Source organism: Bacillus altitudinis 41KF2b, from assembly GCF_000691145.1.
GTDB lineage: Bacteria > Bacillota > Bacilli > Bacillales > Bacillaceae > Bacillus > Bacillus altitudinis.
In genome coordinates this window covers 113,925-155,923 of record NZ_ASJC01000007.1, presented here as the reverse complement: position 1 = coordinate 155,923, position 41,999 = coordinate 113,925, and the positions used below count along the sequence as shown (strand labels likewise).

The following is a 41,999-nucleotide window of genomic DNA, read 5'->3' as shown; positions in this document are numbered from 1 at the left end:
GTAGAAAAACATGGGTTTCTCTACAATCTGAACCCAATAGATATACATCTATTGGGTTGTTTGTTTTGGCGCAGTCACACGAAGTGATTGATCTTTCCAAACGCTCTTCATATTGGTTTCATCTATTTTTGCAGGCATTAAAATGGTTTTGGTAAAGCTCGAATAGGAGGAAGTCGTGTCTGTTTTGATTTTTTCCTGTACCGATAAGTGTAAATATTGCGCTTTCACTTCTAGTGCGATATCACCTTCGACAAAATGGTCTGGAAATCGAATCTCAATGTATACATATTGATCATCTTCTGTCACATCGGTTGTAATGGATGCAAGTGAATGGCTCGTGGTCATCAGCGCCTCTGCACTATTTAAAATGTCGTGAAACGGCGATGATGCAAAAAATTGTTCAATCGCTTCATATAGAATGTCTTCATTTGCTAACAACTCGTGTTTATTTTCACTTTCATGTTTCATTTGAATCACCTCTCATCTACAGCCTATGCAAAAGGGGCTCAGGCGGTTATCAATTGATGAGAGGAAAAAATTATGATTAAATAGTGTTGAATGAAGCAAGGTGTATGGGCGTGAAGGTTTATACGCTGAATAGATCTAGAAGCAAAGCTTGAAGGGAGCAAATGAACATTGCTGAAAAAATTATTCGGTTTCGGAAAAAACCAAGATGATGTAAAGGAAGAAGTCATTTATTCTCCAGTCGATGGAGAGTTAATGGATATGACCGATGTACCAGATCCCGTTTTTTCTCAAAAGATGATGGGAGACGGCGTAGCTGTAAAACCAAAAAACGGCACCATTGTGTCGCCAGTAGATGGTGAAATTATTCAACTCTTCCATACAAAACATGCAATTGGGATTCGAACACTCTCAGGGCTTGAGCTTCTGATTCATATCGGACTTGAAACGGTTGGATTAAATGGTGAAGGCTTTGAAGCACACATAAAAGAAGGGGATAAAGTGAAAGCAGGTGATCCTCTCATTACGTGTGATTTAGCGCTGATTGAAGAAAAAGCGGCAAGCACAGTGACACCAATTGTCATCATGAATGGTGATTTAGTAGAACATCTTGACAAAGAACCTAAGGGCTCTGTAGAAAAGCAGACGTCCAAGCTTTTTACAGTAAAAATGAAATAATCCAAAAAAAAACTACCCTGAGTTGATAGGGTAGTTTTTTGATTGAGGACATTAATCCTCCATTGGAACCCAGCCTTTACTTGCTTCCATGACAGTCCATAAACCTTCTGGAATCAAGTACTTATCTTTTTGACTGCGTTTAATGACGGTTTCAATCTCGTTTTCTCTGCCTTCTTTAATCTTTACTGCCCAATCGGGATCAACAATGACTTCTCTTGCAACAGCAATGAGTGGAATCCCTTGATTGTATGCATTCAGTGCATCCTCAGCTGTAATGACGCTGCCGACGCCGATGAGTGGAAGCGTGTCACCACAGCGCTCTTTTAATAACTCCATCCGCGTCTTACTTGTATCAGCACCACGTCTTGCTTTAGCGTCAATCTCCATTAAAGAAATATGCAAGTAATCAAGGTTTTTTGTCTTAAGTACGTCCACTAAAGTAAATGTTTCTGTCATGGTTAAACCAGGTGTTTCTGGTTCTTCAGGTGATAATCGGTATCCAAAGATAAATGGTTTTGTTACATGCTCTTTGATTGCTTCTTTCACTGCATCTACTACTGCAATTGGAAATGCGAGACGCTTTTCTTCGCTTCCGCCCCATTGATCTGTACGCTGATTACTATGTGGGGAGTAGAATTGCTGTAATAAATATCCGTTCGCTCCATGGATTTCGATCCCATCAAATCCTGCTTGAATTGCGCGTCTTGCTGCTTCTTTAAATGAGTCGATGATGTGAGGAATTTCTTCTTCTGTCAAAGCTCTCGCAATTTGTTTTCCATCTTTAAATACATCACTTGGCGCAACGACATCACCGTTTGGGACTAAATGAGGGAGAGCCTGAGAGCCGCCATGATGAATTTGCATAATGGCTTTTGTTCCTTTCGCTTGAATCGCAGAAGCAAGCTTTTGTAGGCCAGGTATATCTTCATCTCTTGCAATAGAAGGCTGTCCTTCAAACGCCTTACCATCTGGCGTCACGTTTGCACATGCGGTGATGACCATGCCCATTTCGCTTGATCTAGCGGTAATAAAATCAATTTCTTCCTTTGAGATCGTGCCATCCTCATGAGAACCGAAGTGTGTCATTGGTGCAACGACTAAACGGCCATCAATAGAGGCACCCCCTGGGAATGTAAAAGGTTCAAATAAAGGCTTAAATTCGTTTTTCAATCTGATCATCTTCTTCCTTGATAAAATCATTTCACTATAGAAGTGTAATAGATATTGTTACAACACATCAAAATATTTGCTCACAAGCGGTGCATCAAAAAATTGCCGCCTAGTCATGCAAACAAATATTCGGTACACTAGAATGAGAGGTGGATACCAGATGAAGAAGAAAACAATGAACGAACTCATAGAAGATTTAAAAAAAGACGAACAGGTCGAGCATTGGCATGAAATTGAAGCGAAGCCTGCACTGACTTCTCCAATTCCTGAAAGAGTAAATGACAGGCTCAAAGTGGCGCTTGAAAAAAGAGGTGTGAGTGAACTATACATTCATCAAAAGGAAGCCTTTGAACGTGTGATGGATGGTGAGAATGTGGTGACTGTGACACCTACAGCTTCAGGTAAAACACTTTGTTACAATCTGCCAGTTCTTCAGTCGATCTCAGAAGATCAGACAAGCCGCTCCCTCTATTTATTTCCAACAAAAGCACTTGCGCAAGATCAAAAAAGTGAATTAAACGAAATCATTCATGAGATGGATGTTCCAATTCACAGTGAAACCTATGACGGGGACACCTCCCCAGCGATTCGCCAGCGCGTCAGACAGGCAGGACATATTGTCATCACAAATCCAGATATGCTGCATTCAGCGATTTTACCTCATCATACGAAATGGGTCAGTTTATTTGAGAACTTAAAGTATATTGTCATTGATGAGCTTCATACATATCGAGGCGTGTTTGGCAGTCATGTTGCCAATGTCATTCGCAGACTAAAGCGAATTTGTGCATTTTATGGAAGTGACCCGACCTTTATTTGTACTTCAGCGACCATTGCGAATCCGAAAGAGCTTGCAGAGCAGCTGACCGGAAGCAAGGTGCATCTCATTGAACGCAACGGAGCGCCTAGCGGTAAAAAGAATTTTGTCTTTTACAACCCGCCAGTCGTCAATAAGCCATTAAATATTAGACAAAGTGCGGCCACTGTTGTGAATCAGCTCGCTAAAACATTTTTAAAAGAAAAAATTCAAACGATTGTTTTTGCTAGAAGTAGGGTAAGAGTTGAAGTCATTCTAAGTCATATTCAAGAACTAGTGAAAAAAGAAATTGGTCCTAAATCGATCCGTGGTTATCGCGGGGGCTATTTGCCGAAAGAGCGGCGCATGATTGAAAAAGGCTTAAGGGAAGGAGACATTCTCGGTGTTGTCAGCACAAACGCACTAGAATTAGGAGTAGATATTGGACAGCTAAAAGTCTGTATCATGACCGGATATCCTGGCAGTGTAGCGAGTACGTGGCAGCAGGCAGGACGAGCTGGAAGGCGTCATGAGGAAGCACTCATTATCATGGTCGCAAGCTCATCGCCACTTGACCAATATATTGTCAGACACCCTGAATACTTCTTTAACAGACCACCTGAATCGGCAAGAATCAATCCTGAGAACCTTATCATCCTAGTCGATCATCTAAAATGTGCGTCCTACGAGCTACCGTTTCGAGAAGATGAACAGTTTGGCGGTATGGAAGTAGAAGAAATCTTGCAATACTTACATGAAGAAGGGGTTCTTCATTTCAGCGGGAACCGTTATTATTGGTCAGATCAATCGTTCCCGGCTCATGGGATCAGTCTGAGATCTGCAAGTCAGGAAAATGTCGTCATTGTCGATCAATCCGATGTAGCGAACGTTCGAATTATTGGGGAGATGGATCGATTCAGTGCGATGACCTTACTTCATGATGAAGCGATTTATTTACATGAAGGGGTTCAGTATCAAGTGGAAAAGCTAGATTATGAACACCTTAAGGCTTATGTGAAACAAGTCGATGTAGAATACTATACAGATGCGAATTTAGCGGTTCAGCTCAAGGTGCTTGAAATTGATCAGACAACAGAGAAGGAAGCGGTATCTGTTCACTACGGTGATGTGACCGTCAATGCAATGCCGACCATTTTCAAAAAAATTCGATTATCAACCGGTGAAAATATCGGCTCCGGCCCGATTCACTTACCTGAAGAAGAAATTCATACGAGTGCTGCTTGGTTTGAATTACATGAAGCAGAGCGGACATTTGAAGAAAAAACACTTGAACAGCTCTTGCTCGGTATTGCCAATGTTCTTCAGCATATTGTTCCGGCGTTTGTCATGTGTGACCGTTCAGACATTCATGTCATTTCTCAAATAAAGGCAGCCCATACCGGGAAACCGACTGTATTTTTATATGATCATTACCCAGGTGGAATCGGTTTAAGTAAAGAGGTGCAGGCTCGCTTTGATGAAATTGCCCGTGCAGCCACTCAGCTGATTGAGCGATGCAGCTGCGAGAACGGCTGTCCATCTTGTATTGGCATGGAAATGAAAGAGATCGATGGAAAAAGCAGGATCATTCAATTGATGGCAGGATTTTAAGGGAAGGGGGAATAGACGTACTCATGTCATTAAAAGGAAAATTAAACAGAATGAAAAAACACCTGTCGCACAATCAGTCAGATGAAAAGCGTGTGGCAGTAAAAGAGGGACAAACGCACACTGTGACGGCTGAAACCATTCCATTTCTAAAAGAGTGGGGGGAATTAGGTGCAGCTCCTTACTACTTTGAAGACTCTTTCTGCCTCATTCGGGAAGTGACCTATCCACTTGACCATCAGCATGGGCGATATTCATTTGCAGAACTGCCGGAGATGGTGAGTGCATGGAACAAAAGTGAGATTCAGCATTCTCTTTCTGCAAAAGGCTTCAAGCCTCACGAGCTATTTTTCTTCGATACAGAAACAACAGGACTGTCTGGCGGAACGGGAAATATGATTTTTCTGCTTGGGCATGCGAGAGTTTATTCAGATAAAGTAGTGGTAAAACAACATCTGCTCACGAATCCAGGAAATGAAGCGGCACTTTACAATAGCTTTCTTAGTGAGGTGGATGTTGAATCACTTGTGACATATAATGGAAAATCATTTGACTGGCCTCAAGTCAAAACGAGGCATACATTATTACGCGATCAAATACCTGCTCTACCTGAATTTGGTCATTTTGACCTTCTGCATGGGTCAAGGAGATTGTGGAAACATAAATATGAGCGTATGGCTCTTTCGGTTGTAGAAAAAGAGGAACTGCACGTCAATCGTGAGGGAGATACACCGGGGTTCCTCGCACCAATGATCTATTTTCACTTTTTAAAGGAACAAAACCCGAAACTGATTGAAGGAATTTTGACTCACAATGAACTTGATGTCTTATCGTTAATCAGTCTCTACATTCATTTGTCTAAAAAAATCTTATCCAAAGATGCGGTGAAGGAAGACGATGAGAAATATGCATTAGCTAAGTGGCATCTTGCTCACCGTGATGTGCAGGAAGCAACAAAGCACCTGCAAGAATTAACGGGAGCAGCGTTTGAGCATGCGGATCAAGCAGCTTATGATCTATCATTACAGTACAAGCGATTAAAACAATGGGATGAAGCGGCATGCATATGGAGGCGTCTATTTGAATCAAGTGATGTTCATGTAAGATTAAAAGCGGGTGTAGAGCTAGCAAAGTATGAAGAACACCGTCAAAAGGATCCAAAAGCAGCCCTTTCCATTACCCAAACATTGTTATCACAATCGTCTTTAAGTGAACGAGACATTGTGGAACTTGACAAGCGAGAAAACCGGCTCTTAAGAAAAGCTGGGCGATGAAATTATTGCCTGGGAAAGCGCAAAAAATGACAACGTTCGGCTCTCGGCCGAAAATAAAAATTGTTTAGCACTTTTATTGTAGAAAAGTCACGAATCCTGTAAAATAACGTTAGATATTGAATGAGGAGCGTAGAGCATGTATAAGGGTCTTTTCTACTTGTTTTTTCTTGTTGTCATATTGGTCGCGTTTGTGTTTTCAAACTATAAAGATGTTTTTCTTGCAAACTTTTAAAATAGGTTAATGCATTAGTACATGTACACCTCTTGATTCATACATTGTTAATGTAAGAAAATCAAGGAGAGGGGAATGCTACATGTACCATCATCATCATTGCAATCCAAATGTTACACAGCCAATTGTACATCCAACGAATCACTGCTGTACGCATAGTGAGTCAACTACAATTGTGCCGCACATCCACCCGCAGCATGTAACAAATGTTCATCACCAAAATTTCCAACATGTTCACTACTTCCCGCATACGTTTTCTCAGGTGGACCCGGCAACACATCAACACTTTAACTGCGGTGGACCTTGCTGTAACAGATAAAGTGAAATGGGACTTTTATAAGTCCCTTTTTTTAAAAGCAGGTGAAAAAATGAAAATTATTGCTGTCACAGGGTACAAGCCATTTGAGCTTGGGATCTTCAAACAAGACGAGCCTGCACTTCAATACATAAAAGCGGAACTTCGGAAAAGGCTGACGGCACTCATTGAAGACGGGCTGGAATGGGTGCTCATTTCAGGTCAGTTAGGGGCAGAAATATGGACAGCTGAAGTGGTCTTTGAGCTTCAAGAGGAGTTTCCAGATTTAAAACTTGCTGTCATTACACCATTTTATGAACAGGAAGAGCGCTGGAATGAACAAAATAAAGAGCTGTATGAAGGCGTTCTTGCACAAGCTGATTTTGTAGAAAGTGTCACGCATAAACCTTATGAAAGTCCGGCACAATTCAAACAAAAGAACCGCTTTTTTATTGAAAAAACGGACGGCCTTCTCGTCTTATATGATCCTGAGCACGAAGGCTCGCCAAAATATATGATCAAAGAAGCTGAAACCTATACCGACTACCCAATTATGTATATCACAATGGATGATTTAAGGGCACAGGTTGAGGCGGAAGATCCGTTTTTTGACTAAAAGCAAGAGAAAATTTGACAACGTCACGTATTTCTGAAAAAATATACTATGAATTCACGATATGAGGTGAAAAAGATGCTTGCTGATAAAGTAAAGCTTTCTGCGAAAGAAATTTTAGAAAAAGAATTTAAAACAGGTGTCCGAGGGTATAAACAAGAAGAAGTCGATAAATTTCTAGATATGGTTATTAAAGACTATGAGACATTCCATCAAGAAATTGAAAAACTCCAACAAGAAAACCTTCACTTGTCAAAACAGCTTGAAGAAGCGGTTGAGCAAGGGAAAAGACAGCCTGCACAGTCCAATACAACAAACTTCGATATTTTAAAAAGACTATCTAATCTTGAGAAACACGTTTTCGGTAGCAAACTTTATGATTGAGTAATACCAAAAAAGCTTGTGTCAGATGACATTGTCGTTTATAATAACGCATGTTGATTAACGTTCGGGTAATCGCTGTAATGCTTTGACATTGCAGAGGAAAGTCCATGCTCGCACGGTGCTGAGATGCCCGTAGTGTTCGTGCCTGGCGAAAAAATAAGCCAGGGCAGCCTGGGAAAGGCTGACGGCAGGAAAAATGCCTACGTCCTTTTAGGATATGGCAAAGTATCCTTGAAAGTGCCACAGTGACGAAGTCTCACTAGAAATGGTGAGAGTGGAACGCGGTAAACCCCTCGAGCGAGAAACCCAAACTTGGTAGGGGAACTTTCTCAAAGGAACCAAACGGAGAGAAGGACAGAGAATTCTGTAGATAGATGATTACCACCTGAGTACGAGGCTTTTGCCGTTTGTAGTACGATGGAACAAAACATGGCTTACAGAACGTTATATCCGTTATCATAAACATGATGAAATCAAAGCTCTCCTATTTCTACATATGGAGAGCTTTTATCTTGATTAAGAAAAGAACGAGAAAACAGGTGATAAACAAATGAAAACCTATACACTCATCGCAACAGCGCCAATGGGAATTGAAGCGATTGTTGCAAAAGAAGTAAGAGACCTCGGGTATGAGTGCACCGTAGATAACGGAAAAGTTATTTTTCAAGGAGATGCGCTTGCCATCTGCCGTGCGAATCTATGGCTGCGTACAGCAGACCGAATCAAGGTCCAAGTTGCTGAATTTTCGGCTAGAACATTTGACGAGCTTTTTGAGCAGACTAAAGCCATTGACTGGGCCGCATTTTTACCGAAAAATAGTACATTCCCTGTCATTGGTAAATCTGTTAAATCTCAGCTTGCCAGTGTGCCGGATTGTCAGCGTATCGTCAAAAAGGCTATCGCGCAAAAACTTAGATCATCTTACAACATACAGTCTGAATGGCTAGAAGAGACGGGTCCTGAATACAAAATCGAGGTAGCGCTTTTAAAAGATAAAGTATTGCTGACGCTCGATACGTCTGGTGTGGGTCTTCATAAACGTGGATACCGTGCAGATCAAGGCGGGGCGCCTATTAAAGAAACCCTTGCAGCGGCGCTTGTCTTATTAACGAACTGGACACCTGACCGTCCGTTTGTCGATCCTTTTTGCGGATCAGGCACAATTGCTATCGAAGCAGCGATGATTGGACAAAACATTGCCCCTGGATTTAACCGGGAGTTTGCATCTGAATCATGGGAATGGATCGGTGAGGACGTTTGGAACAAAGCACGCCTTGAAGTAGAAGAAAAGGCGAACTATGATCAGCCGCTTCGCATTATCGCGAGCGATATTGATCATCGCATGATAGAGATTGCGAAACTGAACGCAGAAGAAGCTGGACTTAGTGAACTGATTCAATTTAAGCAAATGCAAGTGAAGGACTTTCAAACAAAAGAAGAGTATGGTGTAATTGTCGGAAATCCGCCTTACGGTGAACGTCTCAGCGATAAGCCAGCTGTGGAAAAAATGTATCAAGGCATGGGCGAAGCATTGAAAAACCTAGATACGTGGTCCATTTACATTTTAACGTCACATGAAAAATTCGAAGAATGTTTCGGAAGAAAAGCGACGAAAAAGAGAAAACTGTTTAATGGATTTATTAAAACAGACTATTATCAATACTGGGGAAAACGCCGACCTAGAAGAGAAACAACTGAATCGTAACAAATGTCCACACCACGAGAAGGTGTGGATTTTTTATGCTAAAAAGGTATAAGTCTTCTCGGGACGGAATAAACTGAACTTGATTTTAAAAAAAGAGGTGTCTTCATGATTCATTATGATCAATTTCAGTTAATTCAAAAAGCACTCGCTTCAACAGCCCGAGAAATAGAAGGGATTGAAACAGGACAATCTGCTAAACTTACGGCAGCCATCGAGAACTTAGCAATGGCTCAAAACTACATAGACCATTCAGAGCACGCATTTTTAATGAAGGAAAGCTACCAACATCGCCTGCGCTCTTAAAAAAAGATTGTCATACCCCAGCATAAATGGTACTATTGAATGTCTGAATGATTCAAAAGTTGGGGGTTGAAGCAGGTGACAGCGTCTCGTTTGCCTTTTTCATTAACAAAAGAACATAATTTTTACGAAGAACTGGGCAACTGGATTGGTGATGTGTTTTATGACATCTTGCCAGAAAAGGGCTTTGATCTTCGAGATGAACAAATATTCATGGCTTTTCAGTTAGAAAGAGCCTTTAAAGAAAAAAGTGTGATGTTTGCCGAAGCTGGGGTAGGCACAGGCAAAACAATCGTTTACCTTTTATTTGCGGTCACATATGCAAGATATACAGGGAAACCTGCGATCATTGCATGTGCAGATGAAACGTTAATTGAACAGCTCGTCAAACAAGAAGGTGATATCTATAAAATTGCCAATCACCTTGATATTCAAATAGATGCGAGATTAAGTAAATCGCATGATCAATATTTATGCTTAAAGAAACTAGAGAAAACGATGCAACGTGAAGATGATGAGAAGTGGCTCGACATTTATGAATCGCTTCCTTCATTTGTTCATGAATCTCATGGGATGCAGACATTTTATCCGTATGGTGATCGAAAAGAGTATCCAGAATTAACAAATGATGAGTGGTCAAGAATTGGCTATGACTCTTTTCAGGACTGCTTAACGTGCGACATGCGGCACCGCTGTGGTTTGAATTTATCAAGAGACCATTACCGAAAAGCAACAGACCTCATCATTTGTTCTCATGACTTTTACATGGAGCATGTATGGACAAAGGAGTCACGTAAACGTGAAGGACAGCTGCCGCTCCTTCCTGAGCATAGCTCTGTTGTATTTGATGAAGGACATCTTCTTGAATTTGCAGCACAAAAAGCGCTAACATACCGAGTGAAACAATCAACACTTGAGACGTTTTTGGAGCGTCTTTTGCAAAATGACATTCGTGAAGAGTTTGCAGAACTTGTTGAAGATGCACTTGCAACAAACGATCAGTTCTTTTACCTCTTAAAAACGAATGCCAAAGAAATCAAAGGATCACACCGTCTTGAAATTGGTCGTGTAGATGAGGTAAAGCGTTCAGCAAGTGAATTATGTGATTTGCTTGAGAAGATTGGAGAAGCGCTCGTATTTGAATCAGAGATGTACACAATTGATCAATACGAATTGTCTGTTGTGGAAGAGTACATTGAGCAGATGGCGTATTCTCTGTCGCTTTATCAGAAAAATGCCATTAGCTGGCTGGAGAAACAGGAATTAGATACTACATTTGTCGTCATGCCAAAAACGGTAGCAGAAGTTCTCGGTGAAAAGGTATTTTCGCAAAAAATCCCTTATATTTTCTCATCTGCTACGTTGTCTGAAAACCAATCATTTGATTATTTAGCTGAAAGCCTTGGGATCAAAGATTATTTATCCATGAGTGTGGCTTCGCCGTATGATTATGAGGAGCAAATGCAAATGTATTTCCACGGAATTCAGCAGCCAATGACAGAGTCAGATGTAAAAGGTCAGCACGTGCTGGCTCAGGTAAAAGAAAATGGCGGTCGATCTCTTATTTTATTCCCTTCATTTGATGAACTGCATGTATTTAGAAAGCAGCTCGATGCATCAAATGAATCACTGCCTTTCCATGTGTATTTTGAAGGAGACGAGGAGATCAGTACCATTGTTCAAAAGTTCCAAGCGGATGAAACATCTGTGTTATGTTCCGTTCACTTGTGGGAAGGGCTGGATATTCCAGGACAGTCTCTAACAAATGTGGTTATTTGGGGACTTCCATATCCACCGCATGACCCAGTATTTGAAGCAAAACGGAATGAAGCGAAAGATGCATTTACTGAAGTGGACCTTCCATACATGCTGCTTCGTCTAAGGCAGGGCATTGGGAGACTGATTCGGACAAGCCAAGATGCTGGCAGCATTCATATTTACTTTGGCAGTCAGAAAGATATTGAGCTACAAAGTAAAATTGAATCCGTTCTGCCAGTAAAGCCAGTGATCTCTTAATGATAGAAAACCATTCAATAAGAGGAGGATACGATCAGCGTATCCTCCTTTTTCATTGACAAAAGAACATTTATTGAAGTAGCCTTGAAACGTACATACATATTTTATTGATTGGGGGAACGAACGCATGAGTCTTGAATCAAAAGAGAAAGCGTTTTATCAATTACTAGGAAAAATCGCCCATTATACAGAGGCGCTTCATTTACTTTATTGGGACTCTCGAACACAAGCGCCTAAAAAAAGCGCTGATTTCAGAGCAGAAACCATCGGTCAATTATCCAGCGATATCTTTAATATGAAGACTTCTGATGAAATGAGAGATCTTCTTGATGCATTAAATAAAGAGAAAGAAAAGCTGTCAAAAGACACGCAGAAGGCACTCGAATTATCGCAAAAAGAATATGATGAAAACAGCAAAATTCCAAAAGAAGAATTTAAAGAATACTCCATTCTACAATCAAAAGCAGAACATGTTTGGGTAGAAGCAAGGGAGAAATCAGATTTTTCACTCTTTGCACCCTATTTAAAACAGCTGATTGATTTTAACAAGCGTTTCATTCAATACTGGGGCGTGAAAAAAACACCATATGATGTGCTTCTCAATAATTATGAGCCGGATATGACGGTTGAACAACTCGATCAAAAATTCGGTGCACTTCGAGACGCCATCGTTCCTCTCGTGAAAAAAATTGAAGCTTCGCCAAATAAACCGGATACTTCGTTTTTATCGAAAAGCTTCCCGATCGACAAACAAAAAGAGCTGAGTCTCTTTTTCTTAAAAGAGTTAGGGTATGACTTTGACGCAGGACGGCTTGATACAACGGTTCATCCATTTGCTGTGACATTAAGCAGAGGGGATGTACGTGTGACGACGCGTTATGATGAGCACGATTTTCGCATGGCGATCTTTGGTACCATTCACGAATGCGGCCATGCCATTTATGAACAAAATATTGATGAGGCACTGAGCGGAACGCTCTTATGTGACGGCACATCAATGGGTATTCATGAATCACAGTCTCTTTTCTTTGAGAACTTTATCGGCAGACATGAAGATTTCTGGAAAACGTATTATCAAAAACTGCAAGAGGCATCTCCTGAACAATTTAAAGATGTCACTTTAGAAGAATTTGTGCATGCGGTGAATGAATCGAAGCCGACTTACATTCGAATTGAAGCAGATGAACTCACGTATCCACTTCACATTATTATTCGCTATGAAATTGAAAAAGCCATTTTCAATGAAGAAGTAGCCGTTGAAGATCTGCCAGCGTTATGGAATGAAAAATACCAAGCATATCTTGGCATTACGCCGCCTAACGATGCGCTTGGTATTTTGCAGGATGTTCACTGGTCTGATGGTAGTTTTGGTTATTTCCCTTCATATGCACTTGGTTATATGTATGCGGCGCAATTAAAGCAGCAAATGATCAAAGATTTACCGAATTTTGATGAACTGATTCAAAATGGGTCTTTTGCACCGATAAAAGAATGGCTAACTGAACATGTCCATCAGCATGGAAAACGGAAAAAGCCATCTGAGATCATTCAAGACGCAACTGGTGAAGAATTAAATGTTCAATACTTAATTGATTATTTAACAGATAAGTATACAAAGCTGTATTTATCATAAATGAAAGCACCCTTTGATCAGAAGGGTGCTTCAGCGTGTAGACAAACCCTCGCATTCGTTGTCAGTCCTGCGCTTCGGTGCTCACGAATGTCAAATTCGCTCCGCGCCGATGCTCGTCCTTCCTAGACTGCAAAGGTTTTCTATCACGCTGAAAAGAAGACAAAGGGCTAAAATCAAGTTCATTTTAGCCCTTTGTCAACAATCTGAGGCACCCTTTAATCAAAAGGGTGCTTTTTTGCTGGTTGAATATTCTAAAAACGAACGTTTAAAGCTTAATGATTATTTAAGTTCGGTATTTTTCTAGAAAAGTGCTTTCCAAGCGTCTGAAATCTTGTTATAATTTGAACACTATAACACTCATATAATCGCGTGATAATGGCACGCAAGTTTCTACCGGACACCGATACCGTCCGACTATGAGTGAGCAAAATGAAACAGCTTTTGTATGAGCTGAAGATCCCGTGGATCGTTTTCGCATTGCTTGCTCCTTAATGGACAGCAATGCTTTTTTTATGCAAAAAAATGAAAGTTGCTAATATGCTGGGAGGAAGAATGATGGAATTGTTACGTCAAAAGATCGAGAACGAAGGAATCGTTCTGTCAAATCAAGTGCTAAAGGTAGATGCTTTTTTAAATCATCAAATTGACCCTGTGTTAATGCATGAGATCGGTCAAGAGTTTGCTAGATTATTTAAGCATGATGGAATTACTAAAATTATCACAATCGAATCTTCTGGTATTGCACCTGCTGTCATGGCTGGACTTACCCTTCATGTGCCAGTTGTTTTTGCCCGAAAGCGGCAATCACTGACTTTAACGGATAACCTTTTGACAGCAAGTGTGTATTCTTTTACCAAAAAAGTAGAAAGTACGATTGCTGTCTCTAACACGCACCTTAGTGAGGATGATTGTGTGTTAATTATCGACGACTTTTTAGCAAATGGAGAAGCCGCTAAGGGACTAGCTGCAATCGCAAAGCAAGCGAAAGCAAAAGTAGCTGGTTTTGGAATTGTTATCGAGAAATCATTCCAGCCTGGAAGAAAAGAACTTGTGCAAATGGGCTATAGAGTCGAGTCACTCGCACGTATCGAATCGCTCGAGGAAGGAAAAGTCACGTTTGTACGCGAGGTACAATCATGAGTGCCGCTAAAAAAGCCAAAACCCTTTCGCTAGGGATACAGCATGTACTGGCGATGTATGCAGGTGCGGTTCTTGTCCCGCTCATTGTTGGAGATGCGCTTGGGCTCACGCCAGCCCAGCTGACGTACTTAATTTCGGCAGATATTTTCATGTGCGGTGCCGCCACACTGCTTCAAGTATGGAAAAACCGCTTTTTTGGCATCGGTTTGCCTGTTGTACTAGGCTGTACATTTACTGCGGTATCTCCTATGATTGCGATTGGATCTAAATATGGAATTTCGTCTATATATGGAAGTATTATCGCCGCAGGGTGTATTGTCATTGCTCTTTCATTTTTCTTTGGGAAGCTTGTGAAATTTTTCCCGCCCGTTGTCACAGGTTCCGTCGTCACGATCATTGGAATTACCTTAATTCCGGTCGCCATGAACAATATGGCAGGTGGTGAAGGAAGTGCAGACTATGGTTCTTTTGAGAATCTTGGACTTGCTTTTCTTGTATTGTTTATCATTGTCCTTCTCTATCGATTTACAAAGGGATTCATGAAAGCCATTGCCATCTTAATCGGCATTCTACTTGGGACAGCAGTTGCTGCTTTCTTAGGGAAGGTGGAGACAGCAGAAGTGGCGAATGCACAAGTTTTCCGCATCATTGAGCCTTTTTACTTTGGGCTGCCTACTTTTGAATTTGCACCAATCATGACAATGACATTAGTTGCCATTGTGTCATTAGTCGAATCAACGGGTGTATACTTTGCGCTCGGAGATTTAACGAATCGTTCATTAAAAGAGAAGGATTTAGCAAAGGGATATCGTGCAGAGGGAATTGCCGTTTTATTAGGCGGTATCTTCAACGCTTTTCCATACACAGCCTACTCCCAAAACGTTGGATTGATCCAATTAACAGGCGTGAAGAAAAATCAGGTCATTGTGGTGACAGGTGTATTATTAATGGTATTTGGCCTTTTTCCTAAAATCGCGGCATTTACAACGATTATTCCAAAATCCGTTCTAGGCGGTGCAATGGTCGCCATGTTTGGCATGGTCATTGCGTACGGGATTAAAATGCTCTCACGCGTCGATTTTGCCAAACAGGAAAACTTGCTCATTGTCGCATGCTCAGTTGGCATCGGGCTCGGAGTAACGGTTGTGCCGCAAATGTTTGAGCATTTGCCAGAATCGATTAAATTGTTAACAAGTAACGGAATTGTCGCCGGAAGCTTTACCGCTATTTTGCTTCATATTATTTATCACATGATTCCTTTTAAAAAAGAAACAGAGCAGGAGCTAACGGAAGAACCTAAGCAATCTGTTATGTAATCACTTCTCTTTTGAGAGCTGAAAGCCCGCATCCTTTGGATACGGGCTTGTTGTGATTAGCGCTATTAATGTTGTACCGGAGGCATTGTTTCGTTAATGACTGCAAATGTATAGCCCCTTGCTTTTAGTTGTGTAATCAGGCTATCTAAATAGTTCGTGGTAGAGGGTTGATCATGCATTAAAATCACTTTTGGTTCCCATGGTTTATTTTTCTCAAACATTTGCAGTTGATCCAATACCTCTTGAACATATTGTGAGTTTTTATATCTCCAGTCAAGGCTATCAATCGTCCAATCCCAGTAAATAAAGCCATATTGGTTTAAGCGTACTTTTTGATCATATGTTAAATTTGGAACACTGCCATAAGGTGTTCTCACAAGACGGGTGTAACCGCCTGTAACAGAAGCAAGAATGCGCTGAGCTTCTCTCATTTCATTTGCGGGAGACTCACTGTTTTGATAAAAGCGGTTTATATCATGCGTCATGCCATGAAGCCCTAATTGATGTCCTTCTTGATAAAGTCTTTTCACAGCTGCTTGGTGAGCTTGGATTTGCGGTCCAAGCATGAAGAATGTCGCCTTCACTTGATGTGCTTTTAAGACATTTAACAGCTGATTTGATGTAGCAGAAGGACCATCATCAAATGTTAAAAAGACCGTTTGATTCGTTGTCTGTTGGTTTGGATTGGTCTTAAATTGTTGATCCAATGTTCTTGCAGAATGATCTTTTGCTTTCAGACTGATACTTGTGTCTCGGAAGTCACTGCTAGTAACAATTTTTGCTTGCCCATTTGTCGCCTGCAAATGGGGTTTAGACATATCCCAGATAAAAAAGAGAAACAGTGTAAGAAGCACTAAACCAATTATCTTTGAGAGAAATATCGTGTTGTAGGGTGTTTGTTTTTTGGACACCTTTTTCATGACAATCACTCCAGTCAATTAAATTTTGTGCCGAATCATGTAGTAGATTCTGTCTTTTTTCACTGTTTTTCATGGTGCTCATATTGATTAAGTATACAGGAAAAAACCCCCTTTTCATATATAATCATCAAATAAATTAGCATTTTATGGTTATTTATTTGTGTTGATCAGAAAAAAGGTGATCCATTCATGTTTAAATGAAAGGTGGGGTTTGTCTACGGTCTGCACTTTTCATTTGGAGGTGCTTTTTTGCATAAAGCTATGTTAACTAACTCTATTAATAATCATTTGTTCTTTAGATATAAAACTAGGATGAGAGTGAATGGTTAAGAATCGTATTGAATGACATCAACCAAGAAATAGATCTAAACGAATAGGATGATTGTTGAAATCTGTCTGCTCTCTCCATATGGGACTTATGATAAAGTTGGTTTATTAACATTCTCCAAATGGGTGTTAAAAGGTGGGATAAGTAAATGTTAGGATTACCAAGAGGGGAAGTTTTTTTAGTGCCTTGGTCTATGGAGTGGAAAAACGAATATGAAAAAGAAAAGCGCCAGATAATAGCTGATATGGGTCCATACACAATCAATGTACATCATATTGGAAGTACGGCAGTAAAAGGTTTAAGCGCTAAGCCAATTATTGATATTGCAATTGAAATAGAACATTTTTTTGATGGAGAAAAATGTGTAATAGCGTTGGAAGGACTCGGTTACTCATATAAAGGAACAGACGTATTACCTGAAAGACACTACTTTAATAAAGGAGAACCACGAACACATCAAATCCATATGTATCAAAGACATAATAAGTATTTACTTGAACAGTTAAATTTCAGAGATTACTTGAGAAATAATGAGCAAGCTAGAAGTGAGTACCAACAGCTTAAACTTAAATTATCAAGATTACATGGAAATGACAAACACAAATACGCACATGAAAAAACTGATTTTATTAAGTCAATCCTTGAAAAGGTTTAGGTGAGGGTTTGCTATTTAGATGTTCATAAGAGAGGTCATTCACAGAGGAACTCCCAATTAACGGAGTTCTTTTTTTCATTAAATCACCATTATTTTTGAACATAAATTGCATAAAAAAAGCAGGTTCGCTTGGCTTGGAACGAACCTGTGAAGGAGGAAAACTACATCATGTTTTCACCTATATTATCCAATATTTATCAATTGTCGTCAAGACAAAAAGTTAGACGGAGGAAAATATTTTGACTGAATTGTGTCGTTTTGGCATGTATATCCTTTTTTTGATTGGGGATATTAACCGAAAAAAGAGGTGAAGCCGATGGCATACATTCTTTCAGTTGGAACAAGTCTGCCAAAACATCATGTGGATCAGCAAGCAGCTGCTCAATTTGCAAGGTCTCAATTTAAACGATCGTTTAAAGATATTGATCGGCTATTAAAAGCTTTTAATAATGGCGAAATAGAGAGCAGGCAGTTTGTACAGCCTATTGATTGGTATCAAGAACATCATTCTTTTGAAGAGAAAAACAACCTCTATATCGAAAAAGCATTGGCTCATGCGAAAGAAGCCGTTTTTCACTGTCTGCATGAAACAGCGTTTCTTACAAAGCCAGTTCCTTTTGATGAGATTGATGCTTTGTTTTTCATCTCCAGTACAGGGTTATCAACGCCAAGTCTTGATGCAAAGCTGATGAATGTTCTTCCATTTTCTCCTTATACGAAACGAGTGCCAATTTGGGGGTTAGGCTGCGGGGGCGGGGCGGCAGGCTTATCCCGAGCTTATGAATACATCAGGGCGTATCCAGAAGCGAAAGTGCTCGTTGTTGCCTGCGAGCTTTGCAGCCTCACTTTTCAGCCGCAAGATCAATCAAAAAGCAATTTAATTGGAACCTCGCTGTTCGGTGATGGGACTGCGGCCGTTCTTTTAACTGGAGAAAAGACTGCCTCTAAGTATACACGGTTAAAAACAGTACCTAAAGTGCTTGGCACGCAGTCAGTGACCATGAAAGATTCTGAAGATGTGATGGGATGGGATTTTACCGCCGATGGATTTCGGGTCATCTTCTCACGTGATATTCCGTCCATCATTTCTGGGTGGTTAAAAGAGCAAGTGGATCAATTTTTACATCAGCTAGGGTTTTCAACAGAGGATGTATCTGTATTTCTTGCTCACCCTGGAGGAAAAAAAGTGATTGATGCCTATCTTGAAAGCCTATCTTTACAAGAGCATCAGCTACTTTCTTCAAAAGAGGTTCTGAAACAGCATGGAAACATGTCCTCTGCCACCGTTTTATATGTCATGAAGCATTTTCTTGAACATCAGTCACTAGATGCAGGACAGGTGGGGCTTTGCGGAGCACTTGGTCCAGGCTTTTCGTCAGAATTATTGCTCATGAAATGGGAGGGGCTCTCTTGATGATTTTCTGGATAGTGATTGGCATTTTCATTTTTCAGCGCCTCATTGAAATGCTTGTGGCGAAAAGAAATGAAAAGAAGGTGAAGGCGATCGGAGCGATTGAATTTGGTGCAAGCCATTATCCTTATATGGTCGCTATGCATGCAGCTTTTTTCCTCTCGCTTATTGGAGAGACATGGCTGCTGCATCGTCAACCGTCTCGTTTTTTCCTATTGCTGCTTGTATTCCTGCTTGCTACCCAGGTGATTCGGTACTGGGCACTATGTTCACTTGGGACGTTTTGGAATACAAAAATCTTAGTCGTTCCAAATGCGATGATTGTGAAAAAGGGGCCGTATCGCTGGTTAAAGCATCCTAACTATGTGGTGGTGGCGATTGAACTGATGTTCATTCCGCTGCTATTTAACGCATTTATTACTGCCATTTTGTTTACGTGTTTAAATGGATGGATGATGATGGTCAGAATACAAACAGAGGAAAAAGCACTGAATCAGTATTTATTAAATTAATATTGAAAATCATTATCAATTGTGCTACACTTTCATTAATGATAAACATTCTCAATCATGAAGGATGGACGGTGATCACATGACAATGATTTTCTTACTCGGTACGGTCTGTGTATACAGCTTATTGATTGGCTTCGTATTAAAAGGTGTTTCAAAAAAATCTGCTTCCTGATTGCAGTCCTTTGTGACTGATCGGGCAGCAGATTTTTTTATTTCCTCAGATCAGAAGAAAAATCTCTTTATTTTGTGTAAAATGGTACACATACATAACTGACTTTTCTAAAAACAAAGGGGTTTATCGTCATGAAAGACTTGTCTATTCGAGATTCGCTCGTTCAAACTACAGGTGCTTTATATCAAAGCCTTCTGAAAAGGGATGATCACGAGCGCGCAGCCAAACTTGCATCTATTATGAAAAAGGAAGCTGAAGAAGAAGTATATATCGCATTTACCGGCCACTATTCTGCTGGTAAGTCATCACTAGTGAATCATCTTCTTCATGATCACATCCTACCCACAAGCCCAATTCCAACGAGTGCAAACTTGGTTGTTGTCAGGAAAGGGGTCAGTGAAGTTCAGCTCCACACGTCTGATGGACGTTTCGCAAAAATGAGCGGTTCTTATGATAAAGAAGCGGTGCAGCGTTTTTGTAAAGATGGGGAACAGATTGAGATGGTGGAAATTAGCGGTGATTATAGTGGACTTGAAGAAAAAGTGGCACTCATCGATACACCGGGAATTGATTCAACGGATCATGCGCACTTTTTATCCGCTGCTTCTATTCTTCATCAAGCGGATGCTCTTTTTTATGTCGTTCATTATAACCATGTCCATTCTGAAGAAAACATTCGCTTCATTCGCTCGATTAAAGAGAAAGTACCAAATCTTTATTTCATCGTCAATCAAGTGGATCGGCACGATGAACAAGAGACAACTTTTGAAGACTACAAAAAACAAGTCGTTGAGATGCTTTTAAAAGAAGGTATAGAAGAAGAACATCTATATTTTACTTCTGTGACGGATGAGGCACACCCAAAAAACGAAATGATCCGTTTAGTGAAGAAGCTACAAGAATTACAAACCATGCCTAAAGCATCACTTCGAGCCTATACAGAGCAGAAAATCGAACATGTTTTAAAAGAACATATAGACTCGTTAAAAGAAGAACTGCATGAAGAGGACCTTGACGCGCAGCTTCAAGAAAAAAGGAATGAAGTGAAAGAACTAGAAGAGAAACGCCGATTTATTGAAAATGGTGCAAAGCAGGTAGAAGATAAAGTGTCTTCTGAAGTAGAGAACATCTTAAAAAATGCAAACCTCACGCCATTTAAGATGCGAGAGCTTGCAAGTGACTATATCGAATCGAAAGCACCTGGCTTTAAAGTGGGTTTACTTTTTGCAAAAAATAAAACCGAGCAGGAAAAGGAAAAGCGGGCAAGTGATTTCTTAGCAGATGTAAAAAAGAGAATGAAAGCGGAAGTTGACTGGCACATTGCCGAGCTCCTTAAAAAAGAAATAAAACAGCATCAGCTTGGGGAAGCGTTATTAGACAAAGCCATGGCATTTGAGACACCTGTTGAAGAATCCTTGCTTGAAAAGGTCATTCACCAAGGGGCAACTTTTTCTAACGAATATGTTCTTCAATATGCGAAAGATGCTGGTGAAGCATTGAAAAGACAGGCAAAACAGCAAGCGCTTCAATTGATTGAACAGATGATTGAGACCTTGAAAGACCAGCTCCGGAATGAACAAGAGAAGCAAGAGGAAAAATGGAAACAAGCGAAACAAGAGCTTCAGAGCCTTGAGGAGTATAACGAAAAAAATGAACAAATAAGACAGGATATTCAGCATTTATGGGATATTTGGCAAAACGGAACGGATGATCATATCCCAGGCGACTGGTTTTATGCGAAAAAGCAATGGATGCAGCACGACCAGCTGGAGAAGAATCGCGCATCAATTCATGTTGAAGAGAGCGATCAAGCAACTGAACGGATAGAGCGCGATCAATACCGCCAATCACAGCATTTAACAACAGCACAATCAATTGCACAATTTAAAGAGCTTTCCCGCATTTTATCGCCTTTAGATATTCTAAAGTCTCAAAGAGATTCCTTTGAAAAACGAACAGAACGGCTGCAGGCAAAAGAATTTACACTCGCTTTATTTGGCGCTTTTAGTTCTGGAAAATCTTCTTTTGCCAATGCGCTTGTTGGACGGAAGGTGTTACCATCATCACCTACGCCAACAACTGCGACAATTAACAAACTGACACGACCTACGGAAGATCATCCTCATGAAAGTGTCAAAGTGGTGTTTAAAACCAAGCAGGACATTCTAGAGGAACTCGATCAGATTCTTGGATTTTCGATCGCAACAGAAAAAGGAGATTCGTTTAAGGCAAAGCTGGAAAGAGTACTGAAAAAACGGCAGCTCGAACAGGATCACCGAATCATTGTAGAACATTTCCTACAAGCCTATGCCAAGTTTCATGATGACATTGACAACCAAACCAATTTACATGTCACACTTCAAGAATTAAAGCCTTATGTAGCGGAAGAATCTGTTTCTTGTGTGGTGAAGGAAGTGACGGTGTATTTAAGTACACCTTTGACAGATAAAGGACTGACGATTGTCGATACACCAGGTGCTAGCAGTATGAATAAGCGTCATACAGAAATCGCCTTCCAGTATATGAAGGATGCAGACGCCCTTCTTTATTTAACGTATTATCAGCATTCTTTCTCAAAAGCTGATCGCTCATTTTTACGGAAGCTTGGACTCGTAAAAGATTCCTTTAGCATGGATAAAATGTTCTTTATCATCAATGCAGCTGATTTGGCTAAGGATCAAGCAGAGCTTGAAACCGTATTTGACTATGTACGAAGCGAGCTCACAAAAGAAGGCATCCGCAATCCAAACCTGCATCATGTGTCTAGTAAGGAAGAGATCGAAGGGAAAGAGCCGACATCTTATAATCAATATGCAACACTGAGAAAACAGCTTGACTATTTTATTGAGGAAGAATTAACGAAAGATGCCATTGAACTTTTGCATTTTGAAGCTAATACATTATGTACAACGGTCGATAGACTACGTGCGACCTTGCATCAATCAGAAGATGAGAAAGAAGCTGAAAAGAAAAACATCAAGACATCCTATGAAGCCATTCTCGAAAAAATGCAAGATGTGAAACGGTCTAAACTTGTGACCGAAAGCGTAAAAAAAGACGTGCATGAACAGCTCTATCATATTGTACAGCGGCTTTCATTATTTGCGAATGATCTATTAAAGTCGGCTTTTTATCCTGGCATATCTCAAGGGAATTTTGGTCAGCAGTTAAAAAAGGCACTTGAGAAAGCGTTAAAGGAGTATGAATTTGAATTTGTGCAGGAGCTCAAGGCACTTGATATCCGAATGGAATCGTTTATCCATCATTATTTCCAGGAGGAGTGGGAAAAAGGGATGCAGGCTGCATGTGCGGAAGATCCTTACTTTTCTCTTAGCCTGTCAGCCCCTGAGGAGAAAAATGCTGAGCTAAAACAAATTGAAGTTGAAGCAGAGATTACACCATTTGAGCCGCTTTTAAAGAAACAAAAATCAGCGAAAGCCTTCTTTGAACAAAATGAAAAGGCTACGTTTATTGAAGCCATTCGAGATGTTCTACATCAAATGACAACACGTTGGGCAGATAACGAAAAAGAAGAGTTGCTGAGCAGATATGAAAAGCTAGTGAAGACCTATACGGAAAGGTACGAACAAGATGCTCTCCAACAGCTCAATGAGCAAAAACAGACATTTATGACAAGCCTTACAACAGATGCTGAAAAACAGGCGGTCATTGAACAAGTTTATGAACAAACAAATGAATGGAAGAACCAGTTGAAAACGATATGATTCATGGTAGACTATATAAAAAAGAAAGCAGTTGATAGACGATGACGAGCGTACACGAAGAAATTTCTGCACATTCACAGAAACAACATGCCCACATCCAATCTTTTCTTGCACTTGAACAAAAAAGAGAGCAGGCGATTGAATCGGCTGTGAAAAAATGTGAACACAATGAACCATTTTCAACAGATGAGATCAACGCCATTACGTCTAAAATGAATGAGCTTGCCCGAGGCGGAATTGTTCCCCTTCGTAAACATGTCACGATTGAGATGGTGGAGGAATACACCCAGCGTAAACAGAAGTAAAGAGTAACTTTCTCATTTTTGGTCATCTTAACAAATGAAACAGAAAGGGGAATGATCATGGCAAAAAAGCAAAACGTAAAGCAGCAGGAGGAGCGCATGCCGAAGGAAAAAGGCATGCCATCCTACGCAGAAGCGGAAACGAAAAAAATGCAATATGGTAAAAAGTAATCGGGCTGCCTCTTCTTTATCAAAAGAAGAAGGCGCCTTTTTTATGTTCGTTTCGATGTTCTATGATAGAATAGGAGTATTGTTTATAAAAAGGGAGTTTAGATGAATGAATAAACACGTATTACTTGTAGATGGAATGGCCCTTCTTTTTAGGTCGTTTTATGCGACGGCTGTCCATCGCAATTTTATGATAAATGATCGTGGTGTGCCGACAAATGGAGTGAATGGTTATTTGAAGCATTTGTTAACAGCTGTCCAAACATTTGAGCCGACTCATATCGTATGCTGCTGGGATATGGGGAGCCAGACATACCGGAACGAATTGTTTCAAGATTATAAAGCCAATCGAGGCGAGGCGCCTGTTGAGCTTATCCCGCAGTTTGATTTAGCAAAAGAGGCGACAGAAGAACTGGGGATCATGAACATTGGTGTGAAAGGTTTTGAAGCAGATGATTGTATTGGAACGCTTGCATCAATCTATCAAAACGAAGCACATGTGACCGTCTTAACAGGAGATAAAGATTTGCTGCAAATCTTGAATGAACAAGTGACCGTGGCTTTAATGCAAAAAGGCATTGGGAATTATAAGCATTATACAAAAGCCCTTTTTGAAGAGGAAATGGGCATATCTCCAAAGGCACTGATTGATATGAAAGCACTGATGGGTGATTCTAGCGATAATTACCCTGGTGTAAAAGGAATCGGCGAAAAAACAGCATTGAAATTTATTCAAACGTATCAAACGATTGATCGACTGTTAGAAAATGTTCATTCATTAACGGCAGCTCAGCAAAAGAAAATGCAAGCAGGATTAGAAGATCTGAAGCTTTCTCGTATACTGGCAGAAATTAAATGTGATGTACCACTCAGCTGTCCGATTGACGAAACAAAAATAAAAATGGATCCAGAGCGGGCAGCGGCAATGCTTCGCTTGCATCAAATTAAAGGGATCGAACCAATGGTGAACCGCTTAAGTCAATTAGGAATCAGTTAAGGTTAGAAAAAAAGAAAGGGCTAAAATCAAGTTCATTTTAGCCCTTTGTGTTGCTTTTTTTCGCCTTATTTTCTAATTGCGATATTGGCTGTTTATCTTTTGTCTGCGCATCACCTTGAGGAGTCGTTCCGTTTGTGACACGGCCTCTGTTCTCTTTATCCAATTCGTATCACCTCACCCATTAGCATAACCAAAAGAAAAGCGATTCATCCTTTTGAAAGGTGAATCGCTTTTCTAGCGAGCTGATCAGCCACTTGATTTTCCTTGCTCGGAATCCACTTAATGAAAAATAAATCAAATTCGCTTTGAAGCTGCAGCATTTCTTCGATAAAATGACGAAAAGATGGATTTTTAGCAAATCCTGCATTGGCTGCACGATCTACTACTTGTGAATCAGTGCGGAATGAAACGGTCCGTAATCCTTTTTCTACGCAAATTTTCATGCCTTCAATGAGCGCGGAAAACTCTGCTTCATGATTGCTCATGGTGCCAAGAGGAATGGAGAAAGACTCAGCTTTTCCGTCATATTTCAAGAAAATGCCGATGCCAGATGGACCTGGGTTTCCGGCACTAGCACCGTCAATATATATTTCAGCTGGCAATTTATTTCCCCCTTTCATCAATCGGAACCATTTTTTTCGCCGCATAGGCATAAGGTGTGCCAATGGCAGCGACGATAAATTTAATCACATAAGTCGTGATGAAAATTTCGATCCATATATGGAATGGGTAGGTCCCAAGAAAGGCAATGGTTGTGAAAACGAGTGTATCAAGCAGCTGGCTAATCATTGTACTCCCCGCATTTCGCAGCCAGAGCGCACCATCTGAAGGAAATATCCGGCGAATAAACGAATATACATAAACATCTAACATTTGACTGATGATATAAGCAGCAAGGCTACCAAGAGCGACCCTTGGCATAAAGCCAAATATCGTTTCTAATGATGATTGGGAAATGTCAGATGGAGCGGGATGGAAAAGCAAAGCCTCCTGCATGACAACAGTTAATGTTAAAAGGGTGGCAAAGCCAATCCAGACAGCTTTTTTCGCTTCGGTTTGTCCATATTTTTCATTGAGGACGTCCGTTGCAAAAAACACACTGCCGTATAAAATGTTGCCAAGTGTTGCCGTTAAGCCAAATAATTCAACGGTTTTGACCACTTGTAAATTGGCCGCAACTGTTGCAAAACCAATCCATACGAAAAGCCCCATCTTGCCAAATCCTTTATAAAATAGAAGAACAATGATAAAATTAATGATCGCAAATAAGATCCAAATACCTTCATTAAACAAGTGACATGAACTTCCTTTCTAAATGTAAAATGTAACTTTTTGATTATAGCATAACGAACGTTTACCTTAAAAGTATGGGAAGGCGATGTGATCAATGAAACTAAGAGCACACTATACAATGAAAGTGAAATCGATTGGGTCCATTGCTTTTTTCCAAGAAAATTGGATGGAGCTCAAAGAGGCCTTGCTTTTAGCAAAACATATAGACAAAAAAGAACCGCAGTCACTTTTATCTTTTGAAGATGAAAAGGGTGCGATGTGGTCGACGAAAGAACTTGAAAAGCTAAACGAAGAACTTAGGCTTGAACCCGATCAGCTTCAGGTCTATTTTGATGCGAGTTTTCGCAAAGAAACAGGTGATGCTGGGCTTGGAATTGTCGTGTATTATCAGCTCGGACAGGATGCATACCGGTTAAGGAAGAATCAGCCTTTTCAGAGCACCACGAACAATGAGGCAGAGTATGCGGCTTTATTTGAAGCGGTAAAAGCTTTAAAAGAACTGGGAGCCAGCAGAAACTCTGTTACGATTAGAGGAGATTCTCTTGTTGTGATGAATCAGCTCAAAGGGGAATGGCCTTGTTATGATGATATACATAACAAATGGCTCGACCGAATTGAGGCTGCGATCAAAGAGCTGAAGCTCACGCCAACATATGAAGTCATCGATCGTAAACAAAATGCAGAAGCAGATCAGCTTGCCAGACAGATACTTGCAGACGTCCCTATCGAAAGTAAGTTGAAATTAGAAGCAGACGGAGCTGAATAAAGTGGATAAAAAAACAGCAGTAAAAGAATTAACAGATCTTCAAGACACGTATTGTTCAGATTGTTTGATTAAGAAGCACTTTCGTAAAGAATTTGGTAAAAAATACGCGCACTCCTTTTGTATTCAGCAATGCACGGTAGGAGAGAAGATCAAACAATACGGGAATGAATTACTAAAAAAATAAGCGTACACTCCGGTTTTCCCCTAGATGTATCATACGCTCACGAAAAAAAACGAATAGAATGTGTAAAAAAAGAACATATTCTGAAAAATGAGCCGATATAACTATAGAAAGTTTTGGTTGAGTTACTTTTTGACTAAGTGACGGATAATAGAGGAAAAGGGGAAGGCCGGCATGGATAATAAGGATTTTGAAACGGTATTACATCGGACATTTCAAGAGGTGTACAGTGATCTAGAGCAACTGGTAGATGTTGCAAAGAAGGGAAGACCTTTTCTCGAAAAAGATATCTCTGAAATTGAACAAAGATTAAAGCAAAATATTTTAGCGATTGAAATTCAGCTGAAAATCAAATAAGAGAGGCATACGCCTCTCTTTATTTTGTCGTTTCATCATTGATTGAGTTGATTAGATTTTTGTTACGTTTGCAGCTTGAGGTCCACGATTACCTTCAACGATTTCAAAAGAAACTTCTTGTCCTTCTTCTAGAGATTTGTAACCGTCACCTTCGATAGCTGTGAAGTGAACGAATACGTCGTCTCCGCCTTCAACTTCAATGAAGCCGAAACCTTTTTCATTATTGAACCATTTTACTTTACCGTTTTGCATATTGCTTTTTCCTCCTAGTACTGTAGCACACCTTTTGGCATACTAAAAAAAATTTTTCATCACCTAACGACTTAAGAAGTTGTTAAATGATGGTTCCACTATACACCATCAAAAGTAAAGCGTCAAGCAGGCAAGCCAAATTTTGAGCAGAATGTTTGATTTTTTTGTTTTTTTAGTGAATGACATTTATCTATAAAACGTCCTAATCTCATGAAACCTAACGTATAACTTGTCCGTATATAGTAAAAATACAGAAAGAGGTGCGTCATGAATCGTTACACAATTGAGGAGTTTGTTCAGAATACGCAGCAAGAAGACAAAGGTGAAGGGGTCTTTGAACTTGAAACACCAAGATTGTTAGAAATTAATTTAACAGATACCATTTGGGCAAAAACAGGCTCCATGGTTTCATATCGCGGGAAAATAAAGTTTGAACGTGAAGGTGTGTTTGAACACGGTGTCTCAAAGATGTTCAAAAAAATGTTATCAGGAGAAGGAACCTCTTTGATGAAGGCCACAGGTGATGGGAAATTATATGTAGCAGACCAAGGGAAAAAAATCTCGATTCTTCGATTGGCTCAAGGGGAGTCTATTTTCGTTAATGGAAACGACTTGCTCGCATTTGAACCGTCTGTTCGGTGGGATATTAAATTAATGAAAAAGGTGTCTGGCATGCTTGCAGGCGGATTATTTAATGTCAAACTTGAAGGACCAGGTCTTGTTGCAATCACAAGTCATTACGAACCGCTGACGCTGATTGTTCAGCCAGGTGATTCTGTTTATACAGATCCGAATGCGACGGTCGCATGGTCAGGAGATTTGCAGACTGAATTTGTGACAGATGTATCGTTCAAAACGTTTATTGGCAGGGGAAGCGGAGAGTCCATTCAAATGAAGTTTAGCGGAAGTGGCTTTGTTGTCGTGCAGCCGTTTGAAGAAGTGTATACAACGAATGGGAATCAAGGTTAAAAGAAAAAAGGTGTCCGTCAATGACGGGCACCTTTTTATGATAATGCTTGAGCATACGATTTGTTGCTCATGATCAGATCTGATTGTTCAACGATATCTTCTAAAATGGTTTGAGAAGACTGTTTTAAGTGTAATTTTTTGATGTTTTGTTTCATGGATTCTAATTTTTCTTCGTCTTGCAGCAAGTTAGTGACAGATTCTAAAATGTCTTCGTGTCTGTTGATGACAATGGCAGCGCCGTAATCTTCAAAGAAAAGAGCATTTTCTTTTTCTTGTCCTGGAACAGGTTTGTAAAGAATAACTGGGACACCAATTGCTGTTGCTTCTGTTAATGTAATCCCGCCCGGTTTTGTAATCATACAGTCCGTTACTCTGAACAATTCATCAATTTGTTCCACATATCCAAGCGCCTTCAATTGATTTGGGTGTGCTTGTTCAAGTTCGCTAAGCGATTGCTTCAGCGCTGCATTCTTACCGCACACAACAACAATTTGTACTTCACTGTCAAGAAGTAGTGCTTCACACAGTTCCTTCACATTTTTTAGTACACCATGGGCACCCGCCATAATGAGAAGGACTTTTTTGTCTGATGATAATCCATATTTTTTATAGATGATCGATTTAGGCACGTCTACTTCAAATTGTGGTCTAATCGGAATGCCTGTTACCTTGACATCGCTTGGATGTGTGCCGATTTCTACTAGCTTTTGTTTCACATAATCGGTTGCAACATAGTATCGGTCAATGTTTTCATGTACCCAAATTTTATGAAGACAAAAGTCTGTCATCACATTAAATGTTGGAATGACTTTACCTGTTTTGTTTCGGTATTCAGGTACAACAATCATCGGGAATGTAATGATGATGATATCCGGATTGTGTAATTGAATTAATTCATCAAGACGCTTATTTCCCATCTTTAAATAAATGTTAAATTTGCGTTTGTTGTAAATTTTATCTACACCGTAATAAAACAAGCGATAAAATTGTTTCCCAATGGAGAAGCTCTTTAAATATAAATATTGAGTCACTTCGGACACAATGGGATTTGATTCTTGATACAAATTAGAAACTATCACATGTTCAAACCCTTGGGATTTGCATTCATCATACAGTGTTTTTGCAACCTGCATATGTCCATTTCCATAATTTGCGGTCAAGATTAATATTTTTTTATTGGTATTCAAGAATATTCACCTCAAATGTAATCAACAACAACAAAACTTCGTACGAAAACTATAAATCTCATAGGTCTACATATACATAAAGATAACATATAAACAGCGAGAGCATATCATTCGTTACGAAAGAATTAAACTAATTTTAAAAAACAAACAAACTAAATTGATAATGGAAGACAGAGCCATTTGTATTTTAACACATTTTAAGCATTTATCATCAGACTACAGTCTATTTTATTCCCACACATATGGTGTTTCTTGATAAACATAGTAATTAAGCCAATTCATAAACATCAAAGTAGCATGGGCTTTCCAGCGGTTCACTGGAACTAATGTGTCTCCATCTTCTATGAAATAGTGGACGGGTTTTTTGACTGTATCATGTTTCAACAAATCTCTTTCATATTCCTGCTTCAATGTATCTGTATCGTATTCAGGATGTCCAGTTAAAAATACTTGTTTATCATCATCTGAAACAATTAAACAAACACCAGCTTCCTCAGACGTACTCAATATTTTTAGATTCGGCGTGTTTTTTAATTGTTCTGTATTAATATCTGTATGCCTAGAATGTGGGACATAGTATACTTCATCGAAACCTCTTACTAATCTTTCTTTTTTCTCTTTGACAAGATGTTCAAAGACACCGAATTTTTTCTCTGGAAGCTTGATTTTTTCAATGCCATAATGATGATAAAGACCAGCCTGTGCCCCCCAGCATATATGGAGAGTAGACGTCACATTCGTTTTACTCCAGTCCAAAATGTCCTGCAGTTCTTTCCAATAGGAAACTTCTTCGAAAGCTAAATGCTCAATTGGTGCACCTGTAATGATCATGCCATCAAATTTTTTATGGCGAATCGAGTCAAAGGTCGTATAAAATTCATCTAGATGCTCTCTCGATGTATTCTTCGGTGTATGTGTACTTGGAATCAAAAATGTAAAATACACTTGCAAAGGAGAATTTCCGAGCATTCTCAGCAGCTGCGTTTCAGTTTGTATTTTTTTTGGCATTAAGTTTAAGATCACGATATTCAAAGGACGGATATCTTGTTTGAATGCCCTTGTCTCATCCATGACGAAAATGTTTTCGCTCTCTAGTATTTGTTTTGCCGGCAGATGAACTGGTATGTTAATAGGCAACTCGCCACCCCCTGAACCAAAGCTAATTTCACTTCATTATAGGAACTTTCTGGCGATATTTCAATGTTTCAATTATGTTACAATGAAAAATAGAGCAAAAAAGAAAGCTGTTTCTGTCAAAAAAGGAGGCCATTAATCATGATCACAAAGCATTTATCAGATATTGACATTGCTCAAAAGGCAAAGCTGAGACCGATTCAAGACATCGCAGCAAAATTACAAATACATGACGAAGAATTAGAATGCTATGGTTTCACAAAAGCGAAAATATCTTTGACTATTTTTGACCGTTTAAAGGAACAAAAAGAAGGAAATGTGATTCTTGTGACTTCGATCAACCCAACGCCAGCAGGTGAGGGGAAGTCCACCGTAACAGTTGGCCTCGGTCAAGCCTTCGAGAAAATTGGGAAAAAAGCGATCATTGCCATGCGTGAACCTTCACTAGGTCCCACAATGGGTATTAAAGGCGGTGCAGCCGGCGGCGGATATTCACAGGTGTTGCCTATGGAAGAAATCAATCTTCATTTCACAGGGGATTTTCATGCGATTACATCTGCACATAACGCTTTATCTGCTTTTATTGATAATCATATCCATCACGGAAATGAGCTTGGGATCGATGCACGCCGAATTGTATGGAAACGAGTGTTAGATTTAAACGATCGTGCTCTAAGACAAGTGGTCGTAGGACTTGGCGGTCAATTAAATGGGTACCCTAGAGAAGATGGATTTGATATTACGGTTGCATCCGAAATGATGGCCATCCTCTGTTTAGCAGACGACTTAAACGATCTAAAAAAACGTCTTTCTTCTATTGTTGTTGCCTACAATCAAGAAGGTGAACCGGTCACAGTTGGAAATCTAGGATATGAAGGCGTATTAACCTTGCTATTAAAAGATGCGCTGAAACCAAACCTTGTTCAAACGATTGAAGGAACTCCAGCCCTTGTTCATGGTGGTCCTTTTGCCAATATTGCACATGGATGCAATAGTTTAATTGCCACAAAAATGGCGGCAAAACTAGCAGATTACGTCGTAACAGAAGCGGGATTTGGTGCAGACCTCGGCGCGGAAAAATTTCTTCACATCAAAACAAGAGCCGGTGATTTTAAACCAGGCGCTGTTGTCATTGTAGCAACTGTCAGGGCGCTAAAAATGCATGGCGGAATGCAGAAGACAGAGCTCAAGGAAGCAAATGCACAGGCTGTATTAGAAGGTATACATAATTTAGAGAAGCATATTGAAACAGTGCAAGCCTTCGGTCTACCATATATCGTTGCAGTGAACCGTTTTATTACCGATACAAAAGAAGAAATTCAAGCAATAGAAAACTGGTGCGAAACGAATGGACATCCAGTCAAAGCGGTCAATGTATGGGAAGAAGGGGGAGCTGGCGGCGTAGCACTTGCCGAAGAGCTCACGACACTCATTGAAAAGAATGAAAACAGCTTTTCTTATTTATATGAGGAGCAAGATTCCATTGAAGAAAAGTTGTTAAAAGTCGCCAAAGTGGTTTATGGTGCAGACGGCGTCAACCTTACATCAAAAGCAAGAAAGCAGCTAGCTGCAATTGAGAAAAATGGCTGGGCCCATTTGCCGGTTTGTATGGCAAAAACGCAATATTCACTATCGGATGATCCGGCTTTAATCGGCAGACCAAAAGGCTTTACCGTTACGATTCGAGAGTTAAAACCATCTGTAGGAGCAGGTTTTATCGTTGCACTAACGGGAAGCATTCTGACTATGCCAGGTCTCCCTAAAAAACCTGCGGCACTTGAGATGGATTTATTAGAAGACGGCAGTGTGACTGGACTCTTTTAGCAGAAAGCATAAAAAGCGATTTTCTAAAAGAAGCATGTTACGATAGGAAAAAGTGAATCCTAGGAGGCTATGAGATGTCAATTTATGATATTCAGGTCAAGACCATTAACGGTCAGGAAAAATCAATGGCAGATTACAAAGGGAAAGTACTGATCATCGTGAACACAGCGAGCAAATGTGGACTGACCCCTCAATTTAAACAATTACAAGAGTTATACGATCAATATCATGAAAAGGGCCTTGAAATTTTAGGATTTCCGTGCAATCAATTTATGAATCAAGAGCCAGAAGGGGAAGAAGCAATTCAAGAATTCTGTTCGTTAAACTATGGTGTGACCTTCCCGATGTTTGCAAAAGTAGATGTTAATGGTGACAATGCGCATCCGCTTTTCAAATACTTAACGAGTCAAGCGAAAGGTGTGCTTGGTACAAAAACGGTGAAATGGAATTTCACAAAATTTATCGTTGACCAAAACGGAGAAGTGACTGAACGATTCTCTCCTAAAACACCACCAAAAGAATTAGAAAGCTCCATTATCGCTCTCTTGGAGAAATAAGCATGTATTCGAGTAAGCAACAAGAACAATTGGAGGCAGCTGCCTCCTTTGTTTCAAAACAGCTAAAGAATGAACCGACTGGACACGATGAAGCTCATATCAATCGTGTGCGCCAGCTTGCCGTCCATATTGCACAACAGGAGGGCGGGTCGCTTTTTGTCATTGAAATGGCAGCGATTGTCCATGATGTCATTGATGACAAGCTGTCTAGTGAATGGAAGCTTTCACCGCATGATCTCAAGCAGCAGCTCCTTTTGTGGGAAGTGGACACGCAAGATATTTGCTATATCATGGATATCATTACAACGATGTCTTTTCGTCACCGGCATATGCAGCATAAGCCAGTGACATTAGAAGGGGCCATTGTTCAAGATGCAGATCGGCTAGATGCGATAGGTGCAACTGGGATTGCAAGGGTGTTTACATATGCAGGTGCAAAAGGGGAGCCTCACTATACAGAGGGTGCTCACCAAGGCACAGTACTTTTGCATATGCAAGAAAAGCTGCTTCAATTAAAAGACTTGATGAACACACGTGCTGGAAAGCAGCTGGCTCATGAGCGGCATGAGTTTATGTGTCTATTTATTAAGACATGGAAAGAAGAATGCGGCCTTACAGATGAGTAGGGTCTTTATGTGTGTAAGGAGGATGTATAGATGAAAATAACTGCCATAGAACCAACGCCAAGCCCGAATACAATGAAAGTCATTTTGACAGAAGCGCTTGCAGGCGGTAAAAGCAATAACTACAAAAAAGATCAAAAAGACGAAGCGCCAGAGATGATCAAGCGCATTTTAACCATTGAAGGTGTAAAAGGTGTTTACCATGTAGCCGATTTCTTAGCGGTTGAGCGCAATGCGAAATTTGACTGGCAAGGTATTTTACAGCAAGTCAGAGAAGCCTTTGGACAAGAAACAGAAGGTCTTCAGGGAGAATCGCAGTCAGGTGATGACACATTTGGAGAAGTCAAAGTGTTTGTTCAAATGTTTAATGGGATTCCGATGCAGGTGAAGCTGACAGACGGTGAAAGAGAAGAACGATTTGGAATGCCTGAACGTTTCCAGGCAGCGATTTTAAAGCTAAGAAGCAGTTCAGATAATGTTGTATTTGAACGTGTGTGGAAAGAACATGGCGTACGTTTTGGAGAATTTGCTGATATCGGTCAAGAAGTCACAGAAGAGCTGCAAGCTGCATATGACGACGAGCGTTTATCCCGTTTAACAGAGGCAGTGAAGGAAGGTCAAGAGGCTGTAGATAAACAAGTGAACCGAAAAGCATATGATGTGACAGAAGAGATGCTGCGTGATGAAGATTGGAAGAAACGTTTTGCTCATTTAGAGCAAATGCAGCCAGAGAAAAAAGATATACCTGTTTTAATGAAAGCGATGGAGGACCCAAAAACATCGATTCGCAGACAAGCTGTTGTGAATGCTGGCATGATTGAAGATCCAGACATTTTGCCTATTTTGTATAAAGGGCTTGAAGATAAAACAGTGACGGTTAGAAGAACTGCTGGAGATTGTATTTCAGATCTTGGTGATCCTAGTGCGATTGAAGCGATGATCCAAGCCTTAAAGGACCCAAGTAAGCTTGTCCGCTGGCGTGCGGCCATGTTCCTTTATGAAGAAGGTGACGAAACAGCACTAGAAGCTTTAAAAGAAGCGGAGCAGGACCCTGAATTTGAAGTCAGTCTTCAAGTGAAAATGGCCATCGAACGAATTGAGCACGGAGAAGAAGCAAAAGGCTCTGTGTGGAAGCAAATGACAGAAAGTAGAAAAAATGCATCAGAATCATAAGAAAGACGAGCAGGCTGCCAATAAAAGGCAGCTTGTTTTCTGAAAATGGCTTTTTTATTGGCAGAAAAATTTTTTTAGAAAAATTATTTTGAATATTGTTGAAATATGAGAAAAAACTCTATATAGTAGTACCAATATAGAATATTGGAGGTCAGATTTTATGACACAATCCTTGCTGAGCACTTGCTTCAGCAGAGAAATCAGTCACTATCTATTATAGGTGGCTAAATAAACAGAAAATTTGTAAAATAAAATGAACTCAAAATCATACAGTCAACAAGACTAGTAGTATAGGAGGCTTTTTAAACAGATGGCAGAACTTCGCAGTAATATGATTAAACAAGGAATTGACAGAGCACCTCACCGAAGCTTACTAAGAGCAGCTGGGGTAAAAGATGAGGATTTTGGCAAGCCGTTTATTGCCGTATGTAATTCCTATATTGATATTGTCCCAGGGCATGTCCATCTTCAGGAATTCGGAAAAATTGTGAAAGAAGCCATTCGTGAAGCTGGCGGTGTTCCATTTGAATTCAATACAATCGGGGTAGATGATGGTATTGCGATGGGGCATATTGGGATGAGATATTCATTGCCAAGCCGTGAAATCATTGCTGATTCAGTAGAGACCGTGGTGTCTGCACACTGGTTTGATGGCATGGTTTGTATTCCTAACTGTGATAAAATCACGCCAGGTATGATGATGGCTGCCATGCGTGTGAATATCCCAACTGTATTTGTCAGTGGTGGACCGATGGAAGCTGGGAGAACAAGTGATGGCAGAAAAATTTCTCTTTCTTCTGTCTTTGAAGGCGTAGGCGCATACCAATCAGGGAAAATTAATGAAGAGGAATTAAATGAATTAGAGCAATTTGGCTGTCCAACATGCGGATCTTGCTCTGGTATGTTTACAGCCAACTCAATGAACTGTCTAGCAGAGGCGCTTGGGATTGCTCTTCCTGGAAATGGAACCATTCTGGCGACTTCACCAGAACGAAGAGAATTTGCGAAGAAGTCAGCAAAACAATTGATGGAGCTAATCAAAAAAGACATTAAACCACGTGATATTGTCACGGAAAAAGCGATTGATAACGCATTTGCTTTAGATATGGCACTTGGTGGTTCAACCAATACAGTTCTTCATACATTGGCGATTGCAAATGAAGCAGGCGTTGAATACTCACTTGAGCGTATCAATGAAGTCGCAGAACGAGTGCCGCATTTATCGAAACTTGCTCCAGCTTCAGATGTATATATTGAAGATTTACATGAAGCTGGCGGAGTGACTGCTGCACTAAATGAATTGTCCAAAAAAGAGGGGGCTCTTCATTTAGATACCATGACCGTCACAGCGAAAACGTTAGGCGAGAACATTGCAGGTCATGAGGTAAAAGATTATAACGTCATTTATCCAATTGACAAGCCATTTACTGAAAAGGGCGGCTTAGCCGTTTTATTTGGAAACCTTGCGCCAGATGGAGCAATCATTAAAACAGGCGGTGTACAAGACGGCATCACACGTCATGAAGGACCTGCGATCGTATTTGAATCCCAAGAAGAAGCACTTGAAGGAATCATTAATCGAAAAGTAGAAGCAGGACATGTTGTCATTATTCGTTATGAAGGACCTAAAGGCGGTCCAGGTATGCCTGAAATGCTTGCACCAACTTCACAAATTGTTGGAATGGGACTTGGTCCAAAGGTTGCTTTAATTACAGACGGACGATTCTCCGGTGCTTCTCGCGGATTGTCTATTGGACACGTTTCTCCAGAGGCAGCAGAAGGCGGCCCGCTTGCCTTTGTTGAAAATGGTGATCATGTCGTTGTTGATATCGAAAAACGCATTTTAAGCGTAGATGTCCCGGAAGAAGAATGGGAAAAAAGAAAAGCAAACTGGAAAGGCTTTGAGCCAAAAGTAAAAACAGGTTACCTTGCCAGATACTCAAAACTTGTGACATCAGCCAATACAGGCGGAATCATGAAAATTTAATGTGAAATTGATCATTTGAAAATTGGCTCTCTCTATAGTATCCTTTATTCACAACATAAGGATTATAGAGGGGGCTTTTTTATGTCAATGGCATATGAAGAATATATGCGTCAGCTCGTCGTACCAATGCGCCAAGAACTGACAAGTGCAGGGTTTCAAGAATTGACGACTGAAGAAGAAGTAGAAAAAACGATGCAGGAAGCAGAAGGAACAACATTTGTTGTCGTCAATTCCGTATGCGGATGTGCTGCCGGTTTAGCACGCCCTGCTGCTACTCAAGCTGTCATGAAAGCAGAAAAAGCACCAGATCGAATGGTGACGGTCTTTGCTGGTCAGGACCGGGAAGCAACGGCTAAAATGAGAGAATACTTCACAGGTGAGGAGCCATCTTCTCCATCTATGGCACTTTTAAAAGGAAATGAACTCGTTCATTTTATTCCGCGTGACGAAATTGAAGGTCATGAAATGGAAGATATTATGAAGAACGTCTTATCTGCATTTGAAAAACATTGCTAATACAAATATTGAAATGTCCTGTGATCCAATCAGGGCATTTTTTCTTGATTATGATGGAGGAACGACATGCTCATTACAACAAGCTTTAGAGCAAATGAACAAACAATTGAAACGGCAAAGGCCCTCGCAAAGGACTTACATGGTGAGTATATCGAGCGGCGTAAACAATCTGTCAAACAGCTTGCGATCAAGCGGGGGGATGTACTCGTTGTTGGGAAAGAACGATTTGAATGGTATCAGCCAAATGGTGAAAAGTTCTTTTTCCATCCAAGCTCAGCGATGTTTAGGGTGAAGCGGGTCCTTCGTGGTGAAAAAGATCCATTAATAGAAGCAGCACAATTAAAGTCGGGCGATTCCTTTTTAGATTGTACGCTTGGCTTAGGATCTGATGCGATTACCGCAAGCTGCGCTACAGGAGCCAATGGAAAAGTGTCCGGTATTGAAAAAAATCCAATGACGGCATTGCTTGTTCGAGAAGGACTCAGCACATGGGAAACAGGTGTGAGAGAGGCAGACGAAGCGATGAAACGGATATCTGTCATCAGCGGGGATAGTATTGAGCAGTTAAAGAAGCTCCCTGATCGATCCTATGATATCGTCTATTTCGACCCAATGTTTGAAGAAACCATACAAGAGTCTGCTAGTATGATGCCGCTTCGTCATGCAGCTGAGCATCATTTTGACCATGAAACCGCTGTGAAAGAAGCAATGAGAGTGGCTAGAAAAAGAGTGGTTTTAAAAGATCATTGGAAAAGCACACGATTTACCACTGATTCCTATCAATTTCAGGTGATGAAACGTAAAACCGCCCAATTCCATTACGGATATATCTCAATAGAAGAAGACAAATCAACAAAACTTTAATCACTCTTAACAATTAAAAAAGCCCTATTTCAGGGCTTTTAATCGGTGATCTCCATATAGACAAAATAAAATAACGTCAGCAAGGAAGCTGTGATGAAAAACCCTTCAAGCATATCCATTCCTCCCAAATTTTAGTCGTCGTTACTGTCATTGTAAACGTTTTATCATGAAAAAGAAAGTCTCAACTCAATGACCAAATTGAATGACTGAAAATTCATTATATGCTAGAATAGCAGTATGATAACTTATGGAAGGAATTAGATATCATGAAAATGTGGATGAGAAAAACGCTTGTTGCACTCTTTACGATTGCGACTTTTGGTTTAATCTCTCCTCCATCGGCTTTGATGACAGACAAGCCATCTGAACTTTCTTCATCTGATAAAGCACCTTATACAGCAGTTTATGATACATCAGATGATACGCGCAGCTGGGAATTATCGCAAGAAGACAACAAAGAGCGGGTAGACCCCTTTGAGCAATATAAGCAAGAGGTTCTATCAAGTGCAGAAAACCAATCCTTTCTCAAATTTGGTCGTAAAATCACACCTGTCATTGAGGACGAGTATAGAGAAGAGATTCAACCAAAAATTGAACAAGTGTTAACCGACTTTTTAACAAATTTCAAAGATGACGAAAAATTTCAAGATGTTGTTTTAACTGATCAACCTTCAAGCGGAAATGGGGAAAAAATCTTCCACATTTATAATAGAAAGACTGGAGAAGATTTGCTTCGTTTTCATGTCAGGAGAGATCAGCCGCCTCACAGCGGATATTGGTTTAATTTTCACTACCATACAGCAGAAGATGGATTCCAGACGCATCATGAACTCGGTAATATTTACTGGGATAAAAACACCCCGCCGAGCTGGATGAGCCACTAGAAGGAGATGTCATGCCAATTGAAAAAGTATACAATGAACGAAATGGTTCGCATTACAAAACAGATGTTAAACGAGCGTGGAGTGAAAATAGAAGATATTGCACACATTGTGCTGAAACTCCAAGAGAAATACAACCCAAATCTTCCACTTAGTGTCTGCATTGAAAATGTTGAAAAAGTGCTGAATAAAAGGGAAATTGTCCACGCAGTTTTGACAGGACTTGCGCTTGATCAGCTGGCAGAAAAAAAGCTTTTGCCAGAACCTTTGCAGCATTTAGTTGAAACAGATGAACCGCTATATGGAATTGATGAGATTATTCCGCTTTCCATTGTCAATGTATATGGATCAATCGGTTTGACCAACTTCGGTTACCTAGACAAAGAGAAATTTGGTATTATTAGAGAATTAGATGAAGGTCGTCCTGGTGAAGTACACACCTTCCTTGATGACCTTGTCGCTGCGCTTGCCGCCGCAGCAGCAAGTCGCATAGCTCACTCTCACCAAGATATTAAGGACGAAGAGCAGGATCGAGTGAATCAAGCATAAAAAGAAAAACATGTCTGCTCATCTTGCAGACATGTTTTTTTGGTTTCAACAAAAGCAGAAATAAGGTAAACTACAACAAGAACATAAATAAAGGATGAAAAAAATGAAACAATACAAAGAGTTATGCCGTCATGTATTACAGCACGGGGATGAAAAAGGTGACAGAACAGGAACAGGCACTATCAGCACGTTCGGTTACCAAATGAGATTTGATTTACAGGAAGGGTTTCCTTTATTAACAACAAAGAAATTACACCTGAAATCAATCATTCATGAGTTACTGTGGTTTTTAAAAGGTGATACAAATGTCAAATATCTTCAAGAAAATGGTGTCCGTATTTGGAATGAATGGGCAGATGAAAATGGAGAGCTAGGGCGTGTGTATGGTGCGCAGTGGAGATCATGGGCGAGCGGAGACGGAGAGACAGTAGATCAGATCAGCAGACTGATCCATGATATTGAGAATCATCCTAATTCGAGAAGATTGATTGTCAGTGCGTGGAATCCAGGAGAGATTGATCAGATGGCGCTGCCTCCTTGTCATTGCTTGTTTCAATTTTACGTATCAAACGGTAAATTATCGTGCCAGCTCTATCAACGTTCGGCAGATATCTTTTTAGGTGTGCCTTTTAATATTGCTTCGTATGCACTACTAACGATGATGATTGCCAAAGTGACATACCTTGAGCCAGGAGAGTTTATTCATACGCTAGGAGATGCTCATATTTATCAAAATCATCTTCCGCAGGTCAAAATGCAGTTAGAGCGTGAGGAGCGCACACTTCCGCAGCTTCGCATCACTAGAGATGTCAAAAGTATTTTTGATTTTACGTTTGATGATTTTGTGCTTGAGAACTATGATCCACATCCGCATATTAAAGGAGAAGTCAGTGTATGATTTCCATGATAGTGGCGACAGGAAAAGACAGAGTCATTGGCAAAGATAATCAAATGCCTTGGCATTTACCCGCTGATTTAGCGTATTTTAAAAAAGTCACAAGTGGCCATACCATTGTCATGGGCAGAAAAACGTTTGAATCAATTGGACGAGCACTGCCTAACCGCCGGAATATCGTGTTGACCACAAGTTCTTCTTTTCAAGCTGAAGGATGCGAGGTAGTTCATTCAATCGATGATATTTTAACCATTGCGAAGACCGAGGAAGAATTATTGATCATTGGCGGGTCTAAGCTGTATGAGGAAATGATGCCATACGCAGATCGTCTATATATCACGCACATTCATCATTCATTTGAAGGCGACCGTTTCTTCCCTTATTACGATGAAGATCATTGGACGGTTGTATCACGTGAAAAAGGCCATCGTGACGAAAAGAACCCCTACAATTATGAATTTGTCGTCTATGACAGAAAAGAAGGATAAGTGAGTAGGAGGAGTACGGTTGTTTCGTTATTGGTTTTTAACGATTTATGTTGTTGTATCCTTTTTTAAAAGTATAAGGCATTTGTATGATCATGAATTAACGGATCCACGCATTTCCTATACGAAACGAATGCATCTCATCCATGAGCATGCAAAAAGGTTTGCCAGAGGGTGTATTGATCAATCAGGATCGGTCATGACCATTCATCAGCAAAAAAAGCTGCCAGATGGCCCTGTTATTTATGTCACAGAAGCACATCATCCAGTGACGACGACATTGCTGATTGGTCACTTAGAGAAGCCATTTGCTTTTATGGCAAAACCGCATCTGTTTCGCTATCCCATCTTAAAACAATGGTTGAAGAAGATGGCGGTGATCAAGCAGAATCAATCTGATGAGGCGTTATTAGAAGAAGCAAGAGAAAGAGTTCTATCTGGCCAGAGTCTGTTGCTTTCTGAACAGTATCGTGTCATGGCAGAAACGCTTGCTGAAGAATGTAACTGCTCACTTGTTCCGGTTGAAACAAGCGGCACAGACCGTCTTTTAACAGGGAAGATCGTCAAAAGACTTCGTCCAGTTAATGTCGATATCCATATAAAAGCACCGGTCAAGATGAGTGATTACGCACAAAAGCGCGCATAGAAAAAACCAGCATCCGAATGTGGATGCTGGTTTTTTAATCATGCT

The 41,999-nt window shown here is 40.3% G+C and carries 45 protein-coding genes, 1 other RNA gene and 1 riboswitch (1 of these 47 only partly in view); of the genes, 36 read left to right on the top strand and 10 right to left on the bottom strand.

Features of this window, described 5'->3' with window-relative positions; genetic code table 11:
- Positions 1 to 48: 48 nt before the first annotated feature.
- On the bottom strand, positions 49 to 468 hold the full coding sequence (locus BA79_RS13650) for an Hsp20/alpha crystallin family protein (protein WP_008344621.1): 420 nt from the start codon (positions 466 to 468) through the stop codon (positions 49 to 51).
- A 168-nt stretch (positions 469 to 636) separates the two neighbouring features.
- Here BA79_RS13650 and BA79_RS13645 point away from each other — a divergent pair, with 168 nt between their 5' ends.
- A complete protein-coding gene (locus BA79_RS13645) occupies positions 637 to 1,143 on the top strand; it encodes a PTS sugar transporter subunit IIA (protein WP_008344623.1) in 507 nt (168 codons plus the stop codon).
- 51 nt (positions 1,144 to 1,194) lie between these two features.
- Here the strand turns inward: BA79_RS13645 and BA79_RS13640 are convergent, their stop codons facing one another.
- The gene (locus BA79_RS13640; protein ID WP_025207530.1) at positions 1,195 to 2,313 is read right to left on the bottom strand and encodes an NADH-dependent flavin oxidoreductase; all 1,119 of its coding nucleotides are present in this window, start codon (positions 2,311 to 2,313) and stop codon (positions 1,195 to 1,197) included.
- A 160-nt stretch (positions 2,314 to 2,473) separates the two neighbouring features.
- Here BA79_RS13640 and BA79_RS13635 point away from each other — a divergent pair, with 160 nt between their 5' ends.
- From BA79_RS13635 to pbuX, 12 genes are all read left to right on the top strand, one after another.
- Positions 2,474 to 4,720 (top strand): DEAD/DEAH box helicase, encoded by a 2,247-nt coding sequence (locus BA79_RS13635; RefSeq protein ID WP_035703338.1) that lies wholly within the window; start codon positions 2,474 to 2,476, stop codon positions 4,718 to 4,720.
- A 23-nt stretch (positions 4,721 to 4,743) separates the two neighbouring features.
- Positions 4,744 to 5,991, top strand: a complete 1,248-nt coding sequence (locus tag BA79_RS13630) for a ribonuclease H-like domain-containing protein (protein WP_035703335.1) — start codon at positions 4,744 to 4,746, stop codon at positions 5,989 to 5,991.
- Between the two features lie 314 nt (positions 5,992 to 6,305).
- Entirely contained in the window at positions 6,306 to 6,542 is a 237-nt protein-coding gene (gene cotD / locus BA79_RS19175; protein ID WP_072368252.1) for a spore coat protein CotD, read from the top strand.
- Positions 6,543 to 6,591: 49 nt separating this feature from the next.
- Complete coding sequence (locus BA79_RS13625; protein WP_316246474.1) at positions 6,592 to 7,134, top strand: SLOG family protein; 543 nt, start codon at positions 6,592 to 6,594, stop codon at positions 7,132 to 7,134.
- Between the two features lie 75 nt (positions 7,135 to 7,209).
- On the top strand, positions 7,210 to 7,515 hold the full coding sequence (gene gpsB, locus BA79_RS13620; protein WP_008344631.1) for a cell division regulator GpsB: 306 nt from the start codon (positions 7,210 to 7,212) through the stop codon (positions 7,513 to 7,515).
- A gap of 60 nt (positions 7,516 to 7,575) precedes the next feature.
- Positions 7,576 to 7,957, top strand: an RNA gene (gene rnpB, locus BA79_RS19170) — RNase P RNA component class B.
- A 108-nt stretch (positions 7,958 to 8,065) separates the two neighbouring features.
- Complete coding sequence (locus BA79_RS13615; protein ID WP_035703329.1) at positions 8,066 to 9,220, top strand: THUMP domain-containing class I SAM-dependent RNA methyltransferase; 1,155 nt, start codon at positions 8,066 to 8,068, stop codon at positions 9,218 to 9,220.
- 105 nt (positions 9,221 to 9,325) lie between these two features.
- Positions 9,326 to 9,523: a hypothetical protein gene (locus BA79_RS13610; RefSeq protein ID WP_017359721.1), complete on the top strand. Its 198-nt coding sequence runs from the start codon at positions 9,326 to 9,328 to the stop codon at positions 9,521 to 9,523.
- A 75-nt stretch (positions 9,524 to 9,598) separates the two neighbouring features.
- Positions 9,599 to 11,536 (top strand): ATP-dependent DNA helicase, encoded by a 1,938-nt coding sequence (locus BA79_RS13605; RefSeq protein ID WP_017367482.1) that lies wholly within the window; start codon positions 9,599 to 9,601, stop codon positions 11,534 to 11,536.
- 127 nt (positions 11,537 to 11,663) lie between these two features.
- The gene (locus BA79_RS13600) at positions 11,664 to 13,169 is read left to right on the top strand and encodes a carboxypeptidase M32 (protein WP_017367481.1); all 1,506 of its coding nucleotides are present in this window, start codon (positions 11,664 to 11,666) and stop codon (positions 13,167 to 13,169) included.
- A gap of 337 nt (positions 13,170 to 13,506) precedes the next feature.
- A riboswitch (purine riboswitch) is annotated at positions 13,507 to 13,606 on the top strand.
- Positions 13,607 to 13,724: 118 nt separating this feature from the next.
- The gene (xpt, locus tag BA79_RS13595) at positions 13,725 to 14,309 is read left to right on the top strand and encodes a xanthine phosphoribosyltransferase (protein ID WP_035703327.1); all 585 of its coding nucleotides are present in this window, start codon (positions 13,725 to 13,727) and stop codon (positions 14,307 to 14,309) included.
- Entirely contained in the window at positions 14,306 to 15,625 is a 1,320-nt protein-coding gene (pbuX, locus tag BA79_RS13590; RefSeq protein WP_035703325.1) for a xanthine permease PbuX, read from the top strand. The genes xpt and pbuX overlap by 4 nt, the downstream gene beginning before the upstream one ends.
- Positions 15,626 to 15,690: 65 nt before the next feature.
- Here the strand turns inward: pbuX and BA79_RS13585 are convergent, their stop codons facing one another.
- Entirely contained in the window at positions 15,691 to 16,545 is an 855-nt protein-coding gene (locus BA79_RS13585) for a polysaccharide deacetylase family protein (RefSeq protein ID WP_025207523.1), read from the bottom strand.
- A 476-nt stretch (positions 16,546 to 17,021) separates the two neighbouring features.
- Between BA79_RS13585 and BA79_RS13580 the strand changes: the two genes are divergently transcribed.
- The 7 genes from BA79_RS13580 (at position 17,022) to BA79_RS13555 (ending at position 24,815) form a co-directional block, all read left to right on the top strand.
- Positions 17,022 to 17,528, top strand: coding sequence for a GrpB family protein (locus BA79_RS13580; RefSeq protein ID WP_035703323.1), 507 nt, complete (start codon positions 17,022 to 17,024; stop codon positions 17,526 to 17,528).
- Positions 17,529 to 17,844: 316 nt separating this feature from the next.
- On the top strand, positions 17,845 to 18,942 hold the full coding sequence (locus tag BA79_RS13575) for a type III polyketide synthase (RefSeq protein WP_035703321.1): 1,098 nt from the start codon (positions 17,845 to 17,847) through the stop codon (positions 18,940 to 18,942).
- Positions 18,942 to 19,451 carry an isoprenylcysteine carboxyl methyltransferase family protein gene (locus tag BA79_RS13570; protein WP_035703319.1) on the top strand — a complete coding sequence of 170 codons (510 nt, stop codon included), beginning with the start codon at positions 18,942 to 18,944 and terminating at the stop codon, positions 19,449 to 19,451. The genes BA79_RS13575 and BA79_RS13570 overlap by 1 nt, the downstream gene beginning before the upstream one ends.
- 64 nt (positions 19,452 to 19,515) lie before the next feature.
- Positions 19,516 to 19,623: a Fur-regulated basic protein FbpC gene (fbpC, locus tag BA79_RS19840; RefSeq protein ID WP_306172627.1), complete on the top strand. Its 108-nt coding sequence runs from the start codon at positions 19,516 to 19,518 to the stop codon at positions 19,621 to 19,623.
- A 131-nt stretch (positions 19,624 to 19,754) separates the two neighbouring features.
- A complete protein-coding gene (dynA, locus tag BA79_RS13565) occupies positions 19,755 to 23,348 on the top strand; it encodes a dynamin GTPase (RefSeq protein ID WP_035703317.1) in 3,594 nt (1,197 codons plus the stop codon).
- 41 nt (positions 23,349 to 23,389) lie between these two features.
- A complete protein-coding gene (locus tag BA79_RS13560; RefSeq protein ID WP_008346351.1) occupies positions 23,390 to 23,653 on the top strand; it encodes a YpbS family protein in 264 nt (87 codons plus the stop codon).
- A 274-nt stretch (positions 23,654 to 23,927) separates the two neighbouring features.
- On the top strand, positions 23,928 to 24,815 hold the full coding sequence (locus tag BA79_RS13555; RefSeq protein WP_035703315.1) for a 5'-3' exonuclease: 888 nt from the start codon (positions 23,928 to 23,930) through the stop codon (positions 24,813 to 24,815).
- A gap of 37 nt (positions 24,816 to 24,852) precedes the next feature.
- On the opposite strand, the gene BA79_RS13550 is transcribed toward BA79_RS13555, so the two are convergent.
- Genes BA79_RS13550 through BA79_RS13540 form a run of 3 tightly spaced genes read right to left on the bottom strand, consistent with a single transcriptional unit; the run spans position 24,853 to position 26,108 of the window.
- Positions 24,853 to 24,978, bottom strand: a complete 126-nt coding sequence (locus tag BA79_RS13550) for a hypothetical protein (RefSeq protein ID WP_008346357.1) — start codon at positions 24,976 to 24,978, stop codon at positions 24,853 to 24,855.
- Positions 24,979 to 25,021: 43 nt separating this feature from the next.
- Positions 25,022 to 25,417, bottom strand: a complete 396-nt coding sequence (locus tag BA79_RS13545) for a reverse transcriptase-like protein (protein WP_035703313.1) — start codon at positions 25,415 to 25,417, stop codon at positions 25,022 to 25,024.
- Position 25,418: 1 nt separating this feature from the next.
- Positions 25,419 to 26,108, bottom strand: coding sequence for a queuosine precursor transporter (locus BA79_RS13540; protein WP_007500834.1), 690 nt, complete (start codon positions 26,106 to 26,108; stop codon positions 25,419 to 25,421).
- 94 nt (positions 26,109 to 26,202) lie between these two features.
- On the opposite strand from BA79_RS13540, the gene BA79_RS13535 reads away from it, so the two are divergent.
- The 3 genes from BA79_RS13535 to BA79_RS13525 all read left to right on the top strand — a co-directional run bounded on the left by BA79_RS13535 (position 26,203) and on the right by BA79_RS13525 (position 27,412).
- Entirely contained in the window at positions 26,203 to 26,874 is a 672-nt protein-coding gene (locus tag BA79_RS13535) for a ribonuclease H family protein (protein WP_035703310.1), read from the top strand.
- A gap of 1 nt (position 26,875) precedes the next feature.
- Entirely contained in the window at positions 26,876 to 27,058 is a 183-nt protein-coding gene (locus BA79_RS13530) for a zinc-finger domain-containing protein (RefSeq protein WP_008346366.1), read from the top strand.
- Positions 27,059 to 27,229: 171 nt separating this feature from the next.
- A complete protein-coding gene (locus tag BA79_RS13525; RefSeq protein WP_008346368.1) occupies positions 27,230 to 27,412 on the top strand; it encodes a hypothetical protein in 183 nt (60 codons plus the stop codon).
- A gap of 51 nt (positions 27,413 to 27,463) precedes the next feature.
- On the opposite strand, the gene cspD is transcribed toward BA79_RS13525, so the two are convergent.
- Entirely contained in the window at positions 27,464 to 27,664 is a 201-nt protein-coding gene (gene cspD, locus BA79_RS13520) for a cold-shock protein CspD (RefSeq protein WP_003215784.1), read from the bottom strand.
- Between the two features lie 267 nt (positions 27,665 to 27,931).
- Between cspD and BA79_RS13515 the strand changes: the two genes are divergently transcribed.
- Positions 27,932 to 28,633 (top strand): AIM24 family protein, encoded by a 702-nt coding sequence (locus BA79_RS13515; RefSeq protein ID WP_007500832.1) that lies wholly within the window; start codon positions 27,932 to 27,934, stop codon positions 28,631 to 28,633.
- A 35-nt stretch (positions 28,634 to 28,668) separates the two neighbouring features.
- Here BA79_RS13515 and BA79_RS13510 read toward each other — a convergent pair whose 3' ends face one another.
- Positions 28,669 to 29,820: a diglucosyl diacylglycerol synthase gene (locus BA79_RS13510; protein ID WP_007500831.1), complete on the bottom strand. Its 1,152-nt coding sequence runs from the start codon at positions 29,818 to 29,820 to the stop codon at positions 28,669 to 28,671.
- A gap of 228 nt (positions 29,821 to 30,048) precedes the next feature.
- On the bottom strand, positions 30,049 to 30,957 hold the full coding sequence (gene metA / locus BA79_RS13505) for a homoserine O-acetyltransferase MetA (RefSeq protein ID WP_035703308.1): 909 nt from the start codon (positions 30,955 to 30,957) through the stop codon (positions 30,049 to 30,051).
- A gap of 138 nt (positions 30,958 to 31,095) precedes the next feature.
- Here metA and BA79_RS13500 point away from each other — a divergent pair, with 138 nt between their 5' ends.
- The 12 genes from BA79_RS13500 to BA79_RS13445 all read left to right on the top strand — a co-directional run bounded on the left by BA79_RS13500 (position 31,096) and on the right by BA79_RS13445 (position 41,954).
- Positions 31,096 to 32,778 (top strand): formate--tetrahydrofolate ligase, encoded by a 1,683-nt coding sequence (locus BA79_RS13500; RefSeq protein ID WP_035703306.1) that lies wholly within the window; start codon positions 31,096 to 31,098, stop codon positions 32,776 to 32,778.
- A 74-nt stretch (positions 32,779 to 32,852) separates the two neighbouring features.
- Positions 32,853 to 33,335: a glutathione peroxidase gene (locus BA79_RS13495; protein ID WP_035703303.1), complete on the top strand. Its 483-nt coding sequence runs from the start codon at positions 32,853 to 32,855 to the stop codon at positions 33,333 to 33,335.
- Positions 33,336 to 33,337: 2 nt separating this feature from the next.
- Positions 33,338 to 33,961 carry an HD domain-containing protein gene (locus BA79_RS13490; protein WP_035703300.1) on the top strand — a complete coding sequence of 208 codons (624 nt, stop codon included), beginning with the start codon at positions 33,338 to 33,340 and terminating at the stop codon, positions 33,959 to 33,961.
- A 30-nt stretch (positions 33,962 to 33,991) separates the two neighbouring features.
- Positions 33,992 to 35,131 carry a conserved virulence factor C family protein gene (locus BA79_RS13485; protein ID WP_025207516.1) on the top strand — a complete coding sequence of 380 codons (1,140 nt, stop codon included), beginning with the start codon at positions 33,992 to 33,994 and terminating at the stop codon, positions 35,129 to 35,131.
- A gap of 310 nt (positions 35,132 to 35,441) precedes the next feature.
- Complete coding sequence (gene ilvD / locus BA79_RS13480) at positions 35,442 to 37,118, top strand: dihydroxy-acid dehydratase (RefSeq protein WP_007500822.1); 1,677 nt, start codon at positions 35,442 to 35,444, stop codon at positions 37,116 to 37,118.
- Positions 37,119 to 37,199: 81 nt separating this feature from the next.
- Positions 37,200 to 37,634 carry a BrxA/BrxB family bacilliredoxin gene (locus BA79_RS13475; RefSeq protein ID WP_008346384.1) on the top strand — a complete coding sequence of 145 codons (435 nt, stop codon included), beginning with the start codon at positions 37,200 to 37,202 and terminating at the stop codon, positions 37,632 to 37,634.
- A gap of 66 nt (positions 37,635 to 37,700) precedes the next feature.
- A complete protein-coding gene (locus BA79_RS13470) occupies positions 37,701 to 38,498 on the top strand; it encodes a class I SAM-dependent methyltransferase (protein WP_035703297.1) in 798 nt (265 codons plus the stop codon).
- Between the two features lie 266 nt (positions 38,499 to 38,764).
- Positions 38,765 to 39,382 (top strand): YpjP family protein, encoded by a 618-nt coding sequence (locus tag BA79_RS13465; RefSeq protein ID WP_007500816.1) that lies wholly within the window; start codon positions 38,765 to 38,767, stop codon positions 39,380 to 39,382.
- Between the two features lie 18 nt (positions 39,383 to 39,400).
- Positions 39,401 to 39,928 (top strand): phosphatidylglycerophosphatase A family protein, encoded by a 528-nt coding sequence (locus BA79_RS13460; RefSeq protein WP_008346387.1) that lies wholly within the window; start codon positions 39,401 to 39,403, stop codon positions 39,926 to 39,928.
- Positions 39,929 to 40,031: 103 nt separating this feature from the next.
- Complete coding sequence (locus BA79_RS13455; RefSeq protein ID WP_035703295.1) at positions 40,032 to 40,826, top strand: thymidylate synthase; 795 nt, start codon at positions 40,032 to 40,034, stop codon at positions 40,824 to 40,826.
- Positions 40,823 to 41,311, top strand: a complete 489-nt coding sequence (gene folA, locus BA79_RS13450; protein ID WP_017359700.1) for a type 3 dihydrofolate reductase — start codon at positions 40,823 to 40,825, stop codon at positions 41,309 to 41,311. Before BA79_RS13455 ends, folA begins: the two co-directional genes overlap by 4 nt.
- A gap of 19 nt (positions 41,312 to 41,330) precedes the next feature.
- The gene (locus BA79_RS13445; protein ID WP_035703293.1) at positions 41,331 to 41,954 is read left to right on the top strand and encodes a lysophospholipid acyltransferase family protein; all 624 of its coding nucleotides are present in this window, start codon (positions 41,331 to 41,333) and stop codon (positions 41,952 to 41,954) included.
- A 38-nt stretch (positions 41,955 to 41,992) separates the two neighbouring features.
- Here the strand turns inward: BA79_RS13445 and trhA are convergent, their stop codons facing one another.
- On the bottom strand, positions 41,993 to 41,999 hold the 3' end of the coding sequence (gene trhA / locus BA79_RS13440) for a PAQR family membrane homeostasis protein TrhA (protein WP_008346394.1). Its footprint extends 629 nt past the window's final position; 7 of the gene's 636 nt are visible here — the last part of the coding sequence; its start codon lies beyond the right edge, outside the window; it ends in the stop codon at positions 41,993 to 41,995.

Coding starts and splice junctions, on each gene's coding strand:
- BA79_RS13650 (WP_008344621.1), bottom strand. CDS start 468: ATGAAACATGAAAGTGAAAATAAACACGAGTTGTTAGCAAATGAAGAC.
- BA79_RS13635 (WP_035703338.1), top strand. CDS start 2,474: ATGAAGAAGAAAACAATGAACGAACTCATAGAAGATTTAAAAAAAGAC.
- BA79_RS13630 (WP_035703335.1), top strand. CDS start 4,744: ATGTCATTAAAAGGAAAATTAAACAGAATGAAAAAACACCTGTCGCAC.
- cotD (WP_072368252.1), top strand. CDS start 6,306: ATGTACCATCATCATCATTGCAATCCAAATGTTACACAGCCAATTGTA.
- BA79_RS13625 (WP_316246474.1), top strand. CDS start 6,592: ATGAAAATTATTGCTGTCACAGGGTACAAGCCATTTGAGCTTGGGATC.
- gpsB (WP_008344631.1), top strand. CDS start 7,210: ATGCTTGCTGATAAAGTAAAGCTTTCTGCGAAAGAAATTTTAGAAAAA.
- BA79_RS13615 (WP_035703329.1), top strand. CDS start 8,066: ATGAAAACCTATACACTCATCGCAACAGCGCCAATGGGAATTGAAGCG.
- BA79_RS13610 (WP_017359721.1), top strand. CDS start 9,326: ATGATTCATTATGATCAATTTCAGTTAATTCAAAAAGCACTCGCTTCA.
- BA79_RS13600 (WP_017367481.1), top strand. CDS start 11,664: ATGAGTCTTGAATCAAAAGAGAAAGCGTTTTATCAATTACTAGGAAAA.
- xpt (WP_035703327.1), top strand. CDS start 13,725: ATGGAATTGTTACGTCAAAAGATCGAGAACGAAGGAATCGTTCTGTCA.
- pbuX (WP_035703325.1), top strand. CDS start 14,306: ATGAGTGCCGCTAAAAAAGCCAAAACCCTTTCGCTAGGGATACAGCAT.
- BA79_RS13585 (WP_025207523.1), bottom strand. CDS start 16,545: ATGAAAAAGGTGTCCAAAAAACAAACACCCTACAACACGATATTTCTC.
- BA79_RS13580 (WP_035703323.1), top strand. CDS start 17,022: ATGTTAGGATTACCAAGAGGGGAAGTTTTTTTAGTGCCTTGGTCTATG.
- BA79_RS13575 (WP_035703321.1), top strand. CDS start 17,845: ATGGCATACATTCTTTCAGTTGGAACAAGTCTGCCAAAACATCATGTG.
- BA79_RS13570 (WP_035703319.1), top strand. CDS start 18,942: ATGATTTTCTGGATAGTGATTGGCATTTTCATTTTTCAGCGCCTCATT.
- fbpC (WP_306172627.1), top strand. CDS start 19,516: ATGGACGGTGATCACATGACAATGATTTTCTTACTCGGTACGGTCTGT.
- dynA (WP_035703317.1), top strand. CDS start 19,755: ATGAAAGACTTGTCTATTCGAGATTCGCTCGTTCAAACTACAGGTGCT.
- BA79_RS13560 (WP_008346351.1), top strand. CDS start 23,390: ATGACGAGCGTACACGAAGAAATTTCTGCACATTCACAGAAACAACAT.
- BA79_RS13555 (WP_035703315.1), top strand. CDS start 23,928: ATGAATAAACACGTATTACTTGTAGATGGAATGGCCCTTCTTTTTAGG.
- BA79_RS13535 (WP_035703310.1), top strand. CDS start 26,203: ATGAAACTAAGAGCACACTATACAATGAAAGTGAAATCGATTGGGTCC.
- BA79_RS13525 (WP_008346368.1), top strand. CDS start 27,230: ATGGATAATAAGGATTTTGAAACGGTATTACATCGGACATTTCAAGAG.
- cspD (WP_003215784.1), bottom strand. CDS start 27,664: ATGCAAAACGGTAAAGTAAAATGGTTCAATAATGAAAAAGGTTTCGGC.
- BA79_RS13515 (WP_007500832.1), top strand. CDS start 27,932: ATGAATCGTTACACAATTGAGGAGTTTGTTCAGAATACGCAGCAAGAA.
- BA79_RS13500 (WP_035703306.1), top strand. CDS start 31,096: ATGATCACAAAGCATTTATCAGATATTGACATTGCTCAAAAGGCAAAG.
- BA79_RS13495 (WP_035703303.1), top strand. CDS start 32,853: ATGTCAATTTATGATATTCAGGTCAAGACCATTAACGGTCAGGAAAAA.
- BA79_RS13490 (WP_035703300.1), top strand. CDS start 33,338: ATGTATTCGAGTAAGCAACAAGAACAATTGGAGGCAGCTGCCTCCTTT.
- BA79_RS13485 (WP_025207516.1), top strand. CDS start 33,992: ATGAAAATAACTGCCATAGAACCAACGCCAAGCCCGAATACAATGAAA.
- ilvD (WP_007500822.1), top strand. CDS start 35,442: ATGGCAGAACTTCGCAGTAATATGATTAAACAAGGAATTGACAGAGCA.
- BA79_RS13475 (WP_008346384.1), top strand. CDS start 37,200: ATGTCAATGGCATATGAAGAATATATGCGTCAGCTCGTCGTACCAATG.
- BA79_RS13470 (WP_035703297.1), top strand. CDS start 37,701: ATGCTCATTACAACAAGCTTTAGAGCAAATGAACAAACAATTGAAACG.
- BA79_RS13465 (WP_007500816.1), top strand. CDS start 38,765: ATGAAAATGTGGATGAGAAAAACGCTTGTTGCACTCTTTACGATTGCG.
- BA79_RS13455 (WP_035703295.1), top strand. CDS start 40,032: ATGAAACAATACAAAGAGTTATGCCGTCATGTATTACAGCACGGGGAT.
- folA (WP_017359700.1), top strand. CDS start 40,823: ATGATTTCCATGATAGTGGCGACAGGAAAAGACAGAGTCATTGGCAAA.